This is a genomic window from Streptomyces megasporus (genome assembly GCF_000718985.1).
In the GTDB taxonomy this organism is placed as follows: Bacteria; Actinomycetota; Actinomycetes; order Streptomycetales; family Streptomycetaceae; genus Streptomyces; species Streptomyces megasporus.
This window is the reverse complement of the sequence record NZ_JODL01000016.1, coordinates 226,564-283,190: the sequence shown is the minus strand read 5'-3', so window position 1 is coordinate 283,190 and position 56,627 is coordinate 226,564. Positions and strand designations below refer to the sequence as shown.

Sequence of the window (56,627 nt, the reverse complement as noted above, 5' to 3'; positions counted from 1 at the left end):
GACGTACCTCGCCACCGTCCTTGGCGGACACGGGCTGGACAGAGGTGACGCTCGGCTCCCGGTACGTCGCGGACTCCTTGGAACCGATGCTTGGCGCTGTGTTCGGCGTGTTCCCCCCGGGAAGGAATTCGTCTTTACTCGGAGGCGCCTTGAACTGCGGCTCCTCCGCCCCCCGGATGTTCTCCCCGGCCATCCGGTAGTACGACGACAGCCGGATCATCTGGTTGATCGCCTCTTGGCGCTTGGCCTCTTCCTCTTTCTGGCGGGCCTTGTCCTTCTCCGGATCGGCGTAGCACATCCCCTCCGGAGCGGGGATGGCCGCCTTGGCCTCGGTCAGGGCCTGGCCGGCGTCCGCCAGGTGCCGTCCCAGGGAGCGGGCGTACACGGCGAACCGCATGGTCTCCAGTGCGAACTGCTGCCCCCACTCGCGGAAGGCGTCGCCACCCTGACCCTTCCACTGCACACGCTCGACGTACGCCCGCAACTCGTGGCCGATGCCGTCCATGTCGGTACCGGCCTTGCCGAGCGCGTCGCCCCGCGACGTGAGCGCCTTGGGGTTGGCGTTCGCGACCATCGAGTGGAGCGCGGCGAGCGACTTGTCCTCGAACTCTCCTCCGGACATCCCTGCTCCCCCTTAGTCGAAGTCCGTGCCCGCGTCGACGGACTTCTTGGTGCCGCCGACCCCGGCGTTCTGGTCCCCCGAACCGTCCCGCCGGGAGTGCTGGTGCTCCTCCACGTGAGACTGGATGGCCTGGAAGCGTTCCCGGTGCTCGGTCTCGATGTTCTCGTAGCCCTTGTCCACGATCTGGGTGGCGATGCCCAGCGCTTCCAACTGCTCGCCGAAGAGACGGGAGAGCGTCTTCAGCCGCTCGTGGGCGCCCTCGTAGAGGGACGACAGGTCCTTCGCGGCGCTGAAGCCCGTGCCGTACGACTCCGGGGTGATCGTCTGGTCGCTGATGCGCTTGTGGGACGCGGGAGACGTCTCCAGATCATCGATGATCTTGTCGATGCGTTTCTTGAAGGAGGCAAGGGTCTCCGGCTCGTACGAAAGATCCTTGCCGTCACCTGTGTCGCGCCAGTCCGTCACGGTCTGTCCCCGTCCCCGTCCCCCGGTCAGCGGTCACGTTGCGCCATGGTTGTGTCACGTCAGTGTAGTGGGCGCGAGTTCCCGCCCGCGCGGTGGTATTCCGGCGCCCGTTCGGGGGAAGCGGGCGCCGGCGCGGGGCTACGCCAGGCGGCGGTAACGGCCGCGGAAGTACGCCAGGGGGGCGCCCTCGGAGCCCGACAGCGACGTGGCCAGCACCCGGCCGATCACCAGGGTGTGGTCGCCGGCGCTCACCCGCTGCTCGGTGCGGCACTCCACCGTCGCCAGCGCGCCGCCGACCAGGGGCGCTCCGGACGCCTCGCCGCGCGTCCAGGGCATGTCCTGGAAGAGCAGCCGGTCGCTGACGCGACCGCGCATGGAGAAGCGTCCGGCGATGTGCCGCTGGCCCTCGGCGAGCAGGGACACGGCCCACAGCGGCTGCCTCTCCAGCAGTTCGTCCATCCGGGATTCCTCGCGCACGCTCACCAGGACCAGGGGCGGGTCCAGGGAGACGGAGAGGAAGGAGGTCGCGGTCATGCCGACGTCCTCGCCGCGCGGCCCTTCCTCGGGGTCGTGCGCCGTCACCAACACCACGCCCGCGGCCAGTCTCGACAGGGCGGCGCGGAACTCGTCCTCGGTCACTCCTTCAGGGTGGGGGACGCCGAGGGGCTGGTGCGAAGCGGGGACGTTCTGGGGCATCTGTTGCTGTGGTGTCGAGTGCACACTCCGCACGCTAAACGCTGTCGGCGGAGTGCGCATCGGTCCCCGGGACCAACCGGGACCTAGGTACATTGGCTGAACGATCTCGCAGGTCAGAGGCGGAATTTGCGTTCGGCACGGGTGTGAAGCAGGGTGAGGCGCTCCCACGCACCGCAGTCGCTCGCCCACGCTCTGTTGTGACATGGGTCACACAGGGCGTCAATTGTTGACCCTGTGTACCGACTGGGCAGCTCACTGTGATTCAGTGGCTTGACGACGGACGAACGTTTAAACCCGGATCATCTGGAGTTGCTCGCTCAAGTCTTCAGGGGGAGGGCGATGGAAGCCGAGTCGGAGCCGTATGTGCGCCTCGCCACCCTGCGCAAGCTCCACCACTCGATGGCGGAGCTCAACACCGGGCGCAGCCTGGCGGACACCCTCCAGACCGTGGCCGACGGCATCGTGAAGGGGCTGGACTTCGAGCTGGCCGCGGTCAACCTCGTCCAGCCGGACGGAGACCTCGTGGTGGCCGCCGTCGCAGGCAGCGAGGGTGCCGAGGCCATGATGGCGGGCCGCACGGGCTCGCGCGCGGCCTGGGAGCGCCGGCTGGCCATGGGGGAGCGCTGGGGGGAGTTGCGCTTCATTCCGCACACCGAGGCATGGGTCCTGCTCGACGATGACGTGCCGCAGTGGCACACCGCCGGACCGGCCCCCCGGTACCCCGACGAATGGCACCCGATGGACGTCCTCCTGGCGCCGATGTACTCCTCCGACGGGGAGCTGCTGGGCGTGATATCCGTCGACAAGCCGCGCAACGGGCGGCGTCCCGGCGCATGGGGGCGCGAAGCGCTCCAGATGTACGCCTTTCAGGCGGGCATAGCGATCGGCAATGCCCGTTTGCGAGCGAACATGCAACGCGCGCTGGTCCGACTGGAGCGCGAGCAGCAGGCGCTGCGGGCGAGCGAGGAGAGTTTTCGGCAGGCGTTCGAGTACGCGCCCAGCGGCATGGCCATCACCGAGCTGGGCGGTGACCAGCACGGCCGGCTGGTGCGCACCAACGACGCGCTCTGTCGGCTGCTGGACCGCCCGGCGTCGGCGCTGCGGCGCTACAGCTTCTCCGACCTCGTCCACCCGGAGGACCGGAACACCCTGCTGCGCACCTCCGCCGAGGGCGGCCGGGCCGAACTGCGACTGGCGCGGCGCGACGGTTCCCACGTGTGGGTGTCCCTGCGGAACTCCGTGGTGGCCGACGCCGCCGACGGTCCGCGTTTCCTGCTCACTCACGTCGAGGACATCGAGGAGCGCAAGCGGCACGAGCTCCAGCTCGCCCACCGCGCCAGCCACGACTCGCTCACCGGTCTGCCCAACAGCGCGGAGCTGCGCGCCAGACTGAGCGCCCGGCTGTGTGACAAGCCCGCGCCGATGTCCGACGCGGCGCAGATGGGGCCCGGCGGCGCGTACGGCGGCTATGGCAGCCACAAAGGTCACAACGGTCACGGCGGCTACGGCGGCTACGGTGTCGACGACTTCGGCGGGCTCGGGGCGGAGGCGACGAGCGGCTACGACCACCATGTGCACACCGTCCCGCCGACCAGCGACGACCCCTCGGAGAAGGGGCTCGCGGTCCTCTTCTGCGACCTCGACGGCTTCAAGTCGATCAACGACCGCTTCGGGCACCACTGCGGCGACGCCGTGCTGATCGAGGTCGCCCGCCGGCTGTCCGACGGCGTGCGCGACAACGACACCGTGGCGCGCCTGGGCGGGGACGAGTTCGTGGTGTTGGCGGACGGGTTGGGCCGCGCGGACGCCGCCGACCTGGCCGTGCGGCTGCGCAACGCGATCATCCCGCCCATCCGCGTGGAAGGCCGCGCGGTGCGGGTCGGGGCGAGCTTCGGGATCGGCTGGGCGGGGTGTGGGATGTCCGCCGACGAGGTCCTGCAGTCCGCCGACGAGCGGATGTACATCGAGAAGCGGGCGCGTGCGAAGGCGCACCGCCGGGCCGGGTGAGAGCCCGCCGGGGACGGGTGTTCCGCGGGGAGGCGAACCGGAAGCGCGGACACCGCGTCCTTTAACCCGAAAGGGGTAGGCTGCGCCGGGCAGGCACCTGTAGTGGAGGAGCGCACGGAATGACCGCCGGTAACAACGGCTCGGGCACGCCGGACAACGACGACCCGTTCGCCTACCTCTACCGCTCCGAGGGCGGTACGGGCGGTGGCGCGGGCGGCTCGTCGACACAGCAGCCCGGTGTTCCCCGTACCTCGTTCAACCAGGTCCGCCCCGTCGGCGAGCGCCGGTACGGCGGCCAGCAGGCCCAGCAGCCGCAGCAGCCGGGTCGGCCGAACGCCTACTACGCGGCTCCCGAGACCGTTCCCGGTGGCCGTGCCGCCGCCCGACAGGGCGTTCCCGCGGGCCGGGGTCGGGCCGCGGCACGTGCCGGCCGGAACCACAACGGTCTGCTGATCGGCGCCATCGCGGTCGTCGCGGCCGTGATCGTCGGCGTGGGCTCGGCGATCATCTTCAGCGACGACGACAAGGCGGTCGGGAACCAGGCGGGCACCTCCGCGTCCCCCACCGCCGAGGCCGACAGCGGAAACGCGAGCGAGGGCGAGGACAAGAGCGGGAACGCCGGCGACGACGAGGAGAAGGGCGCCCTGCCCAAGGAGGACGCGGCCAGCCTCCGCCCCGAGGGCGGCGCCACCGTGGCCAAGGACATCGAGGGCTCCCGGGCCAGGAGCGGCGCGTACGTCGCGGGCCTCGACAAGCCCGGCGCCTCGGTGAGCTGGGTCTTCGACGTCCCCGAGGGGGGCAAGTACACGCTGTACGTCGGCTACGGCGTGCCCGGCAAGGACGCGAACTCCACCCTCACCGTGAACGGCAGGCCCCAGGGCCAGCCGCTCAACATGAAGAACTTCGCCCAGGCGGAAGAGGGCCAGTGGGACAAGGGCTGGACGCGCACCTACGCCTGGATCGAGCTCACCAAGGGCACCAACACGGTCAGCATCTCGTGTGAGCAGGACAACCAGTGCGGCTTCGTCCTGGACCAGGTGTGGCTGGAGGAGGGCCACGTCAAGAAGGGCTGACCGCCGGCCGTCGGCGGTCCCGCCGGTCTTCAGGGGCGGATCACCTTCAGGAAGGCCGCGACCGTCTCGGCCATGGCCTCGCGTGCCGGACGCAGGTACGTCCGGGGGTCGACCGTCTCGGCGTCCCGGGCCAGGTGGGCGCGGACGGTGCGGGTGAAGGCGGTGTTCAGGGCCGTCCCCACGTTGATCTTGGTCATGCCGGCGGCGACCGCCCGCCTCAGTTCCTCGTCCGGCACGCCGGAGGAGCCGTGCAGCACCAGCGGGACGGGGACGGCCCGGCGCAGCTCGCCGATGAGGTCGTGGTCGAGGGTGGCGGTGCGCTCGGTCATCGCGTGGGAGCTGCCGACGGCGACGGCCAGCGCGTCCACGCCGGTGGCGGCGGTGTACTCCGCGGCCTCGTCCGGGTCGGTCCGCACCCCGGGGGCGTGGGCGTCGAGGGTGGTGCGGTCGGGGTCGCCGGGCTTGCCGCCGACCCGGCCCAGCTCGGCCTCGACCCACATCCCGTGCCCGTGGCCGAAGCGCACGGCCCGCGCGGTGGCCTCGACGTTCTCGGCGTAGGGCAGCCTCGACGCGTCGAACATCACCGATCCGAAACCGGCGGCGGGCGCCTCGCGCAGCAGCTCGAAGCTCTCGACGTGGTCCAGGTGGAGGGCCAGCGGCGCGTCGGAGGCCCGTGCCACGGCCGCCGCGGCGGCGGCGACGGGGGCGAGTCGTCCGCCGTGGAACCGCACCGCGTTCTCGGAGATCTGGAGGATGGCCGGGACGCCCGCGGTCTCCGCTCCGGCGGCGATCGCCTCGGCGTGCTCCAGGGTGATGACGTTGAACGCCGCGACGCCGTGGCCCGTGGCGCGTGCGGCCGTGACGAGGTCTTCGGTGCCGACCAGTGGCATGCCCGCTCCGTTTCCGTGTCCTCGTGGTCCTGGCGGCCCTCGTGGTCCTGGCGGTCCGCGTGGTTCTCGCGGCCTTCGCGTTCCGTGCCGCGCCCCACGGCGCGGCCGTCGTCACACCACGGCCTCACGCCGCCGCCATCTGTCGGGTGACGGCCACGGCGGGCAGCAGCTCCTCATAGGCCGTCCGGTCGAACTCGCCCGCCACCTCGGCCCGCACGGTCGCCGCCGCCAGGGCGGCGGCGCGCACCAGCCGGTCCGGCCAGGACAGTCCCTCGACGAGACCGGAGAGCAGCGCGGCGACCACCGAGTCGCCCGCGCCGATCGGGTTGCCGACCACCCGCCGGGGCGGCTCGACGCGCCAGGCGCCGTCCGGGGTGAGCGCGAGCAGCCCGTCCGCGCCCAGCGACGCCACGACGGCGTGCGCCCCGCGCCGCCGCGCCAGCCGCGCCGCGTACAGGGGCTCGGTGCTCCCGGTTATCCCGGCCAGCTCGTCGGAGTTGGGCTTGACCACGTCCGGTCGGGCGGCGAGTCCGCGCCGCAGCGGCTCCCCGCTGGTGTCCAGCACGACGGGCACGCCCGCGGTGCGCGCGGCGCGCACCAGCGTCCCGTAGGCGCCGACGGGCACGCCGGGCGGCAGGCTGCCGCACAGCGCGACGGCGTCGGCGCCGAGGAGGAGTTCGTCGTAGACGTCCAGGAAGCGTTCCCACTCGGCGGGGGCGATCTGCGGTCCGGGCTCGTTGAAGAGGGTGGCGCCGCCGTCGGGGCCGCCGGACTCCTCCACGACGCCCACGGTGCGGCGGGTGGTGCCGCCTATGGTCACGAACGCGTCCCCCACCGGGCCGGCCTCCGTCACCTCCGCCAGCAACTCCCGTACCCGCTCGCCCGTCGAGCCGCCCGCGAACCCGGTCACCAACGTCTCGTGGCCCAGCGCGGCCAGCACCCGGGCCACGTTCAGACCCTTGCCGCCCGGGCGCTCGGCGACCTCCCTGACGCGGTGGGAGGCGCTGGGTTCCAGGCGGGGAACGCGGTAGGTGACGTCCAGGGCCGCGTTGAGCGTGACGGTCAGGATCATTCGGTTTCCACCTCCCACCGGCGCGTGTGTGAACATTCCACAGACTTACGGTGGCGTAGGCGCGCCGACCGCGCGAGCGATCATGCCAAAGCGGAGGCGGCAGGCACAGGTGTCCGGGGAAACCGCCGTTCCGCGCGGGCGGAACGGATCAGGACTTCTCGGGACGTACGACCCATTCGCCCTTGCGCATGACCCCGGTGAGTCGGTACTCGGCGTCCAACACCACCAGGTCCGCGTCCTTGCCGATCTCGATCGTCCCCACCCGATCGGCGACCCCCAGCAGCCGCGCCGGACTGGTCGACAGGGCCATGACAGCATCCTCGACGGGGAGGCCGTCCACCGTCACCGCGCGCCGCAGCGCGGTGTCCAGGGTGAGTGTGGAGCCCGCGATCGAACCGCCCTCCACCAGTCGGGCGACCCCCCCGGTGACCCGCACCTGGAGCGGCCCGAGCGGATAGACGCCGTCGCCCATCCCGGCCGCCCCCATGGCGTCGGTGACGAACGCCACCCGCTCCGCGCCCGCCCGGGCGAAGGCCAGCTCCAACACGGCGGGGTGCAGGTGGGTGCCGTCGTTGATCAGCTCGACGGTGACCCGCTCGTCCTCCAGCAGCGCCGCCACCGGGCCGGGCTCGCGGTGCAGCATCGTGGGCATCGCGTTGAACAGGTGCGTGGCGACCGTCGCGCCCGCCTCGACCGCCTCCAGCGTCGCCCCGTAGTCGGCGTCCGTGTGGCCGACGGCCGCGATCACCCCGTGGTCGGCGAGCAGCCGCACGGAGTCCAGGCCGCCGGGCAGCTCCGGCGCGAGCGTCACCATCCGCGCCGTGCCGCGCGCCGCGTCCAGCAGCTTGCGGACGTCGGCCGGGTCCGGGTCGCGCAGCAGGGCGGGGTCGTGGGCGCCGCAGCGGTGGGGGGAGATGAACGGCCCCTCGAAGTGGAGGCCCGCCAGATCGCCCTGCTCGACCAGCTCGGACAGGACGCCGGCCTGCCGGGCGAGGTCGTCCAGGTGACCGGTGACGGTGGAGGCGACCATCGTCGTCGTGCCGTGCGCCCGGTGGGTGGCGACGACCCGCAGCGCCTCCTCGGCGCTGCCGGCGGAGAAGGAGGCGCCGCCACCGCCGTGCACGTGCATGTCGACGAAGCCCGGCACGATCCAGTGCCCGGTCAGGTCGAGCGTGCCCGGCTCGCCGGGGACGTCGGGCGCGATCCGGGCGCCCTCGACGGTCACCCGCCCGTTCTCGGCCACGCCGTCCGGCAGCACCACCCGGGCGCCGGTCAGCACCGTGCGCCGAGCCCCCGCCGGCCGCGCTGCCGCCCGCGCCGGCGTCTGCCCCGTCGTCTGCGCCGCTGTGGCCGTCTTCGGCTCGGTCATCGGCTCGAAACCTCCGCGGAGAGTAGGTCCCAGGCGAGGAGTCCCGCGCCCAGGCACCCGGCGGCGTCCCCCAGGGCCGCCGGAACGATGGTGGGAAGGTGCTGGAAGGTGACCCTGTCGCGCACGGCCTCCCGCAGCGGGGCGAAGAGCGTCCCGCCCGCCTCGGCGAGCCCGCCACCGATGATCAGGACACGGGGGTCGAGCAGCGTCAGCGCCGTGACCAGGCCCTCGGCGAGCGCGTCGACCGCCTCCCGCCAGACGGTGACGGCCCGAGGGTCACCGGCCTCCACGGCCGCCGCGGCGTCGGCGGCCGTCGCGCCCGGACCGCCGCCCGCCTCGGCCCAGGCCCGGCCGACGGCCGCGGCGGAGGCGAACAGCTCCAGACAGCCGTACCGCCCGCAGCCGCACGCGGGACCGTCGGGACGCACCGTGACGTGGCCGATCTCGCCCGCCCCGCCGTGAGCGCCGGGCTCCACCCGGCCGTCGATGCCGATGGCCCCGGCGATGCCGGTGCCCAGCGCCACGAAGAGGAAGCGGTCCACGCCCGCGCCCGCCCCGATCCGTCCCTCGGCGAGACCGCCGGCGCGCACGTCGTGCCCCACGGCGATGGAGGCCGCGGGCGCGTTCAGCCGCTTGGCGAGCGACTCGCGCAGCGGGACGTCCCGCCAGCCCAGATTGGCCGAGTAGACGGCCCTCCCCTCCGTCTCGTCGACGATTCCGGGAACGGCGAGCCCCACGGCGGCGGGCCGCGCGCCGAACCGCTCGACCCCGGTCTCCCACAGCTCCGCGGCGAACGCGAGCACGTTGTCCACCACGGCGTTCGGCCCGTCGTCCCGACCGGTGGGCCGCCGCGCCTCGTGCAGCAGCGCGTGGTCGGCGCCGACGAGCGCCGCCTTCATCCCGGTACCGCCCACGTCGAGCGCGACGACGTAGGCGGCTGTGGCGTTGTCCCCAGCAGTCACGGGGACAGTGTCCCGTGACTGCCGCGAAAGGTCTAGTCCACTTCGCCGATCTCCGTTCCGCCCGGTGGCGGAGACGACCGCCGTCCTCACCCGAACACCCGCGTGAAGGCGGCGGCCGGACCGTCCACGCCGAGGCGGACCCGCCGAGCCGACGGGTCGCCGACGGCCCGGATCGGGCCCCGCTCGGCAGGCTGTGGAAAACCAGGGGGCTCCCCCGACGCCTTTGCCGGCGTCGGGCGCGGGAAACCGGCAGAGGGGGGGCCATGGGAAGCCCGTGGAAACACACGTGGTCGCGCGTCACCGTTCTGGGCGTGGCGGCCCTCGCCGTCGTGACAGCGGTGGTCGTGTGCTCGACGCGGGACAGTGAGCGGCCGAAGGTCGACCGCGCGCAACCGAGGAAGGCGTGCGCCGGTCTGCTGCCCACCGCCCACCTCGCCTCGCTCCTGCCCGACGACTCGGTCATGCGACGGAAGCAGTACGGCACGCTCCTCGAACCGGGCCACGAGAGCCGTGCGCTCATCGACTGCCGGCTCGACTGGAGCGGGGAGGGAGAGAAGGGCGATGTCGGCGTTCACGTGCGGGTGGAACCCTGGGGGCCCGACGACGAACTGCCGCCCGGTGGCGACGTGTTCCCCTTCCCCTACCGGCTGCCGCACGGCTTCCGGGGCGCGGTGGTGATACGCGACATGTACGGCGACGTGGTGAACGCGGAGGCGCTCCTGCACGTCGCCTGCCCGATCGCCGCCCGCCCGCGCCGGCGGTTTCCAAGGGCCGCCGGCGCGGACGGGCGGCGGCGCGTCAGCCCAGGATCACGCTGCGGCTGAGGTTGCGGGGCCGGTCCGGGTCCGCGCCCTGCGACTCGGCCAGGGTGACCGCCAGGCGCTGGGCGCGGATCAGATCGGCCATGGGGTCGAGCGCGCGCTCTCCGGTGGCCGCGCAGTCGGAGTCCGCCAGCAGGGCGCCGCCCACCCGCTCCACGTCGCCCGCCAGCCCTTCCGGCAGGGAGCCCAGCAGCCAGGCGACCCGGCCCGGACCGGTGACGGCGATGGGACCGTGGCGGTACTCCATCGCCGGGTACGCCTCCGTCCACGCCCCGGCCGCCTCGCGCATCTTCAGCGCCGCCTCCAGCGCCAGGCCGTACGTCCAGCCGCGTCCCAGGAACGTCCACTGCTCGGCGGTGAGCGCCGCCTCCGGCAACGGCTGGGTGACGGCCAGTTCCGCGTCGACCGCGGCCCGCTCGACCGACTTCGCCCCGGCCGGCAGCTCGCCGTGCCGCTCCAGGCCCGCGCGGAGCAGCGCCAGCGCCGTCGTCGCGAAGCGGGTCTGGACGACGGACTCCTCGTCCGCCCAGTCCAGGACGGCCACCCGGTCGGCCGCGTCCACGACGGGGGTGTTCGCGTCGGCGGTCAGGGCGGTGGTGGCGACACGGCCCTTCACCACGCCCAGCAGGTCCAGCACCTCGGAGGTGGTGCCGGACCGGGTGATCGCCACCACGCGGTCGTACGCGCGTCCCACCGGGAACTCCGACGAGGCGAAGGCGTCCGTCTCGCCCTGCCCGGCCGCCTCGCGCAGCGCCGCGTACGCCTGGGCCATGAACCACGAGGTGCCGCAGCCCGTGACCGCCACCCGCTCACCCGGACGCGGCAGGGCGTCGACGACGTCCGCCGCCGCTTCGGCCGCCCGCCGCCAGGAGTGCGGCTGGGTGGCGATCTCGGCGGCGGTGCGGGACTGCTCTGCGGCGGCCATGCGGAGGCTCCTCAAGACGGGCGCGGGGTGCGGTCGACGATCTTCCGGGCAGGTGGTACATGCACGTGGATAGCAGTCCCGACCTGGAGGGTGAAGGACCGTTGCCGAAGCGATACGCGGTGTGGCGCGGACTCCGGAGCGGCCCGGAGCGGCCGACGTGCGGTGTCCGAGCGCGGCAGTAGGTTGGAAGAGTGAGCACCGGCAACGAGCGGCCGAACGAGGGCGACGGCCTGTCCGAACAGGACGAGGCCGTGCTCGCCGTCGAACGGCACGGCTGGCCGGGCCCCGGCGCCAAGGAGCGGGCGATCCGCGAACGTCTGGGCATCTCGCCCACCCAGTACTACCAGCGCCTCAACGCCCTCTTGGACGATCCGCGCGCCCTCGCCCGGGACCCGGTCACGATCAACCGTCTCAGGCGCCGCCGGGACGCGCGGCGCGATCTACGCGGATAGGCACGTCGGCGCGGGGGCGCGAGTGCCGGACCAGTCCCTTCCCGGCCGCGTCGCCCTGCGCCGTCACCCCCACGGCACCGCCCCGCACAGGTCCCGAAACCGGTGACCACTACAATCCGGCAGGCAACTCACGGTAACCACAGAGGAGTTGTTCGTCTGCCACACCGACGCGGGGGAACAGAGCGGCGCGTGGGGGCGGGCAGGTCCGGCCACGCGGGGGCATGGACGCGCCGGAGGGCCACAGTCGGCACACCGAGGAGCAGACTCGTGTCTTGGGGAAAGTGGTCACCTCCTACGCCGCGATGACCGGAACGGAAAGAGACGCCCGCGTCTCACCGAGATGATCGAGGAACGGGTCGAGCAGGTGGGAGTCAAGGACGACGAGTTGCACGGGAGAGGTGGCCTGATGGGGGGTGCGGTCGTCGGAGAGAAGTCGAAGAACCGTGGTCTTCTCGCCACGACTTCTGTTGGAGCCTGGTGCCCGGTGGGAAGCCGGAGGACGGTGCGTCGACGGCCGAGTGTGGCGACGCGTTGGAGACGGCCATGACCGGCCGGCCTCCCGGAGCCGCTCCGCCGGAGAGCACTCTTGAGCACGATGCCGAACGGGTCCGCGTTCTCGAGGAGGTCGTCAAGGGATACGCCGATCATGTCGAAGACGACCCCGAGGCGATGCCCGAGGAAATCCGTCGGAACATGGCGAATGCGCTCGCCTTCTATGCGGACGACATCCACGACATCATCGGTCTGCACGGGGACTTCTCCACCAGGGAGTTGTCGACGCGGCCGAACGACGTCGACGTCGACCGGGCCACCATGGCGGATTTCATCCGTGGCATCGCCGAGGACGCCGAAGCCTTCCGAATGGTTCGCGAATCCCACCTGGCGCTCGTCGCGGAAGGCATTCGAGGTCTCGGTAGAGAGGACTTCACAGAAGGCAGCGACGAGGCTCAGGGAGTGGCCTTGGTGGGCGGGAACACCATGGGTGTTCTGGACCGTATCGGTGCCGAGGCTCTGGGCGCACGCCACGACGACGAAGCCGGTCGGAAAGAGTGGATCGAAGCTTACGGGAAACAGGGCACGGGCGGAAACCCGGAGGTCTTTTTCTCGCCCCGGAGGAACAGCGGTTACCTGGAGGACATGTTCCGGGAAAGGGCTGATCGATTGGGTGCGCTGACCGAGGTGCCGGGGAATGGCGATGCGGGGCTCCACCCGAAGATCACCGAAGTGATCAGAACAGAATATCGGACGGCTTCCTGAGTCGCGAGCCAGGTCGTGACGGCCGACTCTCCCGGAACGTTCCGGTGCCGAGCAAGCGGCCCGGGACGTTCTCCCTGGTGATTCGGGATCCTGGGCCGGAGCCACACGGGGAATCTGTGCCGGGCGTTGTTTGCGGTTTCTTTCGGCTATCACGGGGCGATTCCTGTCGCCCCGGGAGAGCCTGGCGCGGAGATTATGGCCGAATCGTTTGGGTCGTCATGGCCCGCCTTGTGTCGACACCCTGCTCCGGGGTCAAGAAAGGGCTTCCCCAGCAGGTGGGTCCAGGCTGCGCGGAGCGCCTCGGTGCATCACAGGTGCGGTGGTTTGAGTGCAATGGAAACCGAGGATCATGGTGCGGCATTCTTGATCGAAGAGACGACTTCTGTTGGAGCCTGGTGCCCGGTGGGAAGCCGGAGGACGGTGCGTCGACGGCCGAGTGTGGCGACGCGTTGGAGACGGCCATGACCGGCCGGCTCCCGGGGGCCCCCGCTCCGGAGGAAGACCCCGAACACGGCGATGCGCGGCTCCACGTCTTCGAGGAGACCGTCAGGGGGTACGCCGACCGCGCGATGCCCGAGGAGATTCGTCGGAACATGGCGAACGTCCTCACCCATTACACGGCGGATGTCCATGGTGTCCTCGCCGAACGCAAAGGCGAGGCCAGGACCGACATGACCGTGCGGGAACTGACTCCGTTCCTGCGCGGGGTGTTCGAGGACGAGGAGGCTTTCCGCGCCGTCCACGGCGCGCAGACCGCTCGTGTCGCCGAAGCGCTCGGGGAACTCGGTCGAGAGGACTTCACACGTATTCCGGAGGGCGGAACAGACCGGGCCATGGGAACGGTGTCGGACGGTGGAACCGTCCTGGGAACGCTGACGCGGATCCGGAGTGCGGTGATCGCCGAAACCACGGGCGATGACGATCCGACCGTCAAGCAGGAGCTGATCGACACCCACGAGGAGTACGGCCTGCCGCGGCTCCGGCGCATGATCCGGGAGCGAGCCGTGGAGACCGGCGTCTCGGAGGATGCCGCCGGCAAGTCCGGCGGCAGGACCGCCCTCCTGCTCCAAGAGGCCGGACAGGCGTACACGACAGCGGCGAACAGGGCGTAGGGATTCCTTGGACGAGGTCCACCCGGCGGGGCCGGCAGAGGTCGGGCGGTGGGCACATGCGGGTGGTCGTGTCGCGGGTTTCTCGGACTGCGCACCTGCCGATGTCCTCAGGGTGCGGCGGACGACAGGATTCGTCGGGACGACCGGGAGGTCCGCGTTCGCCGCGTGCCGGGCGTGGCCGTTCGCCGCCGCGACCGTGCGCGGCACGGAAGGGCGCGGGTCCGGAACGGACGGAGATAGGGCGGCCGTGGCCGGGTAGTGTGCCGAGCATGGGCAGCCACTCTTCTCACTCCCTTCCCGAGCAGCTCCCCGAACCGACCACCCCCGCCGGACGCGACGGCCTCGCCGCACTGCTGGCCGACCCCGGGCGGGCCGTGGTCGCCCTCGACTTCGACGGAACGATCGCCCCGATCGTCCCCGACCCCGACCAGGCCCGCGCCCACCCGGACGCGGTGCCCGTCCTGGCCCGGCTGGCGCCCGTGCTGCGGGCCGTGGTGATCGTCACCGGCCGCCCGGCCGAGGTGGCGGCGCGCTACGGCGGCTTCACCGGCGTGGCGGGCCTGGAGCACCTGGTGGTGCTCGGCGCGTACGGCGCGGAGCGCTGGGACGCGGCCACCGGCGAGGTCACCGCGCCGCCGCCGCCCCCCGGCGTGGCGGCCGTCCGGGCCGAACTGCCCGGCGTCGTGGAGAAGGCCGGGGCCCCGGAGGGCACCCGGATCGAGGACAAGGGCCGGGCCGTCGCCGTCCACACCCGCCGTGCCGCCGATCCGCAGAGTGCCTTCGACCTGCTGCGCGAGCCCCTGGACGAGCTGGCCCAAAGGCACGGCCTGACCGTCGAACCCGGCCGTTTCGTCCTGGAACTGCGGCCTCCGGGCATGGACAAGGGCGTCGCCCTGACGGACTTCCTCCGCGAGACGGACGCCGGCTCGGTCCTCTACGGCGGCGACGACCTGGGCGACCTCGCCGCGTACGACGCGGTGGACCGGCTGCGGGGCGAGGACCTGCCCGGCGTGCTGGTGTGCAGCGGCAGCGAGGAGGTCACCGCGCTGTCCGAGCGGGCGGATCTGGTCGTGGACGGTCCCGCCGGCGTCGTCGGGCTGCTGGGAAGGCTGGCGGACGTCCTGGCCGGCTGACCGAACCGACCGGCCGAGCGGGCACCGACCGACGGACGGCCCCACGGGTGCGGCGGACGCGGTGCGTGCCCGCCGCACCCGTGAGAGGACCCGGGCCGGCCCGGTGGAGCCCCGCTCAGCCGCGCAGGGCGTCGAGCTGTTCGGTGAACCAGGCCGTGGGCGGCAGCGCGGTGGCCGCGGCGGCGAGCCGCTTGGTGCGTTCGGCGCGCTCGTCCGCTTCCATGGACAGCGCCCGGTGGAGGGCGTCGGCGGTGGCGCCGATGTCGTACGGGTTGACGGTGATGGCGTCCTCGGCCAGCTCCGCGAAGGCCCCGGCCTCGCGGGAGAGGACCAGCGCGCAACCGCGGTCGGAGACCACCGGGATCTCCTTGGCGACCAGGTTCATCCCGTCCCGGATGGGGTTGACCAGGGCGACGTCGGCCAGTCGGTACGCCGCCAGCGAGCGCGCGAAGTCGTCCTTGACGTGCAGGACGACCGGTGTCCAGCTCCCCGTGCCGTACGCCGCGTTGATCTCCTGGGCGACACGGGAGACCTCCGCGGTGTAGTCGCGGTAGACGGCCAGGTCCTGCCGGGAGGGGTAGGCGAAGGCGATGTGGACGACCCGCTCGTGCCACTCGGGGTGGTCGTCCAGCAGCCGGCGGTAGGCGTGGAGGCCGCGGACGATGTTCTTGGACAGTTCGGTGCGATCCACCCGGACGATCGTCTTCCGGGGGTTTCCGTCCCCGTCGTGGCCGATCTGCTCACGGAGCGAGGCCATCCGCTCGTCCACGTCCGGGCGCCGGGAGCGCTCGCGGAGGAAGGCCGCGTCGGCGCCCAGGCCGTGGACGCCTATCCGCGTCTCGCGTCCCTCGTGCACCACCACCATCTCGCCGTCGTCGCCCACGGAGACCTCCGCGCCCAGCAGCTTCACGCAGCACTCGGTGAACGCGTTGGCCCAGCGCTGGGTGAGGAAGGCGGCGCGGTCGGCGCCCAGGATGCCGCGGAGCACCTCGGCGGCCACCCCGCCGTCCGGATCGTCCGGCAGCATCCGGAAGTAGTCCGGCGGCGCCCAGGGAGTGTGCGAGAAGTGCCCGATGCGCAGGTCGGGCCGCCGTTCGCGGAGCATGCCGGGGACGAGGGTGAGGTGGTAGTCCTGCACCAGGACCACCGCGCCCTCGGCGGCATCCTCGGCGAGGGCGTCGGCGAACGCCGCGTTGTACGTCTCGTAGGAGCGCCACTGCCGTTCGAACTCCGTGTCGAAGGCGGGCTCCAGCGGGGTCTGGTAGAGCATGTGGTGGACGAACCACAGCACGGAGTTGGCGATGCCGTTGTAGGCGTCCGAGAAGACCTCCGGCGGGATGTCCAGCATCCGCACCGTCTGGCCGTCGGTGTCGGCCGGATCGAGCCTCCCGCCGGTGCGCCGGACGGCCTCGCGGTCGCCGTCGCCCAGCGCCGCGCACACCCACACCGCGTCGCCCTTGACGGTCGACAGACCGGAGACCAAGCCGCCGCCGCCGCGTTTGGCGGTCAGTTCGCCCCCCTCCCCGGCCGTGTAGGAGACGGGTCCGCGGTTGGACGCGACGAGTACCTGGTGCCGAGTGACCATGACCGGAACCTAGCCGCTGTCCGGACCGCGCAAACGTGCGGTTCTCGTCACACGGCGCCCACGTTCGGCCAGGTGGGCCGGTACGGGCCGGTAACCGCCCGGGCGGCGTCGGCCCGCCCCGGGGCACGCCGACGACAACCGGTGCGCGCCGGGACGGGCACGGGACCCTCAGGCCGCGTGGCGCCGCGCGTACTCCGGGATGGTGCACATCGGTGGACGCTCCTCGCAGTCCACCGGGTGGGTGTGCGGGACGAACCTCCCGTCGGGGGTGCGTTCGAACTGGGTCAGTTGCGGGCGTATGAGCGGGCCGCGCGCCAGCCGGACGTGGGCCGTGCGCTGGATGGCCGCGGCCATCCGTCCCAGGGCCAGTCCGTCCTGGTTGCGGTGCTTGCGCACGCCCACGTCGACCTGGCCCAGCGCGTCGAGTCCGACGGTGTGCAGCGCGTCCACCAGCAGGCCCAGTTCGACGCCGTAGCCGACGGGGAAGCTGAGCCGTTCCAGCAGGGAGCGGCGGGCCGCGTACTCGCCGCCCAGCGGCTGGACGAAGCCCGCGAGCTGTGGCCAGTGCAGGTTGAGCAGGGGCCGGGCGACCAGCTCGGTGACCCGGCCGCCGCCGACCGGGCTGTCGCCGATCGCGCGGTCGTACATCGCCTTGACCATCGCCAGGTCGGGTTCGGTCAGCAGCGGGCCGACGATGCCCGAGACGAAGGCCGGGTCGAAGTCCCGCAGGTCGGCGTCGACGAAGCAGACGATCTCCCCGCTGGTGACCATCAGCGACCGCCACAGCACCTCGCCCTTGCCCGGCAGCGCGGGCATCCGGGGCAGGATGTCGTCCCGGTGCACCACGCGCGCGCCCGCCGCCGCGGCGACCGCGGAGGTGCGGTCGGTGGAGCCGGAGTCCAGCACGACCAGCTCGTCGACCAGGGGTGTCTCCTCGGTCATCAGCTCGCGGCGGATCACGGCGACGATCTCCCCGACCGTCGCCTCCTCGTTCAGCGCCGGAAGCACCACGCTCACGCTGCCCGCCGGTCCCGCCGCCCGCTTCGCGGCCAGCAGGCGGGGGAGCGGGCGGTCGACAGCGCTCCAGGAGCGTCGTTCCAGCCAGTGGTCGACCTCGTCCAGCACGTGTCGCCTCCCTAGTCCTCGGCGTCCGGGGGTCCCCGGCGTCCCAGGCATTCTGCGGGACCGGGTTCTCCCGGGCGTTCTCGGCGTTGGTCGTGGGTGGATCGGGGATGGGATCGCGGGCGGTTCGTGGTGGGCCCGTGGGTCGCCCGTCGCCGATCGTCGGTGCCGTGTTCCCTGGTCTCCGCCCCGAAACCCTCGTGTGGCCCTTGTGCGGTCCTGTGTGGCCCTGTGTGCGGGCTCGTGTGCGGCTCGTCTCGCGGATCGGACGGCGGACCTGAATGCCGACAGGCGTCGGTTACAGTCTTGGACAACGCAGGGGATTTCCGCATCTTGGGCCCCGGCGTGCACAAACGCCCCGGTCACGGTATCGGCCGGGTGCCATAGAGCTCATCCAGAGGGGCAGAGGGAACGGCCCGTTGAAGCCCCGGCAACCCTCCCGCCGGCACTCGTTCGTCACGGTCGAGGCCACGGTGGGGAAGGTGCCAATTCCGGCCCGGACGAGGGACGTCCCGGGGAAGATGAGGAGAGAGGGCCTCGCCACCCATGGCTGTGCAAACCGTCGCAAGCAGCACCGACATCTCGCTCGGTCCCGCCGTCGCGCTGTCCTGTCGCGAGTGCGGAGAGCGTTTCCCGCTCGGGCCGGTCTTCGCCTGTGAGATGTGTTTCGGGCCGCTGGAGATCGCGTACGACCTGCCCACGGGCGACCCGGAGGGCCTGCGGAAGCGGATCGAGGCCGGGCCGAACAGCATCTGGCGCTACGCCCCGCTGCTGCCCGTGCCCGCCGACGTGGCGGACAAGCCCAACATGAACCCGGGCTTCACCAGGCTGGTGAAGGCCGACCGCCTCGCCCGCGAGCTGGGCGTCACCGGCGGTCTGTACGTCAAGGACGACTCCGGCAACCCGACGCACTCCTTCAAGGACCGGGTGGTCGCCATCGCCGTCGAGGCCGCCCGCGCCTTCGGCTTCACCACCCTCTCGTGCTCCTCCACGGGCAACCTGGCCGGCGCCGTCGGCGCCGCCGCCGCCCGCGCGGGCCTCCGCTCCTGCGTGTTCATCCCGCACGACCTGGAGCAGGGCAAGGTCGTGATGGCCGCGGTCTACGGCGGCGATCTGGTGGGCATCGAGGGCACCTACGACGACGTGAACCGCTTCTGCTCCGAGCTGATCGGCGACCCCGCGGGCGAGGGCTGGGGCTTCGTCAACGTCAACCTCCGCCCGTACTACGCGGAGGGCTCCAAGACGCTGGCGTACGAGATCTGCGAGCAGCTCGGCTGGCGGCTGCCGGACCAGCTCGTCGTCCCGATCGCCTCCGGCTCCCAGCTCACCAAGATCGACAAGGGGCTGCGCGAGCTGATCGAGCTGGGGCTGGTCGAGGACCGGCCGTACCGGATCTTCGGCGCCCAGGCCGAGGGGTGCTCACCGGTGTCGCGGGCCTTCAAGGAGGGCCACGACGTGGTGCGGCCGGTGCGGCCGGACACCATCGCCAAGTCCCTGGCCATCGGCAACCCGGCCGACGGTCCCTACGTCCTGGACATCGCCCGCCGCACCGGCGGCGCCGTGGAGGACGTGGACGACGCCCGGATCGTCGAGGCGATCAAGCTGCTGGCCCGCACCGAGGGCGTCTTCGCGGAGACGGCGGGCGGCGTGACCGTGGGCGTGACGAAGAAGCTGATCGAGGACGGCGTGCTCGACCCGTCCCTGACCACCGTCGTCCTCAACACCGGCGACGGCCTGAAGACCCTGGACGCGGTGGCGCCCACCACCGGACCGTCCGCGATCATCCGTCCGAACCTGGACTCCTTCCGAGAGGCTGGCCTGGCATGAGTGTCTCCGTCCGTATCCCGACGATCCTGCGCGCGTACACCGGGGGCCGGGCACAGGTGACGGCCGAGGGCGCCACGCTGGCCGAGGTCCTGACCGACCTGGAGAAGAACCACCAGGGCATCTCCGCCCGCGTGCTGGACGACTCCGGCAAGCTGCGCCGCTTCGTGAACGTCTACGTCGACGACGACGACGTCCGCTTCGCCGACGGGCTCCGGACCCCGACGCCGGACGGCGCGAACGTCTCGATCATCCCGGCCGTCGCGGGCGGCTGTTGACGGTTCACCCACGAGCGCGCGGCGAGCACACGCCGACGGCCCCGCTCCCCGGTCGACCAGGCCGGGAGCGGGGCCGTCGGCCTGTGCGCCCCCCGGTGGGCGCCTGCCCCCGGCGGAGGGCCGGCGGAGGGCCGGTGGGGGGCGGAATTGGTAATTCCGCCCTGTGGAGAGCGGTAGAGTGAGCGTGCCTCCCCCCGAATGCGCACTCGGCGCCTATGAGAACGCGACAACTTGCGGCCCAATTTGCTGCGGCAATTGTCGTGTTGGTCCGCTATGCCCGGCCCGACTTGCCCCGCTTTCCTGTTGTTCATGTGCTTATCGGCAATCCGGCGTGACCGGAATTCTCGTCTGACAGACCTGTTGCGGAGGGCTTCCGCCCAGATACATTCAGCCGCGGTCGACGCGTTCCGGCGCACACCCCCTCTCGCCGGGGGGTGAGATCTGACCCGGGTCCGCGGAGTGTGGGCTCGTGCAAGGGCCAGCAATAGGGGAGTTAGGAATGGCTCAAGGCACCGTCAAGTGGTTCAACGCGGAGAAGGGGTACGGCTTCATCGCGGTCGACGGTGGTGCGGACGTGTTCGTCCACTACAGCGCGATCCAGATGGACGGCTACCGCACCCTTGAGGAGGGACAGCGGGTTGAGTTCGAGATCTCGCAGGGTCAGAAGGGCCCACAGGCGGACATGGTCCGCGTGACGGCCTGAAGCGCCGGCCACTCTCGCACCACAAGCAGCAGTAGACGGCACAGGAGGGCCCGCGTCCCGCAGGGGACGCGGGCCCTCCGCCGTGTCCCGGCCCCCGCCGCGCGCGGGTCGCGCGGCGCCCGCGCGGCGCCTCTCCGCGCCGCGCGGGCGCCGCGGAAGTGCGGGCGCGCAGGGCGCGGAAGCCCTCGACGCGCTTGCACTCAGAGGGGTCGAGTGCTAATCATTGGCGTTAGCACTCCGAAGGTGAGAGTGACAGAACGAGGACCGGTTCGGTGAGGCGCGCAAGCCCGGGGAGCAAGGGACCCCGGGGGTGCGGGCCGTCCGTCGCGGGCGCCAGAGCGGTCCGGAGAAATCCTCCCCCGGCCTCCGGGCAGGGGGGACCCCCAAAGTCTGGGAGGACCACTTCACATGGCCAAGATCATCGCGTTCGACGAGGAGGCGCGGCGCGGCCTCGAGCGCGGTATGAACCAGCTCGCCGACGCCGTCAAGGTCACGCTCGGCCCCAAGGGCCGCAACGTCGTCCTTGAGAAGAAGTGGGGCGCCCCCACGATCACCAACGACGGTGTGTCCATCGCCAAGGAGATCGAGCTCGAGGACGCCTACGAGAAGATCGGCGCCGAGCTGGTCAAGGAGGTCGCCAAGAAGACGGACGACGTCGCCGGTGACGGTACGACCACCGCGACCGTCCTCGCCCAGGCGCTCGTCCGCGAGGGTCTTCGCAACGTCGCCGCCGGCGCCAACCCCATGGCCCTCAAGCGCGGCATCGAGCGGGCCACCGAGGCCGTCTCCGCCGCCCTGCTGGAGCAGGCCAAGGAGGTCGAGACCAAGGAGCAGATCGCCTCGACCGCCTCCATCTCCGCCGCCGACACCCAGATCGGCGAGCTGATCGCCGAGGCGATGGACAAGGTCGGCAAGGAAGGCGTCATCACCGTCGAGGAGTCGCAGACCTTCGGGCTGGAGCTGGAGCTCACCGAGGGCATGCGCTTCGACAAGGGCTACATCTCCGCCTACTTCGCCACCGACATGGAGCGGATGGAGGCGGTCCTGGAGGACCCCTACATCCTGATCGCCAACCAGAAGATCTCCGCGGTCAAGGACCTGCTGCCTCTCCTGGAGAAGGTCATGCAGGCCGGCAAGCCGCTGCTGATCATCGCCGAGGACGTCGAGGGCGAGGCCCTGTCGACCCTGGTGGTCAACAAGATCCGCGGCACCTTCAAGTCCGTCGCCGTCAAGGCCCCGGGCTTCGGTGACCGCCGCAAGGCCATGCTGGGCGACATCGCCATCCTCACCGGCGGCCAGGTCATCTCCGAGGAGGTCGGCCTCAAGCTGGAGAACGCCGGCCTGGAGCTGCTGGGCCGCGCCCGCAAGGTCGTCATCACCAAGGACGAGACCACCATCGTCGACGGTGCCGGTGACAGCGAGCAGGTCAACGGCCGGGTCAACCAGATCCGCGCCGAGATCGAGAACTCCGACTCCGACTACGACCGCGAGAAGCTCCAGGAGCGTCTGGCGAAGCTGGCCGGCGGCGTGGCCGTCATCAAGGCCGGTGCCGCCACCGAGGTGGAGCTCAAGGAGCGCAAGCACCGCATCGAGGACGCCGTCCGCAACGCGAAGGCCGCCGTCGAGGAGGGCATCGTCGCCGGTGGTGGCGTGGCCCTGCTGCAGGCGTCCAACGTCTTCGAGAAGCTGGAGCTGGAGGGCGACGAGGCCACCGGTGCCGCCGCCGTCAAGGCCGCTCTGGAGGCTCCGCTGAAGCAGATCGCGGTCAACGCCGGTCTCGAGGGCGGCGTCATCGTGGAGAAGGTGCGCAACCTGACCCCGGGCCACGGTCTGAACGCCGCGACCGGTGAGTACGTGGACATGATCGCCGAGGGCATCATCGACCCGGCCAAGGTCACCCGCTCCGCGCTGCAGAACGCCGCCTCCATCGCGGCGCTCTTCCTCACCACCGAGGCCGTCATCGCCGACAAGCCGGAGAAGGCCGCGGCCGGTGCCGACGCCGCCGCTGCCGGCATGGGCGGTGGCATGGACTTCTGATCCGCCCACAGCGGATCGGCGGTCCCGCCGAGCGCGCCGCGGCGAGCGGTGCGCGACCGGACCACGAAGGGCGGCACTCCCGTACGGGGTGCCGCCCTTCGGCGTTCCCGCCCCCTGCCGTGGCGCGCACGGGTCACGGCCACGGCAGGGGGCGGGGGTGGGGAGACGCCCAAGGGGACGTCAGTGCCGCGCCGCCTCCAGCGCCGCCCGCAGGTGCCCTCCCGACTCGCTCAGCAGACGCTCGGCGGTGGGACCGTCCACCTCGCCCAGGATGGTGAGGATGGCGTTCTTCACCTCGCCGTCGGTGGCGGCGAGCGCCGACTCGATCCGCTCGTCGCTCGCTCCCGTGGCGAGCGAGACGATGCGGCGGGAGCGGGCCCGGAGCTTCTCGTTGGAGGCCCGGACGTCGACCATCAGGTTCCCGTACGTCTTGCCCAGCCGGATCATGGTGATGGTCGAGATCATGTTGAGGACCAGCTTCTGGGCCGTGCCCGCCTTGAGCCGGGTGGAACCGGTCAGCAGCTCCGGGCCGACGACGACCTCGATGCCGTGCTCGGCCGCCGCCGCCAGTGGCGAGTTCGCGTTGCAGGACAGCCCGATCGTCAGCGCCCCCAGCCGGCGCGCGTGTTCCACCGCGCCGACGGCGTACGGGGTGCGTCCGGAGGCCGAGACGCCGACCACCACGTCGTCCGGGCCCACCCCCAGCCCGTCCAGGTCCGAGGCGGCGAGGTCACCGCGGTCCTCGGCGCCCTCGGCCGCGCGCACCAGCGCCGTCGGGCCGCCCGCGACCAGGCCGACGACCCGGGAGGGGTCGGTGTTGAAGGTGGGAGGACACTCGCTGGCGTCCAGCACGCCCAGCCGTCCGGCCGTCCCCGCCCCCGCGTAGATCAGCCGGCCGCCGCGCGACATCCGCGCGGCGGTGGCGTCGATGGCGTCGGCGATGCGCGGCAGTTGCGTGGCGACGGCGGCGGGAACGGTGGCGTCCTCCCCGTTCATGATCCTGGCGATCTCCAGGGTGGGCAGTCGGTCGATCTCGGCCAGGTCGCTGCGGAACGCCTCGGTGGTGAGCGTCTCCAGCTCGGCGCGCAACCGGTCGTACGGGTGGTGCGAGGCGTCGTCGGCGGTCGGAGAGGTCATCGAGATGCGGCTCTTTCCGTTCTTTCCGTCGTGCCGGGGCCGGCCTCGCGCGGCCGGCGCCCGGACGTGGTGGGGGGTGGCGGATGGTGCGTGTGCCGTGCGGCGGGATCAGCGCTGCCGGGGCGAGTGGCGGTGGGCCAGCGCCTCGTAGGAGTCCGACAGCGCGGGGGCGGCCGTCTCGTAGGTGCGCTGCGCCACGCCGATGAACAGGCAGTCCACGACGAGGAGTTGACTGGTCCGGCTGGACATGGCCGCCGGACGCAGATCGCTCTCGCGCGCGGTGGAGGTGGTCAGGACGTGGTCGGCGTACTGGGCCACCTCGCCGTCCGGACGTCCGGTGATCGCCACGGTGGTGGCGCCGCGGTCGAAGGCGACGCGCAGCGGTTCGAGCACGTCCACCGTGCGGCCGGAGTGCGTTATCGCTATGGCGACGTCGCCGGAGCGGAGCTGGACGGCGGTGGTGACCGCCAGGTGCGGGTCGGCGTGGGCGTGGGCGACCAGCCCGATCCGCAGCAGCTTCTGCACCAGGTCCTGGGCGACGAGGGCGGAGGCGCCCACGCCGTAGACGTCGATGCGGCGGGCGCCGGCCATCGCGTTCACGGCCGCCTCCACCTGCCCCGGATCCAGCCCGGCGGCGGTGTCGGCGAGGGTCTGCCGCTCGTCGTGGGCGAGCTTGGCGATGACGTCCTCGATGGGGTCGTCCACGGCGATGTCGGCGGTGACCGAGGGCGCGGCGCCGGACGCCTGCTGCGCGGCGAGCCCGGCCAGGGCCAGTCGCAGGTCCCGGTAGCCGGGGTAGCCCAGGAGGCGTGAGGTCCGTACCACGGTGGCCTCACTGGTGCCGGTGCGTTCGGCGAGACCGGTGACGGTGAGCCGCGCGCATCCGGCCGGGTCGCCGGCGACGGCCTCGGCGACGCGCTGCATGGAGCGGGTCATCGAAGGCGCCATGGTGCGCACCTTGGCCGCGAGAGCGGCGGGCCCGGGCGGACCGGGGCGACGGCCCGGCGCGAGGTCGCGCACCGGGTTGGCAAAACTTTCCTTCACGCTTTTGTCCACGGGGTGGAAGGTATTTTCGGAGGCGGGAGCCGTCAAGACTCCGCGCCGTCCCGCCCGGTACGTGGCTCTGTTCCCGGGGGGTTCTTGGGAGGTGTTTCCGGGGGAGGGGTGTTTCCGGGGGAGGGGTGTTTCCGAGGGAGGGGTGTTCCAATGGAGGGGTTATGACAGAGCAGCAGCCCTCCCCTCCCGCCCTCGAACAGGCCCTCCACGCCGCGCGGGCCCTCGTCCTCGCCGACCTCACCGCCGACGGCATCGCCGAGGCCGAGGTCGTCTCCCTGGTGGAGGACGCGGTCTCCCACCGCCGGTGGTGGGTCGAGCAGTGGCCGGACGGCGTCTCCTTCCTCGCGGGTCTGGTCGCCCAGGACGTCCAGGACGCGCTGCTGGACCGCTACGGCCGCTGGCCGGCCTGCCCGGTGTGCCCCGGACCGGAGCGGCACGCGCTCGACGTCGAGCCGGAACTGGGCCCGGACCCGCACTGGGTGTGCGGTCGGACGGCGACGGAGGTGGCTCCGGTCGGGGAGCTGGGGCGGGCCTGACGCATGACCGTCTACATCGACCCGCCCACCTGGCCCGGCCACGGCAGGATGTGGTCGCACCTGGTCAGCGACGTCTCCTACGAGGAGCTGCACGCGTTCGCCGCCGCCCTCGGCTGCCCGCCGCGCGCCTTCGACCGCGACCACTACGACGTGCCGAGCGCGTACTACGAGCGGGCGGTGCGCCTGGGCGCGGTCGAGGTGGGCAGCAAGGAGCTGCTGCGGAGGCTGACGGAGGCGGGTCTGCGCCGGCGCAGACCGCCGCGCCGGGACGCGGCGGCGGTCGTCGCCCCGTCCTGACGCCGTCCCGGCGCTGTCCCGACGCCGTCCTGGTGTGCGGTCCGTCAGGCAGGTGGGACGCCCAGGGCCAGGACGGCGGTGTCGTCGTCCAGCCCCTCCCCGAAGCCCTCCAGCAGCTTGGCGATCGCGGCGACGGCCTCGGACGCGCCGGCAGGGGCCAGACCGCCGGCGAAGGCCAGCAGGGCGTCCTCCCCGTAGCGTCCGCCGACGTCGTCGGTGCGGGCCTCGGTCAGCCCGTCGGTGTAGAGCACCAGGGTGTCGCCGGGCGCCAGGCGCACGGTGGTGGAGACGGGGTGGGCGTCGGGCAGCAGGCCGATGAGCCGGCCGCCGGGGGTGGGGACGTAATCGGCGGTGCCGTCGGCGCGCAGCAGCAGGGCCGGGGGGTGGCCGCCGGAGGCGAGGGTGAGGGAGCAGCCCCGTTCGTCGGGCGTGAGCACGCCGAAGACGACCGTGCAGTAGCGGGGGTCGTCGCCCTGGTACTCGTGGTTGAGGACGGTGTTGAGGTTGGCCAGCACCCGGAGCGGGTCCGGGTCGTAGACGCTCGCGGAGCGCAGGGTGTAGCGGGTGAGGGAGGTCAGGGCCGCCGCGCCCGCGCCCTTGCCGGACACGTCGCCCAGGAAGATCCCCCACCGGCCGTCCGCGAGGGGGAACAGGTCGTAGAAGTCGCCGCCGACCTCGTCCGCCGAGGCGGTGTGGTAGTGCGAGGCGACCTCGGCGCCCGGCACCTCGGGCAGGGTCGGGGGCAGCAGGCTGCGCTGGAGGGTGGTGGCCAGGCGCTGGACGCGCTCGCGTTCGCGTTCGGCCTCCCGTCGGGCGCGGAGCAGCTCGCGTTCGTAGGAGCGGCGGTCGCGGGCGTCGAAGACGGTGGTGCGGATCAGCAACGGCCGACCGTCGGGGGAGTGCTTGAGGGTGGAGGTGACCAGCACCGGCAGCCGCTCGCCGTCCGCGGTCCTCATCTCCAGGGCGATCCCGCCGATGTGGCCCTGCATCCGCAGCAGCGGGGCGAAGTGGGTCTCGTGGTAGAGCCGGCCGCCGACGGTGAGCAGGTCGGAGAAGGACCGGCGACCGACCAGTTCCTCGCGGGTGCGGCCGAGCCAGGTCAGCAACGTGGTGTTGACCTTGACGATCGTCCCGTCCAGGAGGGTGGACAGATAGCCGCAGGGGGCGTTCTCGTACAGGTCCTCGGCGCTCTCCCAGAGCTCTCGGGCATCGCCGCCCAGCAGTTCGGAGACGGTGTCCGCGTTCTCGCCGTTCCCGCCGTCCCCGCCCGTCCCGTGGTCCGGAGGGGGGTTCGAGCGGGACGTCACCGGGCCCTCGCGAAGGACGCGATCGCCTCGACCGTGGCCTCGGGGGCGCTGAGCTGCGGGCAGTGCCCGGTGGCGTCCAGGGTGACCAGGACGGACCCGGGAATCCGGTCGCGGACGAACTCGCCCACCTCGGGCGGGGCGATCGCGTCCGGCACGCACCGGACCACCAGAGTCGGCACGCTCACGCCGGCCAGGTCCTCCCGGTTGTCGGACAGGAACGTGGTCCGGGCGAAGACGCGCGCCATGTCCGGGTCGGTGCGGCAGAAGCTGTTGGTCAGCTCCTCGCCCAGTTCGGGGCGCTCCGGGTTCCCCATGATCACCGGGGCCATCGCCGCCGACCAGCCCAGGTAGTTGCTGTCCAGCGACTCCAGCAGCTCCTCGATGTCCTCCCGGGTGAACCCGCCCCGGTAGTCGCCCTCGTCGACGTAGCGGGGCGAGGGGACGAGCAACACCAGCTTGGCGAACCGCTCCGGTTCCCGCCGTGCCGCCAGCACGCCGATCATGGAGCTGACGGAGTGGCCCACGAACGTCACGTCCCGCAGGTCCAGGTCCCGGCAGATCTCCAGCACGTCGTCCGCGTACCCCTCCAGGGAGGAGTAGCGCTCGGCGTCCCAGGCGGCCGGGTCCGAGCGGCCGGAGCCCACGTGGTCGAAGAGGACCACGCGGAACTCCTCGGCCAGGGCGGGTGTCACCAGGCGCCACAGGTTCTGGTCGCAGCCGAACCCGTGCGCGAGCAACACCACCGGCCCGTCCTCCCGGCCGGTGGTCGTGATGTTGTGCCTGACGCGCACGTCCACGGCGTACGTCCTCTCCGGCCGGGCCCCCGCCCTGCCGCGAGTCGCGGACCGCAGGCGGTCTTCGAGGCCACTGTCAACCGAGGGTAACGCCATCCGGTGAGGTCGTCGTGTGCGGAAAGCGCCGGTGGAGCAACCCCGGAGGTCAGCCCGCCGTCCCGCCCGTCTCCGCCGGGACGGCGGGCTCGGGGTGCGAACCGGTCACCACGCGGGAGGCGGCCGTGCGCCGGTGCCACAGCGAGGCGACCGCCGTCGCGCCGAGGGCCGCGACGGCCAGGAGCGCGCTGGTCCAGGAGACGGCCTTGTACCCCCAGCCCGCGCCGATCACCAGCCCGCCGACCCAGGGGCCGAGCGTGTTGCCGATGTTGAACGCGGAGGTGTTCGTCGCGCCGGCCAGGGTGGGCGCGCCGCCCGCGAGGTCGAACATCCGGGCGTTGATGGCCGGGGCCGTGAAGAAGGACGTGATCCCGAGCGCCGGCGCCAGTCCGACGGCCGCCATGGGCAGGTGCGCGGTGATCGCCAGCAGGGCCAGGACCGCGGTGGTGGTGGCGAGGCCGATGTACATCGTCCCGAACAGGTGCGCGTCGGCGACCCGGCCGCCGAGCACCGTGCCGATCAGCGCCCCGACCCCGTACAGCACCAGGACGGTCGGCACCCAGCCCTCGTCCAGCCCGGCGGTGTCGGTGAGCAGCGGGGAGAGGTAGGAGAAGAGGCAGAAGGTGGCGGCGGCGTTGAGCGCGGTGATCGTGATGGCCAGCCACACCTGGCCGTCCCGGTAGATCCGCAGCTCCCGGCCGAGCCGGGGCCGGTCGTCGCCGGTGGGCGGCTGTGTCCGGGGCACCAGCGTGACCACGCCGACCAGACCGATCGCGGACAGGGCGGCCACCGCCCAGAACGCCGCCCGCCACCCCGCGTGCTGGCCCAGGAGCGCGCCGGCCGGCACGCCCAGGACGTTGGCGACGCTCAGCCCGCCGAGCATCACGGCCATCGCCCGGGCCTTCAGCCCCGGCGGCACCAGCGACACGGCCACCGCCGCGCCCACCGCCCAGAACCCGGCGCACGCCAGCGCGCTCACCACGCGCGAGGCGAACAGCACCTCGTACGTCGGCGCCACCGCTCCGGCGACCTGCCCGAGGCCGAAGACGGCCAGCAGCGTGACGAGCGTGGTGCGCCGCGGCAGCCGCAGCGTCGCTCCGGCCAGCACCGGAGCCCCGACCACCATCCCGATCGCGAAGGCGGACACCAGCAGCCCGGCCTGCGGGATGGACACGTTCATGTCGCGGGCGAGCGGCTGGAGCAGCCCGGAGATCATGAACTCCGACGTCCCCAGGGCGAAGACGGACAGCCCCAGGACGTACACGGCCAGGGGCATGCGGGGACGCGGGGCGCGCCCGTCGAGGGGGAGCGGGGTGTCGGATCGTGGCATGTCCGGGACCAACACCGCGGTGATCGCCTTCATTCCCGCAGCCCGTGGTGTCGAGGAGGCGCGGAGCACCGGGCGGGACGGGTGGCGGTTGCGTGGACGGCGGCGACGGGCGCGGGGACCAACCGTGACGAGCCGCTCGAAACGCTGCACAGAAGACCAAAGCGAGAAAATTTTTTGATTGGCGGCATACAGGGATAAGGAAAAGGGAGGGGGAAACGGTTCGTGTTTCCCTTGCGACGGTGAGAAGCGATTGTCTACAATCGCTGGAAGCGATCGCCTCACCACCTTTGTTCTGCCGTCGTGAACGCAGGGCGAGCCGACAACAGTCCGGCCGCCCGGTGCTGTTGTTGTCTCAAGAGGACAAGAAGCATGAGTGGTACTCTGCTGTTCGTTGGCGTGGTCGAGAATCGTGAGTTAGCCGTCCGCACGGCACTTGAGAGCGGCTTACGGCTGGCCATTATTGATTTTGCCACCGCGCCCATGCTGCAACTGGCGCACATTCAGATACCGGTCCACGACTTGTTCGACCGGGACGAGTTGCGCAGAGCCTTCGACCGGCTCCCCGAGCGCCCCGACGGCGTGCTCACCTTCTACGACGAACTCATGGAGCCGACCGCGGCCTTCGCGGAGAAGAACGGCTGTCGGTTCATGTCGCCGCGCGCCGCGCACCTGGCCATCAACAAGGTGGCACAACGACAGGCCCTGACCGAGGCCGGCCTGCCCTGTCCCCGCTGGCGGACCTGCGACACCCACGACGAGGTGGTGGCCGCGGCCGCCGAGCTGGGGTACCCGGTGATCCTGAAGACGGCCGACCAGGCCGGAGCCATCGGCAAGGTCAAGGTCGCGCGAGAGGAGGAGTTGGCCGCCGCGTACCAGGCCGTCCAGGCGACGCGGCTGGACCTCTCCGTACCGCTCCTCGTCGAGGAGCAGATCAGCGGTCCCGAGTACAGCATCGAGGGCTTCGTCCACGAGGGCCGCGTCACCGCCGTCTGCGTCACCGAGAAGACCACGCTGCCCGGGCCGAACCCGATCGTGATCGGTCACGCCCTGCCCTACCGGGGGCCGGACGCGGAGCGGATCACGGCGACCGCGATCGACGCCGCCCTGGCCCTGGGGGTCGACGAGACGGCGATCCACGTCGAGGTCTTCATGACCGCGCGCGGCCCGGTGATCGTCGAGGTCAACGCCCGCACCGCGGGGGACCGCCTGATGGACATGATCCAACGCCGCAGCGGCTGCAACCCCTACCACGTGGTCTACGACCTGGCGCTGGGCCGAAGCCCGAGGTGGAACCCCGAATGGCGGGGCGCCGAGGCCATGTCGTGGACGGTCCCCGAGCGCGGCGGGATCCTGGCGGGGATCGACGGGATCCCCGAGGTGCTGGAGGAGCCCTCCCTCACGGGCATGGGGTTCGCCGCGGGGCCGGGCACGTCCCTTCCCGCGAGGCCCGAACACGTGGGGCACCGGCTGTGCTGGGTGATCTGCGAGGGGACCGACTGGCGGGAGGCCTCCGACCGGGCCCGCGCCACGGCTCCCCGGCTGAGACCCCGCTTCGCTCCGTGAACCCTTCCGGACGCCCGGCCACCGACCTGCGAGGAGCCCTCCCACCGATGGACGGTTACACCTCGGCGACCTACGGGGACGCGATCGCCGACATCTACGACGAGCCGGGCCAGTGCCCGCCCGACGCCGAGGAAGCGGCACGTTTCCTGTACGAGACCGGCTGCTCCGGCTCACGGAGAAGACCCCGAATCCTGGAATTCGGAATCGGCACGGGACGCATTGCGCTCCCACTCGCCGACCTGGGGTGCGAGGTGACCGGAGTGGACAGTTCCCCGGCCATGTTGGAGAAATGCGCCGCGGCGGACACCCGGGGCAGAATCCGACTCATCCACGACACCATGGAATCCGTGGACGCGGGGCATTCCGATTTCGACGTCGTCTTCGCCGCCTACAACACGCTCTTTCTGGCGCTCACCCAGGAGGCGCAAATCCGGGCGTTCGCCAATGCCCGTCGGCATCTCGCACCGGGAGGGAAATTCGTCGTCCAGGCGCTGGTGCCCGATCCGGCCTCCTTCACCGGAAACCAGAGAATCCGGGTCTACGACCTCCAAAAGGACCTCGTCGACCTGGACGTGACGTTGCACGACCCCGTCCGGCAGACGCTCGTCAACCAGTACCTGATCGTGCGGCCGGAGCGCACCGAGTTCCGGCCGTCCAAGCTGCGCTACGCCTGGCCGAGCGAACTCGACCTGATGGCCCGGCTGTCCGGGCTGCGGCTGGAACACCGGTACGCCTCCTGGCAGCGGACGCCCCTGACCGCCGGCAGCCCCGACCACGTCTCCGTCTACCACGTGCCGGACGGTGACTGAGATGGGCACCGTCGTTCCCTTCGCGCCGTGGAACTTCATGCTGGACGTGGACGGGGTCAACTACTCCCTCGCGGAGCAGGAGGCGTTCGCGCGGCGCCGGCCCGGCACCGACATCGTCAACCTGTCCTCGGGCATCAACGCCCTCAGACCGCCGTCCGTACTGGTGGACACCGTCGTCGGCTGCGCCCGCGACCCCTTGTTCTGGCACGACTACGACGGCCCCGAGGGGCATCTGGTGGGACGCGCGGCCATCGCGGCCCACGAGACCGTACGGGGTGGGGGAGGCGTCCGTCTCGACCCGTCCCAGGTCGTCGTGACCGCCGGCGCGAGCGCGGCGCTCGCCCTCGCCTCCCGCGGCCTGCACCAGTGGGGGCTGCGGGTGTCGGACCGCCCCGCCGCGCTGGTGCCCGTGCCGACGTTCCCGCTCGCCGGAGCGGCCCTGACCGATGCCGGGTTCACCGTCGAGGAGGTGGCGTCCGGCACGCCGGGACGCTGGCTGCCCACGGTGGCCGAGCTGATCGAGGCCGCCACCCCCGAAACGACCGTGGTGTACGTCAACACGTTCAACAACCCCACCGGTGAGCGCTACGAGGAGGACGAACTCCGCTCCCTCGTGCGGTGGGCGCGCGACCACGACGTGCACCTGCTGCACGACACGGTCTCCTCCGACGTCTCCGCCTCCGGCGACCTGCCGTACCTGCCGGGCATCGCCGCCGAGGAGGGCCACCTCCCGGGTCTGGTGACGGTCAGCAGCCTCTCCAAGAGCCGCGCCGTGCCGGGCTTCCGGATCGGCTGGCTCATCGCCGACGCCCCGCTGGTCGGGGAACTGGCGCGGATCAACGAACTCGCCGCGCCCTCGTCGCCGGGCATCGCCGCGCCCGCCCTCCTCTTCGACCGGATGGTCATGATCGCGGTGGAGGCGTCCGAAGGACGATGCCCGGCGGACGCCCTGTCGCGGGCCCGCGAACTGCTGGCCGACTCGCTCTCCGGATACCGGCGCGCGATCCCCGGAATCGACGAGGTCACCACCGCCGTGTCGAAGGCGTTGGAGGACGAGGACGTGGTCGAACGGCTGAAGCAGTGGCGGACGGACCTGCGCTCCACCCTGTCCGACAACATCGACATGCTGCGCGCCGAGGCGGACGACCTGGTGACCGGCTTCCCCGACTGGCGCGGCGACTTCAACACCTTCGTCGACATTCCGGCGCTCGCCGGACACGGGTACCTGGACACCTGCCACCGCATCTTCCGGGAGTTCGGCCTCCAGACCCTTCCGGCGCCCGCGTTCGGCCGGGACGAACCGTGGTGGAGACGGCGGGGCCCGTACCGGATGCGACTGTCGTTCGCGCTGCCGACCCCCACGTGGTCCGCCGGGCTCCGAAGGCTGCGGCGGGCCGTCGAGGAGCTGGGCCGATGACCGGACGCACCGCGGGGACGCCCCCCTGGACGGTCTTCGGGGTGGGCATACTCCGCTCGGCGGGCCTGCCGTCCCGGTGGCTGTCCGGCCTCGCCTCCCCGCGCCTGGCCGCGGTGGACGCCGAACTGACCGCCGCCCACCACGAGTTGGTCACCGCGCGGCGCCTGGCCGTCACCGAGCTGCGTGCGGCGCGCGCGGCGGAGCCGCCCCCGCCGCCATCGGCCGTCAAGGCCGTCAACCGCGCGCTGGACCGGGCGCGCACGCTGCCGCACGCCGCCGAGGGGATCCTGAGCGGCTCCGTGCGGGACGGCTGGAACACCGCGGTCGAGCGCCACGAGCACCTGTCGGCCGCCTTCGAGACGGCATGGCGGACGGCGCTGGCGGAGGAGCACGCGGCGCTGGCGCGGCACGTGACCGACGAGGCCTTCGCCGAAGCCGTCCTGATGAACAGCCGGGGCGCGCACGACACCCTGGTGCGGGAGGCGACGGCCGGTTCCCTGCGCTTCGCCAACCAGCGGGTGGCCTACCGGTACCTGCAGCGCCTGTGCGGCAAGGCCGAGAGCGGCGGCCACGGCGGCCCGGTCAACCTCTTCCTCCTGGGGGAGGGCCGGGAGGCGGACCCGTCCCCGAACGGCGGAACCGCGATCACGTACGACGACCCGCTGCTCGGCCCGGTCCGCTACACCGGCCTCGGAGACGGCAGGGCGGCCCGCCGGCGCGTCTTCCTGAGCCACTGGGCGGCCCAGGCCCTGATCGACGCGATCGTGGAGGAGGGCGGTGCCGGGCTGCTCCGCCCCTGCCGACTGCTGGGGGACGGACCGGCCGCGCCGCCCCCGACCGAGGCGGAAGCGACCCTGCTGGCGGCCGCGGACGGTTCGCGCTCCCTCGCCGGACTCGCCGCCTTCCTCGGCGAGGACACCGAGAAGACGGCGGCCCTCGCCGCCGAACTCGCCGCCCGCGGGCTGCTCGCCCTGGACCGCCGCGTCCCCGGCTACACCGGCGACCCGGCCTCCGACGTCGCCCGGGTGGCGCGGGAGGCCGGCACCGAGCGGGCCGGCCGGGTACCGGCCCTGCTGGAGAGGATCGAGCGGTTCGCGCGACGGCCCTACCACCGGCGGGCCGAGGAGCTCGACGGGATCGCGGCGGACTTCACCGCGTGCACGGGCCGCCCGGCCTGGCGCGGCCGGGGCCGTTTCTACGCCGACCGGTTCGTGCTGTCCGAGGAGGCGTCCGGCAACATCGAGGGCGCCACCGTGGGACCGGAGGGGCTGCGCGCGCTGTGCGAGCGGCTCGGCACGGTGCTGGACCTGCTGGCCTCCCGCGCCGTCACGCAGCGCCTGTCCGGGCAGCGCCGGATCAAGGAGCTGCTGCGGCCGGGCACGGACACGCTGCCCGCCGCCGAGGTGCGCCGCCTGACGCTGCCCCCCTCCGCCGCGGAGCGGATGCCGGAGGCGTTCGTCCGGCTGCTGCCGGCCGCGGCGGAGTGCGTGGAACTGTCCCGCGCCGACCTGGAGGAGGCGGGCCTGCTGCGCACGGACCTGGAGGCGTGGCCGCTGTTCGGCGCGGCCGACCTGATGCTGACGGGAGGGGCGTCCGCCGCGTCCGGTCCGGGGCTGATCGTGCTCAGCGAGCTGCACCACATCTGGCCGCCGCTGGCCCAGCCGTGGCGCGCGCTCTTCTCCGACGAGGCGTGGCGGCTGGACCGGCTCGGGAAACTGCTCGAGGCCACGCTCGCCCCCGCCAAACCGATGATCCAGCAGATCAGGCGCGACCAGAAGGGCACGGACTCCTCGCCGCTGGGGCACCACCTGCTCTGCCTTGAGCGGATGGAACAGGGGCCGGGGGCCGGCCCCGTCGCGGTGGACGAACTGGTCGTGCGGGAGTGGGAGAACGGCTTCGTCGGGCTGCACAGCCCCGAACGCGGCGAGGACTACTGGCTGTTCCCCGACTACGACGACAACGGTGTCGACCCCGGAGGGCTGGCCCACTGCGCCCTTCCCGCCCTGGAACTGCCCGCGGTGCGCCTGGGCGAGCACACCCCCAGGATCGTCGTCGACGGGGTGGTGCTCCAGCGGCGCCGGTGGGACCCGCCGCTCGCCTCGGTGCCCGTGCTGCCCGCCCGGGGGGCCACCGGGCGGCACTGGCGGGAGGTGCACCACTGGAGACGACGGCTCGGGATGCCGCGCCACGTCTTCTTCCTCACGGACGCCGAACCCAAGCCCATGTGGCTGGACTTCGAGTCCGCGCTGTCCGTGGCCAACCTGTCGCACGCGCTGCGCACGGCGCGCGCCGTCACCTTCACCGAGATGCTGCCGCACCCCGAGGCGCTGTGGCTCCGGACACCGAGCGGAACGCTGGTCTCGGAGATCCGGACCCTGGTGGCGCGCGGTACGGCGGCGACAGGGGGAACTGCCGTATGAGGCTCCTGGACGAGCTCAACAGTCGGCTGCGCGCCGACGAGGACGCCGCGGTGGCCGCGTTGGCCGAGGCGCAACGGGAACTGCGGGCGGCGGCGGCCATGCAGCCGCGCCCGGACGAGTGGATACCGCTGGCGTCCGTGCCGGTCCTGCTGGACCGCGAGGAGGTCGAGCTGCTGGGCGAGGCGTCCCGCGAGCTGACCGCCGCGGTGCGCAGCGACCCGGCCGTGGCGCTGTACGGCGACATCGACACGGCGCTGGAGGAGCTCCGCACCCCGGCCCCGCTGCGCCCCTTCGTCCGGGCCGAGATCCCGCACGAGGTGGAGCTCTCCCGCTCCGACTTCCTGCTCGGCTCGGACGGCTGGCAGGCGAACGAAATCAACATCTGCGCGGGGCTGGGCGGACTGCTGGTGGAGGACTACGACGCGTGCTTCTCCCGCCGGCCACTGCGCGACCTCCTCGCCGCGGGCGGCTGCCGGGCCCGCACCCCGATGGACCTCCTCGCCCGGGCGGTGCACCGCAGGTGCGAGAAGCTGGCCGGCGGCGACGGCCGGCCGGTGCTCGCCGTGGTGGACTGGGAGGGCTACGACGTCGCCTACCTGCGGGACCACGTGCGGATGGCGGAGCTGTTCGCGGCCCGCGGTTTCGAGACGGTCGTCTGCCACCACCGCGAACTGCGCTACGAACACGGCCGGCTGCGGCTGCGCGGCAGGCCCGTCGACGTGGTGCACCGCGAGTTCCTGCTGGAGGACATGCCGCAGGACCCCGACTCCGCCCGGCCCGTCCTGGACGCCGCGGTCGACGGAGCCGTCGTGCTCACCACCGGCTTCCGCGCCGAGTGGCAGGCCCAGAAGGTCACGTTCGGCCTGTTGCACCAGGCCGCCCGGCGCGGACTGCTGTCGCCCGCCGCCGCCGAACTGGTGCGCCGCCGCATCCCGGAGACGTGGCTGCTGACCCCGGAGGCGCTCGCCGACGGCGAGGCCGCCTTCGGCGCGCACACCGACCTGGTGCTGAAGCCGTCGATCGGCAGCCTGAGCCAGGGGGTGCGGCTGGGAGCGGACATGGACGAGGGGGAGTTCCGGTCGGCGCTGCGCGCGGCCGCCGAGAACCTCGACGCCCCCCACGTGCTGCAGCGGCTGATCCCCCCGGGGACGGTGCCCTTCCCCCACCTGAACGACGCCCGGGACGCGCTCTCCTTTCCCGCCACGCAGGTGAGCATCGGCTTCTTCGTGGTGGACGGCGAGCCCGCCGGCGCCTGGTCGAAGGTCTGCCCGCGCTCGGTCCCCACGATCATCCACCACCACAACGGCGGCCAGTGGGGGAGCGTCAGGTACCCGGACGGGCCGCGGGCGGCCGGCCGGACCGGGCAGGACGGAGGGCGGCGGTGGTGACCGACACCCTCGCGGCGAGGCGGCTCGGGGCCCCGTTCTGGAGGTTCTGGACCTCGGCCGCCGCCGTCAACGTCGCGGACGGCATCCGTGCCGCCGCGCTGCCCCTCATCGCGGCCTCCGTCTCCGACAACGCCTTCGGGGTGGCCCTGATCACCGCCTGCCAGCAGGGCGCCTGGCTGGTGTTCGGGCTCGGCGCGGGGCTGGTCGCCGACCGCTACCCGCCCGCCCGGGTGGTCGCGGCGGCGGACGCGCTGCGCGTGGTGATGCTCTCCGCCCTGCTGGTGGTGCTCCTCCTGGACGCCGTGACGATCCCGCTGCTGGCCGGGACGGCCTTCGTGATCGGGGTGGCGGAGACCTTCCGGGACACGGCCTCGCACAGCATCCTGCCGAGGCTGGTGACCGAGGCGCAGCTGGAACGCGCCAACGGACGGCTGATCGGCACCGAGATCGTCGGCAACGAGTTCATCGGTCCGCTGCTCGGGGCGCTGCTCTTCGCCGCGGCCATGTCCGTGCCGGTGGCGGTGGACGCGACGGCGCTGCTCATCGCCGCCGTCCTGGTGCTGACACTGCCCAAGGCGGCCTCCACCGTGGCGGTGGAGCGGCCGGACGGCAAGCGCCCGCCGCTGCGGACCGAGCTGCTGGGAGGGGTGCGCTGGCTGCTGGGCAACCCGCGGCTGGCGGCGGTGACCTGCTCCGGAGCGGCGATCTGCTTCGCCGACTCCGCGTGGTGGTCGGTCCTGGTGGTGTACAGCGGGGACGTCCTGGGACTGCCGGAGGCCGGCTTCGGTCTGCTGCTGGCGGCCGGAGCGGTCGGCGGCACCGCCGGAGCCCTCGGAGCCGAACGGCTCGCGGAGCGCTTCGCGCCGCACACCGTGCTCGTCACCGGAACCCTGCTGTCCGGACTGCCCGCCGTCGTCATCGCGCTGAGCGACAGCCCGTACGTGGCGGCCGCGATGCTCGCGGTGAGCAGCGGCGGCTTCGCCCTGTGGAACGTGGTGGCGCTCTCCACCCGCCAGCGGGAAGCCCCGCGGGAGGTCCTGGGCCGGGTCACCGGCACGCACCGCATCGTGCTGTACGGCAGCGGCATGGTCGGCGCGCTGGCCGGTGGAGCGATCGCCGACGCCCTGACCCTCACCGCGCCCTTCCACGTGGCCGGCGCGCTGGTGACCGTCGCCGCCGCCGGGCTGCTGGTGGTCTTCCTCCGGGAACGGGGGACGACGCCGTGATCGACAACCCGCCCGACCCGCTGCGGCGCATCCACGCGCCCCGGCTCGTGGACGACCTGGTGCGCTGGGCCGCCCGCGTGTGCTCCCTGGGGACCGTGGTCGCCACCCGCGTCTCGGACGTCGGCTACGACGACTGCAACATCATGGTCGACACCGAGAACGGCGGCTATGTCGTCAAGGTCTTCAACTCCGCCCGCACCCCGGCCATGTGCGCGCGCTACGTCGAGGTGGTCCGGCGGGTGCTGGAGGCCGGGGTGGCCCACCCCGGGGTGTACCACGCGGACGGCTCGCCGCTGCTCCACCACGAGCCCTCCGGGAACCGGCTGATGGTGATGGACAGGGTGGACGGGACCACCTTCCTGGAAGCCGACGAACACCCGAGCGACCTCGAGATCGAGGAGATCGTCGGACAACTGCACCGCGTGCACTCCCTGGACTTCGCCCCGGAACACGTCCACGACTGGTGGGCGGTCCCCAGGATCGAGACCCTCGCCGCCGAGATGGTCCCGCTGCTGGAGGCGGAGGACCGCGCCCTGGTGACGGCCGCCGTCGACGCCTTCCGCGCGCTGCGGGCGGACCGGCTCCCGCAGGCCTTCTCGCACGGTGACCTGACCAAGGCGAACGTGATGCGCACCCGCTCGGGGGAGTTGGCCATCCTCGACTTCGCCGTCTCCAACCGCTACGCGCGGATCCACGACCTGGCCATGGCCGCCGTCAACCTGATGCACAAGGACCCCCGCACGCTCCCGGAGCGCGTCGACCTGCTGACCAGCCTCTACCGGAAGCACGCCCCGCTCACCGGCGCCGAGCTCGACGCCCTGCCCGGTTACGTCTTCGCCACCGCCGCCATGGAACTGCTCGGCGCGGAACGCGAGTGGTCGTTGAAGGGCAACCGCAGCCACGAGACCCGGTACCTGCGGGCTCTCGGCCGGGAGATGGTCCGCGCCGCCGCGGTCTGAGCCTCCCGCCGCCCACACCGGCCGCCACCGGGCGTCGGCGTCCCGCCGTCGGCGTCCGAACACCGTCTGACCCACCGGACGTCCCGTCACCTCGGGACCCAAGGGAATGAGGAGAAGAGGAGAACCATGACCAGTGCCGTTCCTCCCGTCAACTCCTGGGACGAGTTCACCCCGCTCAAGGAGATCATCGTCGGGGACGCCACCCACGCGCGCATACCCCGGATGAGCGACCCGTCGGCATGGCTGGCCTGTTACCCCACCATGACGCCCGACGAACTCCGGCAGGTCGAGGCCGGGGAGTTCCCGAAGCGGGTCGTCGAGGAGTCCAACGAGGACCTGGAGCAGTTGGCCGAGACCCTGCGGGGGCTGGGCGTCACCACCCACCGTCCCCCCGCCGTGGACCACTCCCGTTCCTTCGCCTCGCCGTACTGGGAGGCGGACGGCTACATCTCCTACTGCCCCCGGGACATCACGCTCGTGGTGGGCTCCACCGTCATCGAGGCGCCCAGCCCGATGCGGTCCCGCTACTTCGAGATCTTCAATCTCCGCCCGCTGTTCCAGCGGTACATGCTGGAGGGTGCCTCGTGGATCGCCGCGCCCCGCCCGCAGCTCAAGGACGAGCTGTACGAGTGGGACGAGGAGGGACGGCCGTTGCTGGGTGAGGCCGAGCCGGTGTTCGACGCCGCGAACGTGCTGCGCGTCGGCCGGGACCTCTTCTACCAGGTGTCGCGCAGCGGCAACGAGATGGGCCTGAAGTGGCTCAGGTCCACACTGCGGATGGTCGATCCCACCCTGCGCGTCCACCCGCTGCGGGACGTCTACGGCTACACCCACATCGACAGCACCATCGCCGTGCTGCGGCCGGGGCTGGTCATGCTCAACCCGGCCCGGATCGCCGAGGACGAGGTGCCGGAGGCCTTCCGCGACTGGGACATCCTGTGGTGCCCCGAGCCCGAGCCCACCGAGACGGCGCTGCCGTACACCCTGAGCGAGACCTGGATCTGCATGAACCTGCTGATGGTCAACCCCGAACTGGCCATCGTCGACGGCGACCAGCCCGCCCTCGCCAAGGCCCTGGAGAGCAAGGGCATCTCCGTGCTGCCGCACCGGCTGCGCCACCAGCGGGTGCTCGGCGGTGGCTTCCACTGCGTCACGCTCGACATCTCACGGGAGGGCGGTCTCGAGGACTACTTCGGGTAGTCGCCTCGCCGCCGAACCGAGGGCCCGCCCCGGCCGGGGGCGGGCCCGGCGGGCCCGCCCACCCACCAGGAGGTCACCTTGTCACCGGCCCGTCGGCGCACGGAGTACCCTGCCCTCCCCGCGGAGCACACGGAGCGGGTGCCCGGTCCCGTGCGCGAACTCATCGAGCAACAGCTGCGGTCCGTGGTGCTGGGCAGTCCGTTCCCCTGCCTGGGCGCGCGCTCGGCGTTCCGGGACGGCAGCTACCTCTTCAACGTGCTGCCCGACATGGACGACCCGCGATCGCCCGAGCACGTCCTCGCCGACCTGCGGTACTTCGCCCGGGTGCGCCTGCGGATGGGAGACCTGTACACCTACGTCGTCAGCTTCCTGGAGCCCCGGGCGATCGCCGACGAGGGGGAGTGGGACCGACGGCTGTGGTCCTTCCTGCAGCACCTGCACGACCTGGACGACGTTCCCTGGGACGGACGCTTCTCCACCGAGCCGCGGGACGCCGACTTCGCCCTGTCCGTGGCGGGACTGGGCCAGTTGGTGGTCACCCTCTACCCCGGGGCGACCCGGTACGCGCGCCGCTTCGGCTGGACGACCCTGATCTTCAACCCGCCGGAGCAGGACCGCGCCAACTTCCCCACCGACGAACAGTTCCTGCGCTTCCAGAACAGGATCCGGGAGCGCGACGCGCGCCTGCAGGGGCACGTCAATCCGGCCCTGCCGGCCACCCTGGACGATCCGCAGGCCCCGGGGTTCTCCGGAGCCCCGGTCGACCCGGACTCCTGGCGCTGCCCGCTCCGTGTCCACCCACCCCTGAACGAGGAGCCGTAATGTCCGCGCGACTCTCCGCAGAGCAGACGATCCGCCTCACACCCGAGGAGACGAAGGCGCTGTGGGAGGCGGCCTCGGACCTGACCCGGTCGGAGGACGTGGCGGAGCTCGACGCCGACGGCGTCACCGAGCTCGCCTGTGCCCTGACTCCCGCCTTCCCGACCCGCCTGCTGCGCGCCCTGCACCGTCACCGCAGGGGCGCCGGTCACGACGCCCTGCTGGTGAGCGACCTGCTCCCGACGGACCAGGAGTGGGGCCCCGGCCCGAGGGGGTCGGCGGAGCCCCTGACCGGACCGGCTCAGGCCGCCGCGCTGTGCCTGCTGGGCGTCTCCTTACAGCTGGGCGAACCGTTCACCTTCAGCACCTTCTACTCCGGCCGCCTGGTCCAGCACGTCGTCCCGGTCCCCAGCATGGAGCACACGCAGACCAGCGAGAGCAGCAGCGGCATGCTCGACTGGCACGTCGAGGACGGGTTCAGCCCCGACCGGTGCGACCACTTCGGACTGCTGTGCCTGCGCGGCGAGGCCGCGGCGCACACGCGCTTCGTCTCGGCGCGCGACCTCGAACTGCCCGACGAGGTGCGGGAGGTGCTGAGCCGGCCGGTCTTCCTGATGGAACCGGACACCGCCCACGAGATGGCCGACCGCAGCCCCGCCGCCACCGCCGTGCTGTGGGGGCCGGCCGAGGCCCCGGAGATCTGCTACGACGCCCACTACCTCGGCCCCGCCGGCCGGCCGGACGGGGAGGAGGCCCGGGCGCTGCGCCGGCTCGCCGCGGAACTGGACGCCAAACGCGTGGAGCACGCGCTGGCGCCCGGGGAGTTGCTGCTGCTCGACAACCGGCGCACCGTGCACGCCCGGACGCCCTTCCAGGCCCGGAACGACGGCACCGACCGCTGGCTGCTGCGCACCATGATCTGTTCCTCGCTGCCCCGTTTCCGGGAGCACGGCGTCCGGGTCTGGCCCTCCCCGCACGGCGCGGTGGGCGCCGGGCGGTATAGCGGGACCGGCGCGGCGCCGCACGGGGCGACGACGTCCGGGGACGGGGCGCGGTGAGGAAACGGAACGCGTTCCCGGGCCCCCTCGACGAGGACCCGGTGATCGGTGGCACACCCGTACGGCCGGTCGTCGTCCCGCTCGACGACCGGACCGTGCGGATCTGGCTCAAGCTGGAGGCCGAGAACCCCTTCGGCTCGATCAAGGCCCGCACCGCCGCCGCCCTCCTGGACGCCCTGGAGGAATCCGGCGAACTGCGCCCGGGATTGCGGGTGGTGGAGTCCACCTCGGGAAACCTCGGCGTGGCGCTGGCCGGACTCTGCCGAGCCCGCGGGTACGCCTGCACCCTGGTCGTCGAGCCCAGCACCCCGAAGGCCAGCGTCGACCGCATGATCGCCTACGGGGCCGAGGTGGTGACGGTCCGCGAGGCCCCGGGCGGCACGACCCTGGACGCCCGGCTCGCGGCGGTGCGGGAGATCCTGGAGCAGGACGGCGGGGCCGTGTGGACCAACCAGTACGAGAGCCCCGCCAACCCCGGCGTCCACGAGACCCACACCGCCGCCGAACTGGTCGAGGCCGCCCCCGAGGGCGGTTACGACGCCGTCGCCGTCGCCGTGTCGACGGGCGGCACGCTCGCCGGGGTCGCCTCCTTCCTGCGTCGCCGCGCACCGGCCACCAGGATCGTCGCGGTCGACGCCGTCGGCTCGGCCGCCATGGGTGGAACCCCCGCCCACCGCCCCCACAAACTGGCCGGTTTCGGCTCCGGACGGGTCTCCCGCTTCATCGAGCGGCACCACTGGGACGACGTCGTCCGGCTCCGGGACGCCGACGCGGCCGCCGCCTGCTCGCGCATCCGGGAACGGACCGGGCTGTCGCTCGGCGGCAGCGGGGGCGCGGCGGTCCTGGCCGCGGTCGTGCGGGCCTCGCTCGATCCGACGCTGCGCGAACTGGCCTGCCTGTGCCCGGACAGCGGCGACAAGTACCCCCGGCTGAACGAGAACGTCCCCATCGGCGACCCGGCCGGCACCGACGAGACCGTCGCGGCCGCGCTCGACCTGCTCGACCGAGCCTCCACCGAGGAGACAGTGAACGCATGACCGCACGAACCCCGTCCTCGATCACCTACCTCAGCGGCGCCGACGTGGCGGAACTCTGCGCGGACCTGCCCATCGTCGACCTGGTCCGGGACACCCTGCTGGCGTTCCGGCGCAAGGAGGCCGGCATCGCCCCCGAGACCGCACTGCGGTGGACGACGCCCACCGGCGCCTCGGCGCGGAGCCTCGTCCTCCCGGCCTGGGCCGGCAGAGCGTACGGCTGCAAGATCATCAACGCCTCGCTGGGCAACCACCGGTACGGGCTGCCGCGCGCGGGAGGCCTGATCATCCTGAACGATCCGGAGACCGCGCACCCGGTGTGCGTCATGGAGGGCGCCCGGATCAGCGCGCTGCGCACCGCGGGGGTGTCGTTGGCGGCGGTGCGGGCGGTGCGGGACCCGGCGACTCTCACCACGGTGGCCTTCCTCGGCTGCGGGCGCCAGGCGGAGACCCACCGGGAACTGCTCGTCGACCACTGTCCGGCGCTGGAGGAGATCGTCCTGTTCGACCTGGACCGGTCGCGGGCCCGGTCCACGGCGATCGCCTGGAGGGCCGCCCTCCCGGACGTCGCCGTCACCGTGGCCCCCGACGCCCGGACCGCGGTCGAACGGGCCCGGGTGACCTTCGCGGTGACCACCACGACCGATCCCTACGTCGAACTGGACTGGGTCCCCGAGGGAGGCACCTTCGTCAACGTCTCCCTGGACGACGCCGCCGAGAGCCTCCTGCTGGGCTGCGACCACCTCTTCGTCGACGACTGGGACCTCATCGTCGACGACACCCACCGCCTGCTGGGCACCCTCGCCCGCGCCGGCAGGGTCGGCGCTCCAGGGGAACCCGCCCCCGCGGCCGGTCGTGCCGTCGACGCCGACCTCCCCACCCTGGTCTCCGGCTCCTACACCCGTCCGGTGACCGACCGCGACCGCGTGGTCGTCAACCCCTTCGGCATGGGCGTCCACGACATCGCCGTCGCCGCGGCGGTCTACGCGAAGGCGGCCGACCGGGGCCTGGCCCTGCCCCGCTGACGCGCCGCCACGCGGACGAACGGGAGGGTCCGAGGTCGCGCGTGCCGCCGCGCGGCCCCTCCCGTCCGCGTGCCGACGCGTCAGGAGAGCAGCAGCTCCAACTCCGTGGTCATGTTGCGGCGGGCGGTGTGCTCCCAGTGGTCGCGGCCGTAGGGGGTGCGGAACAGGGTGGGCAGGTCGAGGAGCCCGCGCAGGACGTCGGCGCGGCCGGCGCGGAAGGTACGGTCGGGGACGAAGGCGTACTCCTCGCGGACGGCGGCGGCGTAGGCCGCGTACTCCCGGGGCGATCCGGCCAGGACGGCGAGGTCGGCGTCGCACAGCACCTCCCCGGCCGTGTCGCCCGGAGCCGGGTCGTGGGTGACGGTGAGACGGACCAGGCGGGCCACCTCGGCGGTGAGCGCGGGGGAGACCCCCGCCTCCGGGAGGGCGCGTTCGGCCAGGCGTGCGCTGCGCTCCTCGTTGGTGGAGCGCTCGGGGAGGTGGACGGCGTCGTGGAACCAGGCCGCCAGCAGTGCGGCGGCCACCGCCTTTGGCCCCTCGCAGTGCGAGGAGAGCAGACCGACCCGGTCCAGGACGGCGATCAGGTGGTCGGTGGTGTGGTAGCGGCGGTGGGGCTCGGCCCAGCGGGCGAGGAGGTCGTCGGCGTAGGCGCCGGGGGAGGGGGTGCCGGGCGGGAGTTCGGCCTCGGGACGGCGGACGGCCAGGAGGGTACGGGTCCAGCGTTCGCGCAGTTCGTCGTGGGCCGGGTGGCGGGTCTGTGCGGTGGCCATGGGGGCAATTGTGGGCCGCGTCTTCCCACCGTGTCCGGGGATATGGCAGGCTCCGCTATATGTCTAGACCAATCCTCGAGGTGATCGCCCTCGACGCTCGGGACGCGGCAGCCGCACAGGCCGGAGGGGCGGATCGCCTCGAACTGGTCAGGGACATGGCCGCCAGTGGACTCACTCCCTCCCCCGAGACCTTCGCCGCCGTACGCGCCGCCGTGGACCTCCCCGTGCGGGTGATGCTGAGGGACGCGGACGACTTCTCGGCGGGCGGTCCCAAGGCGCTGGACGCCCTGTGCGAACGGGCCCGACGGCTGCGCGCCGAGGGCGCCGAGGAGTTCGTGTTCGGCTTCCTCGACGAGGCCGGGGCCCCCGACCTCGCCGCCATCGGCGCCCTCCTCGACGCCGTTCCCGGCTGCCGCTGGACCTTCCACCGCGCCATCGACCGCTGCGCCGACCGCGAGGCCCTGCGCGGACGACTCGCCGGCCTGCCCGGCCTGGACACCTTCCTCACCGCCGGCTCGGCGGACGGCGTGCCGACGGGCCTGGACGTCCTGCGCGCCGAGGCGGCCCGCGCGACGGCCGGCGAGCCCGGCCACCTGCCGCGCCTGATGGTCGGCGGCGGCCTGGGCCTCGACCACGTCCCCGCGCTGCGCGCCGCCGGCGTCACGGCCTTCCACATCGGCGGCGCCGCGCGGGAGGGCGGCTGGGACACCCCGGTCTCCCCGGACGCGGTCCGCGTCTGGCGCGACCTGCTGGACGGCTGAACCCGAGCCGTGAACGGAGCCCTGAACGGAGCCGTGAACAGAGCCGTGGACGGAGCCGTGCGCGGGGCGGGCGACCGGGCTCGGCCGGTCCCGTCAGGAGACCGCCGCCGCGAAGGCGGGCAGGTAGCCCCTCTCGTGGCCCTTGGCGGTCGGGTGGATGTTGGAGCCGCTGATCCACGGGTCGCTCGTGCAGATCTCGTGCCCGGCGAAGGTGGGACGGGCGTCGGCGAAGGCGAAGCCGGCCGCGGCGGCGCGGTCGGCGATCACCTGGTTGAGCACGTCCGAGCCGTCGTTGATGGCCGTCCGCTTGCCGGCGCCCATGCCCAGACAGAGACCGCCCTCCTTGTAGAGGTGCGGGTAGCCCACGACGACGACCTCGGCGTGGGGCGCCCGGTCGCGGATGGTGGCGTACAGCGCGTCCAGTGCGCCGGGGAGTTCGGTGCGGGCGTAGTCGGCGGCCTCGTCCAGTCTCCGCTCACAGACCGTCTGCGAGAAGAGCGCGCAGCTCAGCATGATCGACGCGAACCCCGAGTCGTTGCCGCCGATGCTGACGCTGACGAGCGTGGTGCTCTCGTCCAGGTACCGGACCTGGTTGTTCAGGACGTCGGGGATGGTGGCCCCGCCACAGGCGGCGAAGGTGAAGGAGGCGGGCGATTCGGCGTCCGCCCACAGAGCCGGGTAGGCGTTGTCGCTGCGGGTGCACAGCACGTCGGAGTAGTCGCCGGCGCCGGTTCCGGAGGAGTAGGAGTCGCCGAGGGCCACGTAGTTCTCCGTGGCGTGTCTCCCGACGTCCGCCCCGGCGTTCCCTCCGGTGGCGGACGCGGGGGCGGATACGGTGACGGCCAGTCCGAGAGCCAGCAGAGCGGCCGTCAGGACACGGGGGACGCGCATGGTTTCCTCCGGGGGCATGCACAGGCGGTGTGAGGGGGCGGGCCCGTGAGGGCCACCGCACACCATTACCGCCCCTCCGCGTCCGCGGCATCGGTGAAATCGCCGGTCGAGTCACCGATCGGGTCACCGATCGAGCCGTTGGCCGAGTCGCCGGTCACGACGTTCCCACGGGCACCGTGCCGACGGTCACCGCCGTCCCGGAGGACGGTTCGGCTCTCTCCCGCGCAGGGTTCTCCACCGTTCGACCGGGAGCCGGTACACCACGTTGCGGCGCAGCGGGCCCTCGGGAACGGCCGGGTCGTCGAAGTCGTGGGCGGGGTGGCGCGTCATGCCCAGGCGGCGCATCACCGCCTGGGAGCGGAGGTTGCCGGAGGCCGTCACCGCGAGGATCTCCGGCAGGCGGAGGGTGTCGAAACCGAAGGCCACGGCGGCTCGGGCGGCCTCGGTGGCGTAGCCGTGACCCCAGGCGGAACGGGCCAGACGCCAACCGGTCTCCACGCCGTCGAACGGGCTCTCCTCGTCCACCGGGGCCAGCCCGGCGACCCCGACGAACTCCCCGGTGGCGCGCACCTCCAGCGCCCACCATCCCCAGCCGCGCCGTTCGATGCCCGCCTGGTAGCGGACCATGGCCTCCCGGCTCTGCTCGCGGGTGAGCACGCCCGGGAAGTACTCGCGGACCTCGGGGTCGGCGTTCAGCGCCGCCCAGGGTTCGAAGTCGGACTCCCGCCACTCACGGAGCAGGAGGCGTTCGGTTCTCGGTTCCGGCACCGCGTCAACCTAGCGCGGCCACGGGCGCGGGACGACCGGTTTCGACGGCGTGGCAGGGAAGGGCGGGGGGAGAGCGAGAGGGAAAGGGCCGTCACCGCCGCTCGGCCAGCTCCCACAGGGGGGTCTCCAGGACCTCGGCGAACGTGGGGAACGGGTGCACCACGTCCCTGGCCACCTCCACCGGGATCTCCGCGCGGACCGCCAGGGAGACCTCCGAGATCCACTCCTCCGCCCGGCCGCCCCAGGCGGTGGCGCCGATGACCGCGCCGGTGTCGGGGTGGGCGAGCAGGGTCAACCAGCCCTCCGGCTCGCCCTCGATGGAGGTCCGCACCGCCTGGGTCACCGGGGCGGTCGCGGTCAGCGGCTCGATGCCCGCCTCGCGCGCGGAGGCGACGGTGTGGCCGACGGCCGCGAGGACGGGACGGGTGTAGACGGCGCGGGGGATCGCCCGGTGGTCGGCGCGGGTGTCCCGGCCGGCCAGATTGGCCGCCACCACCCGCCCGTGGTAGTGGGCGGTGTGGGTGAACGGCGCGACGCCGGTGACGTCGCCGACGGCCCACACGTGCTCGGCGCCGACCACGCGGCAGTGGTCGTCCACCTCGATCGCCCCGCCCCGGCCCGGCTCGACGCCCAGGGCGTCCAGGCCCACCTTCCGCGACCGGGGCCGCCGCCCGGCGGCCTGGATCACCACCGAGGCGTCGAAGACGTCGCCGTGGTCCGTCGTCAGACGGCCGCCCAGCGGGTGCGCTTCGGCGCGGACCACCTGGGTGTTCAGCCGCACGTCGACGCCGTGGTCGTGCAGCAGCGACAGCATGGCCTTCGACGCCTCCGGCTCCTCACGGGGAATCAGCCGATCGCCCCGCTGCACCACCGTCACGGCCGAGCCGAACGAGGCGTAGAGGAAGGCCAGTTCGCACCCGACCGGTCCGCCGCCGATCACCACGACCAGCTCGGGCCGCTCGGCGGTGCTGCTCATGGCCTCGTCGCTGGTCCACACCGGCACCTCGTCCAGGCCGGGGATGTCGGGGCGCACGGGCGCGGAGCCGGTGTTGAGCACCAGTTCGCCGTAGCCGATCTCAGTGCCGTCGACGTCCACGACGCCGGGCCGGACGATCCGCGCGGTGCCCCGGATCAGGGTCGCGCCGGTCTTCTCCAGACCGGCCGCGTTGGCGGTGTCGTCCCGGCCCCGGACGATCCGCTCCCGCCGGGCGACGGTCTCCTCGTACGCCGCCCGCTCCGGGACCCGTCCGGTGAACAGGCCCGCCCACTCGGGGTCGTCCGCCGTCCGCCACACCTGGGCCGAGCGCAGCATCGCCTTGCTGGGCACACAGGCGAGGAACGGGCAGTCTCCGCCCACCAGGGACTCCTCGATCACGGCGACCGACAGGCCGGACCCGGCCAGAGAGGTCCAGACGAGCTTGGCGCCGGCGCCCGCGCCGATGATCACCACGTCGTAGCGGTCCATGGGGTCCGTCCCTCCGTCGCTCCGTCGGTCCGGCACCCGGTTCCCCTGAGCGAGCGGGTGAAACGGCCGTCACTCGTCACCGCCCGGCCCGTCACCGCCCGGCCCGTCACCGTCCGGCGTCGGCGAGCGCCTTCGGCAGGGGCGCGGCGTGGACGACGGTGAGGCCGGAGACCGCGCGGGTCAGCGCCACGTACAGCCGGCGCAGGCCCGTGCGCTCGTCCGGCTCGCCGTCCACCACCGCGGCGGGCTCGTCCAGGACCACCTGGTCGTACTCCAGGCCCTTGGCCAACGTCGCCGGGACGAGGGTGAGGCGGACGCCGGGCGTCTCCTCCCCGCCCGGCCCCAGGACGGTGTGCGGCAGCCCGGCGTCCGCCAGCGCCCCGGCCAGGACGGGCACGCGGGCGTCGGCGGCGATCAGGCCGACCGAGCCCTCCCGCCGAAGCGCCTCGCGGCAGGCGGCCACCACCGCGCCGGCCTGCTCGTCGGTCGCCACCTCCCGGACCCGCAGGGAACCGGCCGCCGCACGGATCGAGGTCGCCTCGGACAGGCCCGGAGCGATGTGCGGCAGCAGCCGGGAGGCGTAGGAGATGATCTCGCGCGGTACGCGGAAGCCCCGCGTCAGCTCCTCGACCGCCGCGTCCGGCTTGCCCAGGTGGGCCAGGGCCTCGGCCCAGCTCGCCGTCGCCCACGGCGTGGTGCCCTGCGCCAGGTCGCCCAGCACCGTCGCCGAGCCCGTCGCGCAGCGCCGGCCCACCGCCCGGTACTGCATCGGGGACAGGTCCTGCGCCTCGTCCAGGACGACGTGGCCGAGCGAGGGCGTCCGCCGGACCAGATCCGTCGCCTCGTCGATCAGCACGGCGTCCGCCGCCGACCACACCGCCGACCGCACTCCGCGCGGCGGCTTCGTCCACAGGATCGCCTTGCGCTCCTCGTCGGTGAGGACGCCCTCGGAGCACTCGGCCAGGAAGTCGGCGTCGGAGAGCAGCCGCAGCACCAGCTTCGCCGGGTCCACCTCCGGCCACACCGCCTTGACGACGGCCTTCACCGCCGCGTTGCGGGCCACCGCGTCCTGCACCCGGTCGTCCGGCGCCTCGCCCGCCCGTTCCATCCGCGTCAGCACGGTGTGCGCGATGCGCCGCGGCAGGGCCTCGCGGGCGGCGCCGTGGCGGATGCCGCGGTCCAGCAGCTCACGGACGATCTCCTCCAGCTCGTACGCCGGGACGCGCCAGCGGCGCGAGCCGCGCACCACCACGCACGGCTCGGTCGGCATCGTCACCCGCGAACGCACCGCCCGGCGGAGCACCTCGGCCATCCGGGCGTCGCCCTTGACCCGGGCCGCCTCCGGGGAGTCGGCGCCGCGCACCTCCACGCCCGTGGCGCCGGCCACCAGGTCCTCGACGGTGGTCTGCCGCACCGCCAGCTCGCCCAGGGCGGGCAGCACCTGCTCGATGTAGCGGAGGAAGGACCGGTTCGGGCCGATGACCAGCGTCCCGGTGCGGGCCAGCCGCTCGCGGTGCGCGTAGAGCAGGTACGCCACCCGGTGCAGGCCCACGGCCGTCTTGCCGGTGCCGGGCGCCCCCTGGACGCACACCGTGCCGTCGATCCCGGAGCGGACGATCTCGTCCTGCTCGGGCTGGATCGTCGCCACGATGTCGCGCATCGGGCCGACGCGCGGACGCTCGATCTCGCGCCTGAGCAGCTCGCCGACCCGCTCGTCCTCGGCCGGGTCGGTCAGGTGCTCGTCCTCGTACGCGGTCAGCTCGCCGCCGGTGTAGCCGAAGCGGCGGCGCAGCTCGACGCCCTGCGGGTCCTTCTTCGAGGCCCGGTAGAAGGGCTGGGAGACGGGCGCGCGCCAGTCGACGACCATCGGGTCGCCGTCGGCGTCGTGGACGTGGCGACGGCCGATGTAGTAGCGGGCCTCGTCGGCGCGGTCCAGTCGGCCGAAGAACAGCGGGGTGTCGGCGAGGTCCGCGAGGGCGTCGATCCGCGCCTCGATCTGGCGCTGGAGCACCTCGGCGTTCACCCAGTTGGCGGTGACGTCCTTGATGTCGAGGGTCTCGACGTCCCGCCGCATGGCGCGCAGCGCCGCCCGGGACGCGGCGAGGTGGGCGCGCTCGCGCTCCAGCGGACCGGCGGACGGACGGGAGGGGACGTGGGCGGGCTGGTCGGGAGCGTGCGCGGGCACGGCGTGGCCTCCGGCGGTGAACACGCACGGCCGGGGACACGGCTCGCCGCACGGGCGGCTCGCCGCATTCCGGGTGCGGTGGACGACAGGGTCGGAAGGGATCGTGGCCCTCGGCGGTGCGTGCCGGGCGCGCGATCCGTCGACCGGTACCGACCGGCCGACTCCTCCCCGGCGGCACGGAGGGCCCGGGACGCGAAGGGGCCGTGCGTCACCGTGGCGCGGGAGGCGGCAGACGCGTGATTGTAGCCCCACTCATCCCCGCGGGCGACCGGAATCCCCGCCCCCGTAGGGGAGCCGTACACCCCCGGTCGCAGAGGGACGAAACCCGTGCTCACCCCTAGGATGGATGTAGACCAACCGGGCGAAAAGCACCATGGGGCCATGACCATGAGCAGCGCATCCTTCCCTCCCCGTACCTCCCGCACCTCCGGCGCCACCGCTCTCGGCGCGCTCGACGAGCGGAGCGGCCGGCGGCACGGCCGGCACCGTCTGGGTGACGCCGTCCGGGCGGTGTCCGTCTTCGTCGGCACGGCCTTCGAGGTCGCCGTCCTGGGCGACTACGCCGAGACCCGAGAAGAGGAGCGGCGCGAGGAGCAGCGGGCCCGCAGACGCGCGACGGCCGGGGACGAGGACGCCCCGGCTCGATCCCGATCCCTCCGGCCGCCTCGGCCCGTCCGCGTTCGTTCCGTTCGCGTTCGTTCCGTTCGCGTTCGATCGGTCCGCGCTCGATCGGTCCGTGTTCGATCCGTCGGTTGAGCGTCGGTTAGTGTCGCCTCCGCGGCGGTGACCGCGGACCCCGGACGGACCGGAACGACCAGGAGGCGGCCGAGTGTCAGTCGTGCCCGCGGACCCCCGGCGCCGCCTGTACGCGGCCGTCGCCCTGCTCGCCGTCTCGCTCGCCGCGCTGACGGCGGTCACCTGGGCCCAGCCGAACGTCCTGGTCGACGTCCTCGTCTACCGCGCCGAGGGGCAGGCCGTCCTCGACGGCGCCGACCTCTACGGCTTCACCGTCACCGAGTGGGACCTGCCCGCCACCTACCCCCCGTTCGCCGCCCTGCTGTTCGTCCCGGTCGCCTGGCTGCCGCTGCCCGTCGTCCAGACCCTCTTCGCCGTCGGCAACGCCGCGCTGCTCGCCTGGCTGCTCCACCTCTCCCTCCGCCTCGCCGGCCGCGGCGCCGGCCCGGCCGCCCTGATCGCCGCCACCGCCCTCGGGCTCTGGCTGGAACCCGTCTTCCAGACCTTCGTCTTCGGACAGATCAACCTCGCCCTGACCTGCCTGGTCCTGTGGGACCTGACGCGCCCGGACGGCGCCCGAGGCAAGGGCCTGGCCATCGGCGTCGCGGCCGGTATCAAGCTCACCCCCGCGATCTTCGCCGTCCACCTCCTGCTGACCGGACGCGTCCGGGCCGGGCTGACGGCGCTGGCGGGTTTCGTCGGGACGGCGGCGCTCGGCGCGGTCGCCCTGCCGGACGCGAGCGTGGACTTCTGGACGCGACGGATGTTCGAGACCGGTCGGGTCGGCAAGGCGTGGATCGTCGACAACCAGTCCCTCCAGGGCCCGGTGACGCGCCTCCTCCACACCCCCGAGCCCGGACTGTGGTGGCTGGTGCCCACGGCGGTCGTCGGCCTGCTGGGCCTGTGGCTGGCCCGCCGCGCGCACCTGCGAGGGCGAGCGGCCTGGGGGGTGCTGATCGTCGCGGGCACGGCGCTGCTGGTCTCGCCGATCAGTTGGTCCCACCACTGGGTGTGGTGCGTGCCCCTGCTCGCCGTCCTGGCCACCGCCGCGCCCCGGGGCCGTCGCCGGTGGCCGCTGTACGCGGTCGCCGTGCTGTTCACGGCCCGCACCCACTGGCTCGTCCCGCACGCCGGCGACCGCGACCTCCACCTCCCCTGGTGGCAGCAGCCCCTCGCCTCCCCGTACCCGCTCCTGGCCCTGGGCCTGCTGGGGTGGGCGGCGTGGCGACTGCGCGGTCCGCGTCACCGGACGACGCCCCGGCCCTTCTCGATCCCCCGTGCGCGCCGGGCGGCACCGGCGACGCCGTCCAACCGGCGCTCCAACGTGTGAACGAATTCCTCCTGCGTGTCCATGGCGCTCTCCGAGCGGAGACGATCCGGCCGATGTTCTCGCGGACCGGTGCGTGTCCGGCGAGGAGGCCGTCGAACTCCTCCGAGCGACCGTCCCCGATGGGGCGGTGAAGCGTGGAGTTTCCCATTTACCCACATACCCACTTCGGGCTATGGTGGAGGGACCGCCAAGAGACCGAGTTCGCCTGCATCGACGGGCGAGCCCTGGTCACGAGAGACCGCCACCGAGGCTGTCGACCCCCGGCTCTCGTGGCCGGAAACAGGAGTGCCGCCATGACCGCTCTGCCCATGCACAGCGAGGAGTTCGAGACGGTTGCCGAGATCGAGGTCGATCCCCGGGGACGGGTGTCACTCGGAAAAGCCGGAGCCACCCCGGGACGGCGCTATCGCGTGCAGTCCAACATCGACGGGGTGTTGGTACTGACTCCGGTGGTGTCCATTCCGGAGCGAGAGGTGCAGCTCTGGACCGACCCGTCTCTGCAGAAGCGCATCCTCGACGGACTTGAGCAGGCGGCCAACGGCAGGACGCACGACCGAGGCGACTTCTCGCAGTACCTCACCGAGGAAGATGACGAGGACTAGCCGGTCGTGTACCAATTGCGCTTCTCCGATGACGCGGACCGCACTCTGACAGAGCTGGAGGAAGGCGGGAAAGCCACAGCGTCCAAGCTGAAGAAGGTGCGGAAGGCGCTCGCCCACCTCCAACACGACCCCCGGTACCCGGGGCTTCACTCCCATCAGTACGAGAGCTTCCCCGGCCACTCGGACGTGAAGGTCTGGGACTCGTACGTGGAGAACCGGACGCCGGGGGCCTGGCGCATCTACTGGCGCTACGGTCCAAACGAGAAGAACGACCTGAACGAGGAGATCCCGGTCATCACCGTCCTCGTCATCGGGCCGCACCTCTGACATCGGCCCCTGTGGGAGCGGTGCGGGTACAGCGGGCGCTCCGGGCACAGAAGGAGTGCGCGGCGGAACATCCGTCCGCCGAGAAGACGTACCACCGCGCGTGGGAGGAGCGGCTGTGAGCAGGGGTTATCACACGCAGTGGCTGATTCCGGAAGAGCACCGTGCCGATCCCGCCTATGTCGAGGCCGGCGCGGCGATCGCGCTGGGGCAGGCCGTGTACGACCGCCGTACCACTCTCGGACTCTCCCAGGGACAGTTGGCCCGGCGGGCGGGGATGGCCGAGGCCGAGGTCGAGCGGATCGAGGGCGGGGCGGTGACGCCGACCCTCGCGCTGCTGCGTGCGCTGGCGCGGGCCCTCGACGCCAAACTGGATCTTTCCATCGAGGACGAGGAGACGTCCGTGTCCTTTGTGGCGCACGCGGCATGACGGCGCTGCCGCCGGCGGCCCCTCACGCCCCGAACCACTCCAGCGACTGGCCGTGCGGGCCCGTGAAGGCCACTGGCCCCCCGGTCCAGGGCGAGGACGAACGTCGCGCGGTCGGTCGGCGCGGGGTGGGGGAGGCGGCGTCCGACGGAGGGGAGGGCGGCGGGGGCCTCGTTGGAGATCCAGTGGCCGGGCAGGGCCGGCACCGTCTCGGCGAAGGCGGCTCGGGCCTCGGGCGCCAGGTAGGCCGGCACCGCGCTGTGGAAGACCACCGGCGTGGCGCCCTCCGGAACCCGGGCGACCACTTCCCGGACCGTCTCGTCGAGATCACCGCGCACCAGGTGCGGGGGTTCGGCGCGAGCGACGCGGACGGCGCCGCGCAGCCGCTCCAGCCGGTGCGTCTGGTCCGGCCAGATCAGGCACTCCAACCAGCGGACGTCGCCGTCGTCGCGAACGTCGAGCGGGTTGAGGTCGATGCCGGCTCGCCAGACGACGGCCGGCGGTTTCGGGGAAGCGGCACGGGTCCGCTGGTGTGGCAGTCGAGGGTGACCGGGCTGCCGGCGGGGCCGAACGCGGGCCGACCGTCGTAGGAGTAGCGGTAGCGGTCCGGGTACAGGCACAGCCCGGCCGAGGCGCCGACCTCGATCAGGGCCAGTGGCCGGGGCAGGGACGCCGGCAGCGGCAGCAGAGTGGCGCACCGGCCGGGTTCGTTGGTCTGCGTGCGACGCGTCAGGACGGTCTCGCGCACCTCGTCCCAGTGGTCCCGGACCCAGGTGCGGAAGGCGTCGGGGGCGTCCGTGGGGCCGCCGAGGAACCGCACCGCCGCCAGCAGAAGGTTCGGCTGCCGCTCCGGATCGGGCAGCCGGCCGATCAGGGACGTCAACTCGTCGTCCTCGGCGATCTGTTCGGCCAGCGCCTCGTAGCGCGGCGAGTTCCCCCGGGCCTCCCGCGCCGCGAACCTTCTGTACAGCTCCGCCGTGCCCATGTGCCGAGCATGGCAGAGCGCGCCGGCCGGGGAGGGGAAAGCGGGCGGAGCCTCTCCCACGTCACACGGCCGCCCCGCGGGACCTCACGGGGTTCGGTCGGCGAAGCGGTCCAGGGCGTTCAGGACGTGGGTGCGCGTCACGGCGCCACCGAGGTGGCCCGCGTCCTCGACGATGGTCAGCTCCGCGTCGGGCCAGGCGCGGGCCAGCTCCCACGCGGTGTCCGGTGGGCCGCCCATGTCGAACCGGCCGTGGACCAGGACGCCCGGGATGCCCGCCAGCCGCCCCGCGTCGCGCAGCAGCGCACCCTCCTCCAGCCACGCCCCGTGCGAGAAGTAGTGCGCGCAGATCCGCACCAGGGCCAGCCGGTCGGCCGAGGGGCGGTCGCCGTACGGGTTCGCGGCACCGCCCGTCTCCCCGGAGAGGACGGCGTCCTCCCAGGCGCACCAGTCGACCGTGGCCTTCCCCCGCACGGCGGTATCGGGGTGTTCCAGCAGCCGCGCGTACGCCCCGGCCAGGGCGACTCCGTCCCCGTCGCGCGGCGCGTCGGGCACTCCGGCGAGGAAGCGTTCCCACTGCTCAGGGAAGAACCGGCCCACCCCCCGGTAGAGCCAGTCGATCTCCGAACGGCGGGTGGTGGTGACGCTGGAGATCACGATCTCCGACACCCGCTCCGGGTGCCGCTCGGCGTAGGCCAGGATCAGCGTGGAGCCCCACGAGCCGCCGTACAGCAGCCAGCGCTCGACGCCCAGGTGCTCCCGCAGCCGCTCCATGTCGGCGACCAGGTGCCAGGTGGTGTTGTGCCGCAGGTCGGTCGCCGGGTCGCTCGCGTGCGGGGTGCTGCGACCGCAGCCGCGCTGGTCGAACAGGACGATCCGGTACCGCTCGGGGTCGAAGACGCGACGGGCGCGCTCCGAGCACCCGGAGCCGGGGCCGCCGTGGACGACGACGGCGGGCTTGCCGTCCGGATTGCCGCAGACCTCCCAGTACACGAAGTGGCCGTCGCCGACGTCGAGCATCCCCGTCGCGTACGGCTCGATCGGCGGATACGGCTCGCGCGTGCCGTCCATGAGCACCGTCCTCCCCCTCGGGCTTCGAAGGGAGGAGGTTAGCCGCTAATCCAACTCGTCCGCGAGGAGTTCCGAGGCGTCCACGATGCGGTAGGCGTAGCCCTGCTCGGCCAGGAAGCGCTGGCGATGGGCCGCGAAGTCCTGGTCGACGGTGTCGCGGGCGACGACCGAGTAGAAGCGGGCCTCGTGACCGTCCGCCTTCGGACGCAGGACGCGCCCCAGACGCTGGGCCTCCTCCTGACGGGAACCGAAGGTGCCCGAGACCTGGATGGCGACGGTGGCCTCCGGCAGGTCGATGGAGAAGTTGGCGACCTTGGAGACCACCAGCACCGACAGCTCGCCCGAGCGGAACGCGTCGAACAGCCTCTCGCGCTGCGCGGTGCCGGTGTCGCCCTTGATCACGGGCGCGCCCAGGTGCTCGCCCAGCTCGTCGAGCTGGT

General features: G+C 72.7%; 53 protein-coding genes, 1 pseudogene and 1 riboswitch (2 of these 55 only partly in view). Of the genes and pseudogenes, 30 read left to right on the top strand and 24 right to left on the bottom strand.

Going from position 1 to position 56,627, the window contains the following annotated elements; genetic code table 11:
- The 3 genes from IF47_RS0116120 to IF47_RS0116110 form a co-directional block, all read right to left on the bottom strand.
- A protein-coding gene (locus IF47_RS0116120; RefSeq protein WP_051717761.1) for a WXG100 family type VII secretion target crosses the window boundary here: on the bottom strand, positions 1–622 show its beginning. It extends 749 nt beyond the left edge of the window; 622 of the gene's 1,371 nt are visible here — the first part of the coding sequence; its start codon is at positions 620–622; its stop codon lies beyond the left edge, outside the window.
- Positions 623–634: 12 nt separating this feature from the next.
- Complete coding sequence (locus IF47_RS0116115; protein WP_051717760.1) at positions 635–1,087, bottom strand: hypothetical protein; 453 nt, start codon at positions 1,085–1,087, stop codon at positions 635–637.
- A 138-nt stretch (positions 1,088–1,225) separates the two neighbouring features.
- Positions 1,226–1,783 (bottom strand): flavin reductase family protein, encoded by a 558-nt coding sequence (locus tag IF47_RS0116110; RefSeq protein ID WP_078591867.1) that lies wholly within the window; start codon positions 1,781–1,783, stop codon positions 1,226–1,228.
- 339 nt (positions 1,784–2,122) lie between these two features.
- Between IF47_RS0116110 and cdgB the strand changes: the two genes are divergently transcribed.
- Both cdgB and IF47_RS0116100 read left to right on the top strand, forming a co-directional pair.
- A complete protein-coding gene (cdgB, locus tag IF47_RS0116105) occupies positions 2,123–3,790 on the top strand; it encodes a diguanylate cyclase CdgB (RefSeq protein WP_031509487.1) in 1,668 nt (555 codons plus the stop codon).
- A 119-nt stretch (positions 3,791–3,909) separates the two neighbouring features.
- Positions 3,910–4,863, top strand: coding sequence for a carbohydrate-binding protein (locus tag IF47_RS0116100; RefSeq protein ID WP_031509486.1), 954 nt, complete (start codon positions 3,910–3,912; stop codon positions 4,861–4,863).
- A gap of 29 nt (positions 4,864–4,892) precedes the next feature.
- On the opposite strand, the gene IF47_RS0116095 is transcribed toward IF47_RS0116100, so the two are convergent.
- The 4 genes from IF47_RS0116095 to IF47_RS0116080 all read right to left on the bottom strand — a co-directional run bounded on the left by IF47_RS0116095 (position 4,893) and on the right by IF47_RS0116080 (position 9,093).
- On the bottom strand, positions 4,893–5,753 hold the full coding sequence (locus IF47_RS0116095; RefSeq protein ID WP_031509485.1) for a class II fructose-bisphosphate aldolase: 861 nt from the start codon (positions 5,751–5,753) through the stop codon (positions 4,893–4,895).
- A 124-nt stretch (positions 5,754–5,877) separates the two neighbouring features.
- Positions 5,878–6,825 (bottom strand): 1-phosphofructokinase family hexose kinase, encoded by a 948-nt coding sequence (locus IF47_RS0116090; RefSeq protein ID WP_031509484.1) that lies wholly within the window; start codon positions 6,823–6,825, stop codon positions 5,878–5,880.
- Positions 6,826–6,973: 148 nt separating this feature from the next.
- Positions 6,974–8,194 (bottom strand): N-acetylglucosamine-6-phosphate deacetylase, encoded by a 1,221-nt coding sequence (nagA, locus tag IF47_RS0116085; RefSeq protein ID WP_051717759.1) that lies wholly within the window; start codon positions 8,192–8,194, stop codon positions 6,974–6,976.
- Complete coding sequence (locus IF47_RS0116080) at positions 8,191–9,093, bottom strand: ROK family protein (RefSeq protein WP_037732693.1); 903 nt, start codon at positions 9,091–9,093, stop codon at positions 8,191–8,193. The genes nagA and IF47_RS0116080 overlap by 4 nt, the downstream gene beginning before the upstream one ends.
- A 374-nt stretch (positions 9,094–9,467) precedes the next feature.
- Here IF47_RS0116080 and IF47_RS28790 point away from each other — a divergent pair, with 374 nt between their 5' ends.
- A complete protein-coding gene (locus IF47_RS28790; RefSeq protein WP_157839985.1) occupies positions 9,468–9,980 on the top strand; it encodes a hypothetical protein in 513 nt (170 codons plus the stop codon).
- Here the strand turns inward: IF47_RS28790 and IF47_RS0116070 are convergent.
- Positions 9,955–10,902 carry an SIS domain-containing protein gene (locus IF47_RS0116070; protein WP_031509480.1) on the bottom strand — a complete coding sequence of 316 codons (948 nt, stop codon included), beginning with the start codon at positions 10,900–10,902 and terminating at the stop codon, positions 9,955–9,957. The two genes, IF47_RS28790 and IF47_RS0116070, sit on opposite strands and share 26 nt — an antisense overlap.
- A gap of 191 nt (positions 10,903–11,093) precedes the next feature.
- Here IF47_RS0116070 and IF47_RS0116065 point away from each other — a divergent pair, with 191 nt between their 5' ends.
- The 4 genes from IF47_RS0116065 to otsB all read left to right on the top strand — a co-directional run bounded on the left by IF47_RS0116065 (position 11,094) and on the right by otsB (position 14,856).
- Positions 11,094–11,354, top strand: a complete 261-nt coding sequence (locus IF47_RS0116065; protein ID WP_037732691.1) for a DUF3263 domain-containing protein — start codon at positions 11,094–11,096, stop codon at positions 11,352–11,354.
- Between the two features lie 477 nt (positions 11,355–11,831).
- Positions 11,832–12,611, top strand: coding sequence for a hypothetical protein (locus IF47_RS0116060; protein WP_031509478.1), 780 nt, complete (start codon positions 11,832–11,834; stop codon positions 12,609–12,611).
- A gap of 218 nt (positions 12,612–12,829) precedes the next feature.
- Entirely contained in the window at positions 12,830–13,723 is an 894-nt protein-coding gene (locus IF47_RS0116055) for a hypothetical protein (RefSeq protein ID WP_157839984.1), read from the top strand.
- A 269-nt stretch (positions 13,724–13,992) separates the two neighbouring features.
- Positions 13,993–14,856, top strand: a complete 864-nt coding sequence (gene otsB / locus IF47_RS0116050; protein WP_031509476.1) for a trehalose-phosphatase — start codon at positions 13,993–13,995, stop codon at positions 14,854–14,856.
- 115 nt (positions 14,857–14,971) lie between these two features.
- Here otsB and IF47_RS0116045 read toward each other — a convergent pair whose 3' ends face one another.
- Both IF47_RS0116045 and IF47_RS0116040 read right to left on the bottom strand, forming a co-directional pair.
- Positions 14,972–16,441: an alpha,alpha-trehalose-phosphate synthase (UDP-forming) gene (locus IF47_RS0116045; protein ID WP_031509475.1), complete on the bottom strand. Its 1,470-nt coding sequence runs from the start codon at positions 16,439–16,441 to the stop codon at positions 14,972–14,974.
- A 168-nt stretch (positions 16,442–16,609) separates the two neighbouring features.
- Entirely contained in the window at positions 16,610–17,566 is a 957-nt protein-coding gene (locus IF47_RS0116040) for a glucosyl-3-phosphoglycerate synthase (protein ID WP_031509474.1), read from the bottom strand.
- A 384-nt stretch (positions 17,567–17,950) separates the two neighbouring features.
- A riboswitch (SAM riboswitch) is annotated at positions 17,951–18,091 on the top strand.
- 18 nt (positions 18,092–18,109) lie between these two features.
- Here IF47_RS0116040 and thrC point away from each other — a divergent pair.
- From thrC to groL, 4 genes are all read left to right on the top strand, one after another.
- On the top strand, positions 18,110–19,390 hold the full coding sequence (gene thrC, locus IF47_RS0116035; RefSeq protein WP_031509473.1) for a threonine synthase: 1,281 nt from the start codon (positions 18,110–18,112) through the stop codon (positions 19,388–19,390).
- The gene (locus IF47_RS0116030) at positions 19,387–19,665 is read left to right on the top strand and encodes a MoaD/ThiS family protein (RefSeq protein WP_031509472.1); all 279 of its coding nucleotides are present in this window, start codon (positions 19,387–19,389) and stop codon (positions 19,663–19,665) included. The genes thrC and IF47_RS0116030 overlap by 4 nt, the downstream gene beginning before the upstream one ends.
- A 499-nt stretch (positions 19,666–20,164) precedes the next feature.
- A complete protein-coding gene (locus IF47_RS0116025) occupies positions 20,165–20,368 on the top strand; it encodes a cold-shock protein (RefSeq protein WP_004986573.1) in 204 nt (67 codons plus the stop codon).
- Between the two features lie 408 nt (positions 20,369–20,776).
- Positions 20,777–22,405 (top strand): chaperonin GroEL, encoded by a 1,629-nt coding sequence (gene groL / locus IF47_RS0116020; protein WP_031509471.1) that lies wholly within the window; start codon positions 20,777–20,779, stop codon positions 22,403–22,405.
- 180 nt (positions 22,406–22,585) lie between these two features.
- Here the strand turns inward: groL and murQ are convergent, their stop codons facing one another.
- Both murQ and IF47_RS0116010 read right to left on the bottom strand, forming a co-directional pair.
- Positions 22,586–23,542 (bottom strand): N-acetylmuramic acid 6-phosphate etherase, encoded by a 957-nt coding sequence (gene murQ, locus IF47_RS0116015; RefSeq protein ID WP_031509470.1) that lies wholly within the window; start codon positions 23,540–23,542, stop codon positions 22,586–22,588.
- A 108-nt stretch (positions 23,543–23,650) separates the two neighbouring features.
- Positions 23,651–24,598, bottom strand: a complete 948-nt coding sequence (locus IF47_RS0116010; RefSeq protein WP_425423597.1) for a MurR/RpiR family transcriptional regulator — start codon at positions 24,596–24,598, stop codon at positions 23,651–23,653.
- Positions 24,599–24,759: 161 nt separating this feature from the next.
- On the opposite strand from IF47_RS0116010, the gene IF47_RS0116005 reads away from it, so the two are divergent.
- Together IF47_RS0116005 and IF47_RS0116000 are read left to right on the top strand one after the other, a co-directional pair.
- Entirely contained in the window at positions 24,760–25,134 is a 375-nt protein-coding gene (locus IF47_RS0116005; protein WP_031509468.1) for a hypothetical protein, read from the top strand.
- Between the two features lie 3 nt (positions 25,135–25,137).
- Positions 25,138–25,431, top strand: coding sequence for a DUF4031 domain-containing protein (locus IF47_RS0116000; RefSeq protein WP_031509467.1), 294 nt, complete (start codon positions 25,138–25,140; stop codon positions 25,429–25,431).
- Positions 25,432–25,475: 44 nt separating this feature from the next.
- Here the strand turns inward: IF47_RS0116000 and IF47_RS0115995 are convergent, their stop codons facing one another.
- From IF47_RS0115995 to IF47_RS0115985, 3 genes are all read right to left on the bottom strand, one after another.
- Complete coding sequence (locus IF47_RS0115995) at positions 25,476–26,738, bottom strand: SpoIIE family protein phosphatase (RefSeq protein ID WP_031509466.1); 1,263 nt, start codon at positions 26,736–26,738, stop codon at positions 25,476–25,478.
- Positions 26,735–27,535 (bottom strand): alpha/beta fold hydrolase, encoded by an 801-nt coding sequence (locus IF47_RS0115990; RefSeq protein ID WP_031509465.1) that lies wholly within the window; start codon positions 27,533–27,535, stop codon positions 26,735–26,737. Before IF47_RS0115990 ends, IF47_RS0115995 begins: the two co-directional genes overlap by 4 nt.
- Before the next feature lie 142 nt (positions 27,536–27,677).
- Positions 27,678–28,958 carry a Cmx/CmrA family chloramphenicol efflux MFS transporter gene (locus tag IF47_RS0115985; RefSeq protein WP_051717768.1) on the bottom strand — a complete coding sequence of 427 codons (1,281 nt, stop codon included), beginning with the start codon at positions 28,956–28,958 and terminating at the stop codon, positions 27,678–27,680.
- Positions 28,959–29,327: 369 nt separating this feature from the next.
- Between IF47_RS0115985 and IF47_RS0115980 the strand changes: the two genes are divergently transcribed.
- From IF47_RS0115980 to IF47_RS0115925, 12 genes are all read left to right on the top strand, one after another.
- On the top strand, positions 29,328–30,521 hold the full coding sequence (locus IF47_RS0115980; RefSeq protein ID WP_078591865.1) for an ATP-grasp domain-containing protein: 1,194 nt from the start codon (positions 29,328–29,330) through the stop codon (positions 30,519–30,521).
- Positions 30,522–30,568: 47 nt separating this feature from the next.
- A complete protein-coding gene (locus IF47_RS0115975; RefSeq protein ID WP_031509462.1) occupies positions 30,569–31,330 on the top strand; it encodes a class I SAM-dependent methyltransferase in 762 nt (253 codons plus the stop codon).
- Between the two features lies 1 nt (position 31,331).
- A complete protein-coding gene (locus IF47_RS0115970; RefSeq protein WP_031509461.1) occupies positions 31,332–32,747 on the top strand; it encodes a pyridoxal phosphate-dependent aminotransferase in 1,416 nt (471 codons plus the stop codon).
- The gene (locus tag IF47_RS0115965) at positions 32,744–35,167 is read left to right on the top strand and encodes a hypothetical protein (protein WP_031509460.1); all 2,424 of its coding nucleotides are present in this window, start codon (positions 32,744–32,746) and stop codon (positions 35,165–35,167) included. The genes IF47_RS0115970 and IF47_RS0115965 overlap by 4 nt, the downstream gene beginning before the upstream one ends.
- Positions 35,164–36,555 (top strand): ATP-grasp domain-containing protein, encoded by a 1,392-nt coding sequence (locus IF47_RS30740; protein WP_031509459.1) that lies wholly within the window; start codon positions 35,164–35,166, stop codon positions 36,553–36,555. The genes IF47_RS0115965 and IF47_RS30740 overlap by 4 nt, the downstream gene beginning before the upstream one ends.
- Positions 36,552–37,781, top strand: coding sequence for an MFS transporter (locus IF47_RS29515; protein ID WP_157839983.1), 1,230 nt, complete (start codon positions 36,552–36,554; stop codon positions 37,779–37,781). Before IF47_RS30740 ends, IF47_RS29515 begins: the two co-directional genes overlap by 4 nt.
- On the top strand, positions 37,778–38,740 hold the full coding sequence (locus IF47_RS0115950; protein ID WP_031509457.1) for a phosphotransferase: 963 nt from the start codon (positions 37,778–37,780) through the stop codon (positions 38,738–38,740). The genes IF47_RS29515 and IF47_RS0115950 overlap by 4 nt, the downstream gene beginning before the upstream one ends.
- A gap of 126 nt (positions 38,741–38,866) precedes the next feature.
- Positions 38,867–39,940 (top strand): scyllo-inosamine-4-phosphate amidinotransferase, encoded by a 1,074-nt coding sequence (locus IF47_RS0115945; protein WP_031509455.1) that lies wholly within the window; start codon positions 38,867–38,869, stop codon positions 39,938–39,940.
- A 150-nt stretch (positions 39,941–40,090) separates the two neighbouring features.
- Entirely contained in the window at positions 40,091–40,762 is a 672-nt protein-coding gene (gene gntA / locus IF47_RS28785) for a guanitoxin biosynthesis heme-dependent pre-guanitoxin N-hydroxylase GntA (protein ID WP_169745219.1), read from the top strand.
- A complete protein-coding gene (locus IF47_RS31925) occupies positions 40,762–41,817 on the top strand; it encodes a TauD/TfdA family dioxygenase (protein WP_051717757.1) in 1,056 nt (351 codons plus the stop codon). The genes gntA and IF47_RS31925 overlap by 1 nt, the downstream gene beginning before the upstream one ends.
- 41 nt (positions 41,818–41,858) lie before the next feature.
- The gene (locus IF47_RS0115930) at positions 41,859–42,854 is read left to right on the top strand and encodes a cysteine synthase family protein (RefSeq protein ID WP_031509452.1); all 996 of its coding nucleotides are present in this window, start codon (positions 41,859–41,861) and stop codon (positions 42,852–42,854) included.
- Positions 42,851–43,876, top strand: coding sequence for an ornithine cyclodeaminase (locus IF47_RS0115925; protein WP_031509451.1), 1,026 nt, complete (start codon positions 42,851–42,853; stop codon positions 43,874–43,876). Before IF47_RS0115930 ends, IF47_RS0115925 begins: the two co-directional genes overlap by 4 nt.
- A gap of 80 nt (positions 43,877–43,956) precedes the next feature.
- On the opposite strand, the gene IF47_RS0115920 is transcribed toward IF47_RS0115925, so the two are convergent.
- On the bottom strand, positions 43,957–44,646 hold the full coding sequence (locus IF47_RS0115920; RefSeq protein WP_031509450.1) for an HD domain-containing protein: 690 nt from the start codon (positions 44,644–44,646) through the stop codon (positions 43,957–43,959).
- Between the two features lie 59 nt (positions 44,647–44,705).
- Here IF47_RS0115920 and IF47_RS0115915 point away from each other — a divergent pair, with 59 nt between their 5' ends.
- Positions 44,706–45,407, top strand: a complete 702-nt coding sequence (locus tag IF47_RS0115915) for a copper homeostasis protein CutC (protein WP_031509449.1) — start codon at positions 44,706–44,708, stop codon at positions 45,405–45,407.
- A gap of 93 nt (positions 45,408–45,500) precedes the next feature.
- Here the strand turns inward: IF47_RS0115915 and IF47_RS0115910 are convergent, their stop codons facing one another.
- The 4 genes from IF47_RS0115910 to IF47_RS0115890 form a co-directional block, all read right to left on the bottom strand.
- A complete protein-coding gene (locus IF47_RS0115910; RefSeq protein ID WP_031509448.1) occupies positions 45,501–46,298 on the bottom strand; it encodes an SGNH/GDSL hydrolase family protein in 798 nt (265 codons plus the stop codon).
- A 186-nt stretch (positions 46,299–46,484) separates the two neighbouring features.
- Entirely contained in the window at positions 46,485–47,066 is a 582-nt protein-coding gene (locus IF47_RS0115900) for a GNAT family N-acetyltransferase (RefSeq protein WP_037732687.1), read from the bottom strand.
- A 91-nt stretch (positions 47,067–47,157) separates the two neighbouring features.
- Positions 47,158–48,531 (bottom strand): dihydrolipoyl dehydrogenase family protein, encoded by a 1,374-nt coding sequence (locus IF47_RS0115895; protein WP_031509446.1) that lies wholly within the window; start codon positions 48,529–48,531, stop codon positions 47,158–47,160.
- 106 nt (positions 48,532–48,637) lie between these two features.
- Positions 48,638–50,716, bottom strand: coding sequence for a HelD family protein (locus tag IF47_RS0115890; RefSeq protein ID WP_031509445.1), 2,079 nt, complete (start codon positions 50,714–50,716; stop codon positions 48,638–48,640).
- A gap of 829 nt (positions 50,717–51,545) precedes the next feature.
- Between IF47_RS0115890 and IF47_RS0115885 the strand changes: the two genes are divergently transcribed.
- The 4 genes from IF47_RS0115885 (at position 51,546) to IF47_RS0115870 (ending at position 54,137) form a co-directional block, all read left to right on the top strand.
- A complete protein-coding gene (locus tag IF47_RS0115885) occupies positions 51,546–52,781 on the top strand; it encodes a glycosyltransferase 87 family protein (RefSeq protein ID WP_211257223.1) in 1,236 nt (411 codons plus the stop codon).
- Positions 52,782–53,074: 293 nt separating this feature from the next.
- On the top strand, positions 53,075–53,383 hold the full coding sequence (locus IF47_RS0115880; protein ID WP_031509443.1) for a hypothetical protein: 309 nt from the start codon (positions 53,075–53,077) through the stop codon (positions 53,381–53,383).
- A 6-nt stretch (positions 53,384–53,389) separates the two neighbouring features.
- Positions 53,390–53,710, top strand: a complete 321-nt coding sequence (locus tag IF47_RS0115875; protein ID WP_031509442.1) for a hypothetical protein — start codon at positions 53,390–53,392, stop codon at positions 53,708–53,710.
- 115 nt (positions 53,711–53,825) lie between these two features.
- Positions 53,826–54,137, top strand: a complete 312-nt coding sequence (locus tag IF47_RS0115870; RefSeq protein WP_031509441.1) for a helix-turn-helix domain-containing protein — start codon at positions 53,826–53,828, stop codon at positions 54,135–54,137.
- Between the two features lie 173 nt (positions 54,138–54,310).
- Here the strand turns inward: IF47_RS0115870 and IF47_RS31920 are convergent.
- The 4 genes and pseudogenes from IF47_RS31920 to IF47_RS0115855 all read right to left on the bottom strand — a co-directional run.
- Positions 54,311–54,610, bottom strand: a pseudogene (locus IF47_RS31920) (DUF2332 family protein); the annotation flags it as partial.
- Positions 54,550–55,119: a DUF2332 family protein gene (locus tag IF47_RS31560; protein WP_245641129.1), complete on the bottom strand. Its 570-nt coding sequence runs from the start codon at positions 55,117–55,119 to the stop codon at positions 54,550–54,552. The gene IF47_RS31560 and the pseudogene IF47_RS31920, both read right to left, overlap by 61 nt.
- Positions 55,120–55,203: 84 nt before the next feature.
- Positions 55,204–56,187 (bottom strand): prolyl aminopeptidase, encoded by a 984-nt coding sequence (pip, locus tag IF47_RS0115860; RefSeq protein WP_031509440.1) that lies wholly within the window; start codon positions 56,185–56,187, stop codon positions 55,204–55,206.
- A 45-nt stretch (positions 56,188–56,232) separates the two neighbouring features.
- A protein-coding gene (locus tag IF47_RS0115855) for a DNA repair helicase XPB (RefSeq protein ID WP_031509439.1) crosses the window boundary here: on the bottom strand, positions 56,233–56,627 show its end. Its footprint extends 1,255 nt past the window's final position; only the last 395 of its 1,650 coding nucleotides appear in the window; its start codon lies beyond the right edge, outside the window; it ends in the stop codon at positions 56,233–56,235.

Coding starts and splice junctions, on each gene's coding strand:
- groL (WP_031509471.1), top strand. CDS start 20,777: ATGGCCAAGATCATCGCGTTCGACGAGGAGGCGCGGCGCGGCCTCGAG.
- IF47_RS0116080 (WP_037732693.1), bottom strand. CDS start 9,093: ATGAAGGCGGCGCTCGTCGGCGCCGACCACGCGCTGCTGCACGAGGCG.
- IF47_RS0115945 (WP_031509455.1), top strand. CDS start 38,867: ATGACCAGTGCCGTTCCTCCCGTCAACTCCTGGGACGAGTTCACCCCG.
- IF47_RS0115980 (WP_078591865.1), top strand. CDS start 29,328: ATGAGTGGTACTCTGCTGTTCGTTGGCGTGGTCGAGAATCGTGAGTTA.
- IF47_RS0116110 (WP_078591867.1), bottom strand. CDS start 1,783: ATGCCCCAGAACGTCCCCGCTTCGCACCAGCCCCTCGGCGTCCCCCAC.
- IF47_RS0115920 (WP_031509450.1), bottom strand. CDS start 44,646: ATGGCCACCGCACAGACCCGCCACCCGGCCCACGACGAACTGCGCGAA.
- IF47_RS30740 (WP_031509459.1), top strand. CDS start 35,164: ATGAGGCTCCTGGACGAGCTCAACAGTCGGCTGCGCGCCGACGAGGAC.
- IF47_RS0115975 (WP_031509462.1), top strand. CDS start 30,569: ATGGACGGTTACACCTCGGCGACCTACGGGGACGCGATCGCCGACATC.
- thrC (WP_031509473.1), top strand. CDS start 18,110: ATGGCTGTGCAAACCGTCGCAAGCAGCACCGACATCTCGCTCGGTCCC.
- otsB (WP_031509476.1), top strand. CDS start 13,993: ATGGGCAGCCACTCTTCTCACTCCCTTCCCGAGCAGCTCCCCGAACCG.
- IF47_RS0115910 (WP_031509448.1), bottom strand. CDS start 46,298: ATGCGCGTCCCCCGTGTCCTGACGGCCGCTCTGCTGGCTCTCGGACTG.
- nagA (WP_051717759.1), bottom strand. CDS start 8,194: ATGACCGAGCCGAAGACGGCCACAGCGGCGCAGACGACGGGGCAGACG.
- IF47_RS0116090 (WP_031509484.1), bottom strand. CDS start 6,825: ATGATCCTGACCGTCACGCTCAACGCGGCCCTGGACGTCACCTACCGC.
- murQ (WP_031509470.1), bottom strand. CDS start 23,542: ATGACCTCTCCGACCGCCGACGACGCCTCGCACCACCCGTACGACCGG.
- IF47_RS0116025 (WP_004986573.1), top strand. CDS start 20,165: ATGGCTCAAGGCACCGTCAAGTGGTTCAACGCGGAGAAGGGGTACGGC.
- IF47_RS0116095 (WP_031509485.1), bottom strand. CDS start 5,753: ATGCCACTGGTCGGCACCGAAGACCTCGTCACGGCCGCACGCGCCACG.
- cdgB (WP_031509487.1), top strand. CDS start 2,123: ATGGAAGCCGAGTCGGAGCCGTATGTGCGCCTCGCCACCCTGCGCAAG.
- IF47_RS0116000 (WP_031509467.1), top strand. CDS start 25,138: ATGACCGTCTACATCGACCCGCCCACCTGGCCCGGCCACGGCAGGATG.
- IF47_RS0115970 (WP_031509461.1), top strand. CDS start 31,332: ATGGGCACCGTCGTTCCCTTCGCGCCGTGGAACTTCATGCTGGACGTG.
- pip (WP_031509440.1), bottom strand. CDS start 56,187: ATGGACGGCACGCGCGAGCCGTATCCGCCGATCGAGCCGTACGCGACG.
- IF47_RS0116070 (WP_031509480.1), bottom strand. CDS start 10,902: ATGGCCGCCGCAGAGCAGTCCCGCACCGCCGCCGAGATCGCCACCCAG.
- IF47_RS0115915 (WP_031509449.1), top strand. CDS start 44,706: ATGTCTAGACCAATCCTCGAGGTGATCGCCCTCGACGCTCGGGACGCG.
- IF47_RS0116030 (WP_031509472.1), top strand. CDS start 19,387: ATGAGTGTCTCCGTCCGTATCCCGACGATCCTGCGCGCGTACACCGGG.
- IF47_RS31560 (WP_245641129.1), bottom strand. CDS start 55,119: ATGGGCACGGCGGAGCTGTACAGAAGGTTCGCGGCGCGGGAGGCCCGG.
- IF47_RS0116045 (WP_031509475.1), bottom strand. CDS start 16,441: ATGGTCACTCGGCACCAGGTACTCGTCGCGTCCAACCGCGGACCCGTC.
- IF47_RS31925 (WP_051717757.1), top strand. CDS start 40,762: ATGTCCGCGCGACTCTCCGCAGAGCAGACGATCCGCCTCACACCCGAG.
- IF47_RS0115925 (WP_031509451.1), top strand. CDS start 42,851: ATGACCGCACGAACCCCGTCCTCGATCACCTACCTCAGCGGCGCCGAC.
- IF47_RS0116055 (WP_157839984.1), top strand. CDS start 12,830: ATGGCCCGCCTTGTGTCGACACCCTGCTCCGGGGTCAAGAAAGGGCTT.
- IF47_RS0115895 (WP_031509446.1), bottom strand. CDS start 48,531: ATGGACCGCTACGACGTGGTGATCATCGGCGCGGGCGCCGGCGCCAAG.
- IF47_RS0115985 (WP_051717768.1), bottom strand. CDS start 28,958: ATGCCACGATCCGACACCCCGCTCCCCCTCGACGGGCGCGCCCCGCGT.
- IF47_RS0115965 (WP_031509460.1), top strand. CDS start 32,744: ATGACCGGACGCACCGCGGGGACGCCCCCCTGGACGGTCTTCGGGGTG.
- IF47_RS0115880 (WP_031509443.1), top strand. CDS start 53,075: ATGACCGCTCTGCCCATGCACAGCGAGGAGTTCGAGACGGTTGCCGAG.
- IF47_RS0116100 (WP_031509486.1), top strand. CDS start 3,910: ATGACCGCCGGTAACAACGGCTCGGGCACGCCGGACAACGACGACCCG.
- IF47_RS0116005 (WP_031509468.1), top strand. CDS start 24,760: ATGACAGAGCAGCAGCCCTCCCCTCCCGCCCTCGAACAGGCCCTCCAC.